Below are 57,671 nucleotides of genomic sequence, written 5' to 3'. Positions count from 1 at the left end.
TCTCAGCTAAAAATCCATATCGAACACCGTTTTCCATTTCGATCAGTTCTTTTTCAGCGAGCTCTGATAAAAGCATTGCATCCCTCCTCTTGTAAGAGCCTACATTACTATATGCATCAACTTTGGCAGAAGTGAAATGGTTCATCATTTAAGTTTGAAGGACCTATTCGTGGGCAGTGAGTCACAGCACGGGCTCGGAAAAAAGATTGCTTAAATTTATATTTTTCGAATTTGCAGTAGACATATTATTCCACATCTGTATATACTGTATATACACAGTTTGAACATGTGAGGTGAAATGATTGATTATCAAATTGAGCAATAACAGTGAAAAGCCTATTTATGAACAGATTACCGACCAGTTAAAACAGGCTATTTTAACAGGCACACTGGTAACAGGCGACTCCTTACCTTCTATCAGAGCATTGGCAAAAGAATTGAAGATCAGTGTGATGACAACGAAGCGGGCATATGCAGATTTGGAACGGGATGGCTTTATCGTCACGATTGCCGGTAAAGGAAGCTATGTATCCGAACGCAATCAGGATTTCCTGCGGGAAGAGCTGATCCGTCAAATTGAAGTGCATTTTACAAAAGCGGTTTCCATCGCGAAAACTGCCAATGTGCCAAAAGAGGAACTGCACGACCTACTCGATTTACTATTGGAGGAATGATGATGAACGCAATTGAAGTTAAAAATGTTTCGAAGCAATTTAAAAAATTTCGTTTAAATAATATTTCGTTCGCAGTTGAGAGCGGGACGATCGCAGGCTTTATCGGGCAAAACGGTGCCGGAAAATCTACAACGATCAAACTGATTTTAAACTTGCTGAAAAAAATTGATGGCGACATTCTTTTATTCGGAAAAGACCATATCGAACATGAAGTGGAGTTGAAGGCACAAATCGGGGTTGTATTCGATGAACTGCATGTACCGGAAAATTTCACACCAAAAGAACTCGATGTTCTGTACGGAAATGTTTATCCTACGTGGGACCGCCCTTATTTTTATCAATTGCTGGAGCAGTTTGATGTGCCGAAGTACGACAAAATCAAAACGATGTCCAAAGGAGCGAAAATGAAGCTCGCTCTTTCACTTGCACTGGGACATCGGCCGAAACTTTTGCTGCTCGATGAACCAACGAGTGGTCTTGATCCAATCGTGCGCGATGAAGTGCTCGGTATACTGCAAAACTTTATGGAACAAGAAGATCATGCCATCCTCTTTTCTTCCCATATTACATCGGATTTAGAGAAAATCGCCGATACGATCACATTTATCCATGATGGCGAAATTCTGTTCAGTGAAAATAAAGATGACCTGCTGTACGGATACGGGATTTGGAAAGGATCGTATGAAGACGCCAAAATTATACCGAACCATTCCATCATCGGCAAACGGGATTATGTATTTGGGGTTGAGTACTTGGTCATGCGTGAATTTGTGAATCCGGTTATTGAACTGCAAAAACCGACGATTGATGATCTGATGCTGTTTTTCGTAAAGGGGCGGAAAAAATGAACCAGATGCTTTTTCGTTTTTACGGTCAGCAATTGTCTGCATGGATTTTGTTTACACCGGTTGTGGCATCCATTTTCGGCCTCCCTTTATTATTCGAAGGTGCCGAATTCGCGGCGTACTTTATACTGTCCATCAGTATAACAGCGCTCTGTGCCGTTTATCTGGATCAACGGGAGAGCCAGCTTGTCATGACAAGTCTGTTTCCGATTCCCAGAAAGACATTTTTCATTGTAGACCTCTCTTTTTTAGGGCGCTACGCATTGTACTATATTATTTATACAATTGTCGCAACGACCGCGATTCAAACATTGCTGGAAAAGCAGCTTGTTTTGCCTTCCGTCAGACAGCTATTCGTTAGCTTTGGCATCAGCTTTTTTATTATCGCTTTTTTCCTCCTGTTTCGCCGTAGTAAATTTGGTCGGTTTATTAACTTATTTATAGTTCTTATTCCATTAGGTGTAGCTCAATTACTTATATTTTTAGAAAGTTTAACAACATCTCAAAGCTTCATTTTATTTGTAAGTGTATTCATACTTTTAATCATCGCCGCAAGCATCTCTTACTTACGAGAAAACAGGAGGGATATCGTTTGATCGCACTACTGAAAGTTCATTTTTATCTATCGAGAAAACTACTGATCACTGTTTTTTTATTTATTGCAATGATGATCGCAATTCAGTGGCTAATAAGCAACGAAATTAATATAGGTTTTCTGGCTTTTTATTTATTGATGTTCTCACCATCATTAGGCTCGAGCTACATACTCGAAAACCACTTTATGAAACGATTACGGATAATGCCGATTGACCCAAAAGATTTTGTGAAAAGTTTATTTATTTTCAGTCTGCTGCTCTTGCTTATCATTGCCGTTCCTATCGGGATTTATCAAACTTATTTATATTTGAATGATCAAATCGGGGGCTTTCAGTTTTCCTTAATTTCGATTGCCTTTGCTGCCGGAGTTGCTTCCATCGGCTCTATGTTAAAAAACTATTTAAGCAATCCGACAAAGGGCTCGACAAGAATTTCATTTGGCATATTAATTGGTTACTTTCTTCTCTTTATGTTTGCTCAATTACTGAGCATGCTTCTATTTAGTGTTATAGGTATTAAACAAATCGGAGCTCCGATTGTTATAATTATTAGTTTCATTATTTATTATCAATATTTCAAATCGTCTGCAACAAAATATTTGGCCGCAGAATTTTAAAAGGACAGCGTATGCTAACTGCTAGCACGCGCTGTCCTTTTTGTTATTCGTTTTCCGGTCCGATAATCGCAATGGCCGGTTCGGATAGTAAAATTTGTGTAATTAACTCATCGATCGTTTCCATCGAAATCGCATCGATTTTTGCCAGTACTTCATCGACTGAACGGTGATTTTGGTGGATGAGTTCATTGACCCCGTTACGGTTCATAAAGTCTTCCGTTCCTTCAAGCCCTAAAACAAAACCGCCTTTTAACTGCTCTTTCGCATTTTCAAGCTCGGTTTCCGTTACCCCGCCTGCTACAAGGTCAAATAACGTCTGGTCGATCTGCTGCTTTAATGCATCCAAGTTTTGTTTCGATGCCGACGCATAAATCGTAAATGTTCCCACATCTTCATAGCTCGACTGGTAGCTGAATACCGAATATGCCAAGCCGCGCTCTTCCCGCACTTCCTGGAACAGGCGTGAACTCATATTGCCGCCGATAATATTATTCAACGCAATAAAGCTGTACATTTTCGGATCTTTTACCGCAATCGCCGGGAATGAAATGGCAATATGCGCCTGTTCAGTATCACGTAACTTTTCGACTTCCCCTGCTGTAAATGTCGGGTAAGACGGTTTGGAAATTACCGATTCTTCACTTGCTTCATAGTTTCCGAATAATGCTTCCACTTTTTCCAGTAAACTATTTTCAATATTCCCTGCAATCGAGATGACAACATTTTGAGGTCCGTAATGTTTCGCCATATACGTGCGGATCATCTTCTCATCGAATGTTGCCAGCGTTTCTGGAGTGCCTAAAATCGGACGGCCCAGCGCATCATCCGGGTACATGACACCCCATAATTTTTCATGGACATCATCTGCCGGATCATCTTCACTCATATAGATTTCTTCAAGCACAACTTGGCGTTCACGTTCAATTTCTTCTTTTGCAAATAAAGAGTTAAAGAACATATCAGCCAGAATATCGATGGCAAGCTCACCATGATGGTCGAGCACTTTTGCGTAATAGCATGTATGTTCCTTCGATGTGAAGGCATTGATCTCTCCGCCGATGCGGTCGAATTCTTCCGCGATCTGACGGGCTGTACGGTTTTTCGTTCCTTTGAAAAGCATATGTTCGATGAAATGGGTAATCCCATTTTCTTCTTTTGTTTCGTAGCGTGAGCCTGCATTGACCCAAATGCCGACCGATAATGACCGGACATGCGGCATTTGCTCTGTGACAATACGCACGCCATTTTTTGCTGTAATTACTTGTACCATATATTTCTCCTTTATTTCGGCTAGTAAATTATAAGTATGACGTATAAATCAGTAGTATTCCAATTTGCGGCTTATTTATATAGTCCGGTATGCTTCATTCTGAGGCACGCTTTTCTGGGGGCGTGGCTCCAACTAACTCATGTTGCGCCTATACGGCGGCACAACATGAGTGGATTTTCCGCGCACGCTTAATCCCCTAGAAGTCGGCCTCTCCATTACGCATACCTCCCCTTACTATTCTTCATCAAGTTATGGATATTGCTATTCCATCAACATAATATTATTTAAAAAAGAGGCTGTACAATAGTGTACAACCTCCCTTTTTATCTTGTTGGATACGATTGAAAACAATTATTTTGCTTGTTCCGCACGCTCTTTTTCTTCTTTGATTACTACTTTACGTGATAAGTTTACGCGACCTTGTTTGTCGATCTCGATACATTTCACTAGTAACTCATCGCCTAGTTTTAATACGTCTTCTACTTCTTTCGTACGTTCTTCCTGAATTTCAGAAATGTGCAGTAAGCCGTCTTTACCTGGGAAGATTTCACAGAATGCACCGAATTTTTCAATGCGTTTTACTGTTGCCATGTAGTACTCGCCTACTTTAGCTTCGCGTACGATTGATTCGATCATTTCTTTCGCACGGTTAATCATTGCTTCATCAGCTGAAGCGATGTAGATTGTACCATCTTGTTCTGTATCAATTTTAACGCCTGTTTCATCAATAATTTTATTGATTACTTTACCACCCGGTCCGATTACGTCGCGGATTTTGTCAGGATTAATTTTGATTGAAACAATTTTTGGTGCGTATTGTGATAATGAAGTGCGTGACTCTGAAATCGTTGACATCATATGCTCTAAAATGTGCATACGGCCGATTTTCGCCTGAGTTAATGCTTCTTCTAAAATATCACGAGACAGACCATCGATTTTAATGTCCATTTGAAGTGCTGTTACACCTTTAGCTGTACCTGCCACTTTAAAGTCCATGTCGCCAAGGTGGTCTTCCATACCTTGGATATCTGATAATACTGTATAGTGCTCGCCTTTTTTAACAAGACCCATTGCAATACCTGCAACTGGTGCTTTAATCGGAACACCTGCAGCCATAAGTGCCATTGTTGATGCACAGATTGATGCTTGAGAAGTAGAACCGTTTGATTCCAATACTTCCGATACGCAACGGATTGCATATGGGAATTCCTCTTCTGTTGGCATTACCGCTAAAATAGCACGCTCACCTAATGCACCGTGACCGATTTCACGACGGCCTGGGCTACCGTAACGACCTGTTTCCCCAACTGAGAATTGTGGGAAGTTATAGTGGTGCATCCAGCGTTTTGACTCTTCAATACCTAAGCCGTCAATAATTTGAACGTCTCCTAGAGCACCTAAAGTACAAATTGATAATGCTTGAGTTTGTCCACGTGTGAATAATGCTGAACCGTGTGCACGTGGTAATAGATCTACTTCAGAAGAAAGTGGGCGGATTTCATCTTGCTTACGACCATCCGGACGAACTTTATCTTCTGTAATTAAACGACGCACTTCGTCTTTTACCATTTTATCTAAAATAGCATTCACTTGTTTCATTGTATCTTCGTCAGCTTCCTGCGCTTCATAAGATTCAATAACACGTGTTTTTACCGCTGTAATATTTTCTTGGCGTAATTGCTTGTCCACTGTTTGAATCGCTGTATTCATATCAGCTTCACATTCAGCTTTAATCGCTGCTGTTAAGTCTGCGTCTAATTCATATAATGTTACTTCTAGTTTTTCTTTCCCAACTTCAGCAACAATTTGCTCTTGGAAAGCAATTAACTTTTTAATTTCTTCATGACCGAACATGATCGCTTCAAGCATAATTTCTTCAGGTACTTCTAAAGCGCCTGCTTCTACCATGTTAATCGCATCTTTGTTACCTGCTACTGTTAAGTGAACTGTTGATTTTGCAGATTGTTCTACAGTCGGGTTCACCACGAATTCACCGTCGATATATCCTACATGTACACCTGCAATCGGTCCGTCGAATGGGATATCAGAAATTGCTAATGATAATGAAGAACCAAACATTGCTGCTACATCTGCAGGGCAGTCTGAATCATTTGACATTACCATTAAAATTGATTGTACTTCATTACGGAAACCATCCGGGAACATTGGACGGATTGGACGGTCGATTAAGCGAGAAGTTAATACTGCCGCTTCTGATGGACGTCCTTCACGTTTAATGAAGCCACCCGGGATTTTACCTGCTGCATAAAGACGTTCTTCAAAGTTAACTGTTAACGGGAAGAAATCTAATGCTTTTGGCTGTTTTGACATTGTAGCCGTAGCTAAAACTGCTGTTTCGCCGTAGCGGATCATTGCAGCACCATTTGCTTGTTTTGCTAGCTGTCCTACTTCTACTACAAGTGGACGGCCTGCCCATTCATACGAAAAGACCTTTTTTTCGTTCATTAAATGAACCCCTTTCTTATTGAAACACTCTACGTATCATATTATGTACCATAGTTAGTGTATCAAAAAAGCGTTTTCTATGCTAAATTTTTTGATTAAAATTACCGATAAATTTCTTAAAATATTTTTGACTTTCCAGCAATGGTTTAACTTCTTTCAACAGGCGTATTGACACCTGCTCAAAGAAGTTAAACATCGCACCATTGAAATGGAAAGCTGAATCTTTCAAACATAATAAAAAGCGGGAAAAATCCCGCTTTTATTATCAGACTAACGACGTATTAGCGACGTAATCCAAGTTTAGTAATTAATTCACGGTAACGAGCTACGTCGTTTTCACGTAAATATTTTAATAAATGACGACGTTTACCTACCATTTTAAGAAGACCACGTTGAGAGTGGAAATCTTTCTTGTGAGTAGCTAAGTGAGCGTTTAAAGCGTTGATTTCTGCAGTTAATACAGCTACTTGTACTTCTGGAGAACCAGTGTCTGTTTCGTGTACGCGGTACTCAGCGATAATTTCGTTTTTACGTTCTTGTGTAATTGCCATTTTAAATGACCTCCTGTTAAATAAAATATCCCCAATAGCACAGCAGTCGCTGGAGTTGCGAAAAGCCGAGCTAAGGTTCATACGATAATTTCGTACTAATGAATAGTACCATAATTATTGATGATTGCGCAACTATTTAGCGTAGTTGTTCAAAATAGGCGATTGCTTGCTGCTTATCCAATTCAATTTGCTCAATAAGCGCTTCGATGCCGTTAAATTTACGTTCACTGCGAATCCGTTTATACCAGCCGACAACGACCTCTTCACCGTAAATGTTTTTATTGAAATTCAGAATATGCACTTCAATCGACAGCTGCTTTTCATCCGGGTTGTTGAATGTCGGTTTATAGCCTACATTACACACCCCGTCATACCACTTATTTTGCACTAAAATTTTCACTGCATACACACCAGTTGCCGGTATATAGCAGCCTTCCATCGCCTGGACATTTGCTGTCGGGAAGCCCATTGTCCGTCCGCGTTTATCTCCGTGCACAACAATTCCCGGCACTTCAAATGCACGGCCTAATAGATTTCGAGCCTGCTCCATTTCCCCGTCCTGCAATGCTTTGCGAATGCGTGTGGAACTGATTTTTTCGACTACATCCTGCTGTTTTTCGATTACGGTCACACCGTAACGGCCGTTAGACAGCTGCTCCATCAGCTCCATATTGCCTTTGCCGTATTGACCGAATGAGAAGTCAAAGCCAGCTGTAACATGCTGAACATTTAAATCGACGATAAAATACTTAATGAATTCTTCAGGTGTAAGCTTTGCAAAATCTGATGTAAAGTTTACAACAAATACTGTATCGATATTCAATTTTTTTAATGTATCTAATTTTTGTGATAGAGGCGTAATATAAAACACTTTTTCATTACGTCTTCCTAATACAATCGATGGATGTGGATCAAAAGTCATAACGGCGCTTTTGATATGAAGTTGCTCTGCTTTTTGCTTTGCCGCTTCAATGACCGCCTGATGTCCTTTATGTACCCCATCAAAAAATCCGATTGCTAATGAGTACGACTCTTTTTCTATTTCCTGTGCTAATTGATGGGGGTATTTCAAATGAATAACGTTCATCTCGAGCCTCCTAATTAATTTCGGGAAACATCTTATCCGGCTTCATTTGCCCGATCTTTGTTGGATGGGCAATGTATACCGCAAATGCTCGTCCCTCTACACCATAAACAATTTTATCATGTTCTGATAATAAAGTATGCATTGGGAGAACTTGCCCATTGAAAATTTGCTTTTCAATGTCTTCCGTAATTTCGATGTATGGGTAGTCGGATAATGCATATTCAACCGGCAACAGAAACTTCTCCTGCTCCCCTGCTTCCATCATTTCCGCGATTTCGGCCAATGTAAAGCAATTGTCTTTTGTGAATGTACCTGATGCTGTACGGACAAGTTCGTGCATATGTGCAGGATAGCCTAATGCTTCACCGATCTGCACAGCTAGTGTACGAATATACGTCCCTTTCGAACATTTGATGCGGACCCGGAATTTCACTTCTTCCCCTTCAAATGTTTCGACAACATCCAGTAATTCCAGCTCATAAATTGTGATTTTACGTGTTGGGCGTTCGACTGTTTGGCCTGCTCTTGCATATTCGTAAAGCTTTTTCCCGTTTACTTTTACTGCGGAAAACATCGGAGGCGTTTGCTCGATTTCACCAGTCAGCGTTTGGAGTGCTTGTAAAATTTCTTCACGAGTAAATGATTTGAAATCTGTATTTTGCTCGACTGTTTCGCCTTCCGCATCCTCTGTAGTTGTCGTACGTCCGATTGAAACGACTGCTTCATACGTTTTGCCGGCATCTGTTAAGTATTCTGCAATACGTGTTGCCTGGCCGATACAGATTGGCAGGACGCCTTCTACACCCGGATCAAGTGTCCCGGTATGCCCTACTTTTTTCGTCTTCAATATTTTTCGTAATTTAAAGACACAGTCATGACTTGTCATGCCGCGCTCTTTCCATAATGGCAAAATACCGTTCATTGTTTTGCTCCTTTGTTTGAAATAGGGATTTCGATATTTAATAGATTCTTTGATATAAGCTTTAGCTATAGTTGGTACTTTTCATACAATCCGTTCTGCTTCGCTACGGGAGGCCAACAGGACGTTGGTCACGAATGCGTTGTTACACGACGTAACGGTTTTAGCATTCGTTCTAATATTCCGCGGGCACGGCTCGAGCCTGTAGTCTCTCCCTCGTGCTTTTCCCGCAGGAAGCCTGCTTGTAGCGAAAGGCGTTAGCCGTCAGCTACACTCGCCCCCCTTCGCTTCGCGTCACTCTAGCTTAGCATAAAGTATTTTTCTTAACGAAACTTAAGTATTCTACAATTCGGTTTATAAGCAAAAAAGTCTGCCTGCATAGTTATGCAGTGCAGACTTCTTAGTTTTATTTATCTTCGTGTAGGCCACGTAGTAATGCATCGATTTTGTTTCCGTATTCGATTGCTGTATCGAATTCGAATGCAAGTTCAGGCGTACGGCGTAAGCGGATACGTGAACCGACTTCCGAACGGATGAAACCGGATGCTTTTTCTAACGCTTGCAATGTTTCCGCGCGTTCGCGTTCATTGCCTAACGATGTAATATAAACAGTTGCTTGCTGTAAGTCTCCTGTTACTGCTACATCAGTAACCGTAACGAAGCCTACACGCGGATCTTTGATTTTGCGCGCAATGATTTCAGTAATTTCTTTCTTCATTTGCTCAGCAACTCGATTAGAACGTAGAGACATAAATGTCACCTCATTTAAATTGCGTAATTAATAGTACAGTTTGCCACAAAATGTGGACGTTATAAATATTCACGGTAAAAATCCAGCTGTTCCCATTGCGGATTTGACTGCAGATAATGGACAGCGCGCATTAGCTCGCGTTCAGCTGCTTCTTTGGAAGAAGCAACTGCGACAAGCGCAAGCTTTGTACGCTGCCATACATCCTGATGGTCAATTTCTGCAACCGAAACATTAAATTTTTGTTTCGTACGCGTCACCATCCGTTGAAGGACGGCACGCTTTTCTTTTAATGAGTGGGCAGTCTGAATCATGAATTCAACTTCTGCGTATACAATCATTATTTACGAACGATTTCTTCCATTACGAAGGCTTCGATAATGTCGCCTTCTTTAATGTCGTTGTAGTTTTTGATCGTAATACCACACTCATACCCTTTGGCAACTTCTTTTGCATCATCTTTGAAGCGTTTTAGTGAATCAAGTTCACCTTCGAACACTACAACGTTTTCACGGATTACACGTACGCCGGCATCGCGAACGATTTTACCTTCGATAACGTATGAACCTGCGATCGTACCCACTTTAGATACTTTAATTGTTTGACGAACTTCCGCTTGACCAACGATTTTCTCTTCGAACTCTGGATCAAGCATCCCTTTCATCGCGTGTTCGATTTCTTCGATTACTTTGTAGATGATACGGTGTAGACGAATATCTACGCCTTCTTCATCTGCAGCACGTTTTGCATTTGTATCTGGACGAACGTTGAATCCGATAACGATTGCATTTGATGCAGCAGCAAGAGAGATATCCGATTCTGTAATTGCACCCGCACCAGTGTGGATGATTTTAACGTTAACGCCTTCAACATCAATTTTCATTAATGAAGAAGCCATTGCTTCCACAGTACCTTGTACGTCTGCTTTTACGATTAAGTTTAATTCTTTCATTTCGCCTTGGCTCATTTGTTCGAATAAGTTATCAAGTGTTACACGTTGTTTTTCAGAACGTGAAGCTTGGATAGCTGTCATTGAACGAGACTCACCAACTTGACGAGCTGTTTTTTCGTCTTCGAATACTACGAAACGGTCACCCGCTTGTGGTACTTCGTTTAAGCCTGTAATCTCAACCGGCATAGAAGGACCAGCTGTTTTAATACGACGGCCAAGATCGTTAACCATTGCACGTACACGACCATATGCATGACCGACTACGATCGGATCACCAACACGTAATGTACCATCTTGAACTAAAAGTGTTGCAACTGCACCACGGCCTTTATCAAGCTGTGCTTCAATTACTGTACCGATCGCTGAACGAGTCGGGTTCGCTTTTAATTCACCTACTTCAGAAACTAATAAAATCATTTCTAGAAGCTGGTCAATACCTTCACCTTTTAGCGCTGAAATTGGTACGAAGATTGTATCTCCACCCCATGCTTCAGGAACTAATCCGTGCTCCGTTAATTCTTGTTGTACACGGTCCGGGTTGGCAGTTGGTTTATCCATTTTGTTGATTGCTACGATAATTGGTACTTCTGCAGCTTTTGCGTGGTTGATTGCTTCAACTGTTTGAGGCATTACACCGTCATCTGCTGCTACTACGATAATTGCGATATCTGTAATTGATGCACCACGCGCACGCATTGTTGTGAATGCCGCGTGACCAGGAGTATCAAGGAATGAAATTTTCTTTCCGTTTACTTCTACTTGGTATGCACCGATATGCTGAGTAATACCGCCTGCTTCACCCGCTGTAACTTTCGTTTTACGGATTGAGTCAAGCAATGAAGTTTTACCGTGGTCAACGTGTCCCATGATTGTTACAACCGGTGGGCGCTCTTCTAATGCGTTTTCGTCAACTTCCACGATACTGTCATCGAAGTACGTATCTAAATCTGTTTTGTCGATACGGATTTCTTCTTCTACTTCTACCCCGTAGTCTGCACAGATTAACTCAATTGCATCCTTATCAAGCTCTTGGTTAATTGTTGCCATTACGCCAAGCATAAATAATTTTTTAATAATTTCCGATGGCTCACGGTGTAATTTTTTTGCAAGTTCTGCAACGGATAAACTTTCATAGAAAGTAATTTTTTCCGGTAATTCTTTTTGCACCATTGGTTGTGGTGCAGGGCGGTGCGTACGACGTTTACCACCATTGATACCTGGTTTTCTACGTTGTTGATAGCCGCCTTTGTTTTGAGTGTTGCCACCCTTGTTCGGCGTATTTCCGCCTCTGTTTGGCGTGTTACCGCCTTTATTATTACTAGTGTTTTGAGTTGTGCCGCTTTTGCGGTTATTATTGTTATTTTGTGTCATATTTCGATTTTGGTTACCTTTTTCATTTCTTATTTTTTCGCCTTGTTGCGATTTTGGTTGCCCTTGGGCGTTTGAAGCTTTGTTCGGTTGTTGGTTATTAGAAGCAGATTGTGGACGATCCTGCTTTTGACCTTGCTGCACTTTCTTCTGCCCTTGTTCACCGCGTTTTGGTGTAACATTTACAGCTTTGGCAGGTGTCTTTGCAGGAGAATCTTTCGTTGGTTCCACTGCTTGCTTAAAGACAGAATTTAGTTTTGAGACCGCCTGCTCGTCAATTACCGCCATGTGATTTTTCACTGGCAGATTGTGTTTTGCAAGCACCTCAATAACTTCCTTACTTGTTTTATTTACCTTTTTCGCATATTCATGAACTCTTACTTTGCTCATCTGCTCACCCCCGATTAATTTTCGTTGAGTAGACTAGACATTTTTTTAGCAAATCCGCTATCTGTAATAGCAATCGCTACACGGGCTTCCTTCCCGGTAGCATGTCCTAGATCATAACGATCTCCGAAAACATAATACTCAACTTTATAAAACGTACATTTATCCTGAATCTTTTTGCTCGTATTTGCCGAAGCGTCCGAGGCTAAAAAGACAAGCTTTGCATTGCCGTTACGAATTTCTTTTACGACAAGCTCTTCACCGGATATTGTTTTTCGTGCACGTGCCGCTAAACCTAATAGCTGTAGCAATGCCGGGTTTGTCATAAAATCGACTCCCGGCGGATTAGCGTTAGCAACTCTTCATACACCTCATCCGGCACTTTTGCATCAAGCTGGCGATCTAAAATATTCTTTTTACGCGCCATTTCAACAGCATCTTCCGTTTTAGAAACATATGCTCCACGACCGGATTTTTTTCCTGTAACATCAACAGTTACTTCGCCCTCTTTTGAGCGGACGACGCGAATCATTGATTTTTTCGGAAGCATCTCGCCTGTTGCAACACATTTGCGTAAAGGAATTTTTTTATTAACGGCCATATTGCTTACCCTCCTTGCAAAATCATTCCAGATGATGGCTTACTCTTCGTCATCACCATATAAATCAAATTGTACTTCTTCTGCATCTTCACGTGGAACGAATGTGCTCGTTTCAGAAGGATAGATTCCTAATTCGCGTGCATCTGTTTCACTCTTAATGTCGATTTTCCAGCCCGTTAATTTTGCTGCTAAACGAGCATTTTGACCACGCTTACCAATCGCTAGTGATAATTGATAATCCGGTACGACAACTGTTGTTGATTTTTCTTCTTCATTTACTTGAACGTCCAGAACTTTTGAAGGGCTTAGTGCATTTGCAACGAATACAACCGGATCTTCTGACCATTCTACGATATCAATTTTCTCACCGTTTAATTCGTTTACAATTGTTTGCACACGTGCACCTTTAGCTCCAACACATGAACCCACAGGATCTACTTCTTCATTATGTGCATATACAGAGATTTTTGAACGGTCTCCCGCTTCACGCGCAATTGATTTGATTTCAACTGTGCCATCATAAATTTCCGGAACTTCCATCTCAAATAGACGGCGCAATAATCCAGGATGTGTACGAGATACGATTACTTGTGGACCACGTGTTGTGCGCTCAACTTTTGTAATGTAAACACGGATACGTGATGTTGGCTTATAAACTTCACCTTGAATTTGTTCGTTCACAGGTAATGCCGCTTCCACTTTACCGATTGACACATAAATATTACGTGCATCTTGACGCTCGATTACACCTGTTACGATGTCATCTTCACGGTCTACATACTCTTCATAGATTAAACCGCGCTCTGCTTCACGAACACGTTGCGTTACAACTTGCTTAGCAGTCTGTGCCGCGATACGTCCGAAGTTACGTGGTGTTACTTCTTCTTCTACGACGTCACCAATTTCATAAGCTGCATTAATGAATTTCGCATCTTCCAATGCGATTTCCAGACGATCGTCTTCTACTTCTTCTACTACGTCTTTACGAGAATAAACAACCATTGAACCTGTTTCTAGGTTAAGGTCCACGCGAACATTTTGCGCTTGGTTGAAGTTACGTTTGTACGCCGTTACTAAAGCCGCCTCAATCGCCTCAATTAATACATCTCTTGAAATACCTTTCTGCTCTTCAAGGGCAGTTAGGGCATCTAGTAATTCACTACTCATTTTTGTTTTCACTCCTAAATTTGCTTATCTGAAAAATCGATAGCAAGACGCGCTTGCGCAATTTTTTCTTTTTCAATTTGTACTGTAACTTTACGTGTTTTAATACGGAATTCGATTTCTAAAAATTCATCTGTATATGCGCGTAAATAACCATAGAATTCTTTTAAATCCTTAACTGGTTCATAAGTTTTTACATAAATATATTTGCCGATTGCCTTTTCAAAGTCCTGTTGTTTCTTTAACGGACGTTCCGCTCCTGGTGAAGAAACTTCTAAGTAATAGTTTTGCTCGATTGGATCATTTTCATCCAATTTCTCGCTTAAACGTTCACTCACTTGGGCACATTGTAAAATATCAATGCCGCCTTCCGGTGTGTCAACATAAATACGAAGGAACCAGTCGCGTCCTTCTTTCACGAACTCGATATCAACTAATTCCAAATCAAGCTCTTCCACGATCGGTGTCACTAGCTCTTCAATGATCGACGTAACTTTGCTCATCGTATCCTCCCTAACGTCTTTGTTTGTTTTAAATCTTCTTAGTATTGGTTAAACAAAAGACGAGTTTTCATTGAAAAATATGGAAACATTTACATCTACATGCAATTGCGTCCAGATTTCTTTTGAGGCCCACAGACGTGGGTCAGCCAGCCATTGCCGTAACATACGACGTTTTAGACAGACTTTATTTTTTCATTTTAAATTTGTGATATTCGCCAAAGTTCAACTCCATTGAACAAATGATCTGAACACTTGCTCTTCGAAATTAAATAGTTGTGTAAACAACAGAAAAGAGCGGGAAACCCCACTCTTTTGCTGGTGAACTATCAACAAATTATTACATTCAGCATAGCACAAAGGCTATCCTAATGCAAATTTTGCCTGTTAACACATAGAATTAACAACAATTAAGAGAATATGCACCCGTAATTACAAATTCCTCTCTTTTAGCCAATCCAAACATTAGAATAATGACAGCTGGTTGGCATCCGGCATTCCTTCCAGACAGCCAAGCTCATCCATATACTCGATTAATGTCTTCGATACACGTCCGCGCTGCTGCAGATCTTCCTTCGATAAAAACTCGCCGTTTTTACGAGCTTCAACAATTTGTTTCGCTACGTTCGTACCAAGGCCTGGAATGGCATCAAATGGCGGAATCAATGAGTTTCCTTCGATGATGAATTCACTTGCCTGTGAACGGTATAAATCAACCTTTTTGAAGCTCATCCCGCGTTCACACATTTCAAGTGCCAGTTCCATAACCGTCAGTAAACTTTTCTCTTTCGGCGCTGCATCGAGCCCCTTCATGTTGATCTCATCGATTTTTTTGCGGATCATGACAGAACCTTGTGTCATTGCAATCAGATCAAAGTCCGACGCACGCACAGTGAAGTATGCTGCATAGTAAAGAATCGGATGATGCACCTTGAACCATGCGATACGCACAGCCATTAATACATAGGCTGCGGCATGGGCTTTCGGGAACATGTACTTAATTTTTTTACAAGAATCGATATACCATTCCGGCACTTTCTTCGCACGCATTTCCGCTTCCATCTCATCTGTTAAACCTTTACCTTTACGGACAGACTCCATAATTTTAAAGGCAAACGACGGTTCCAAATCCTGATAAATTAAATAAACCATAATATCGTCACGACAGCCGATTACTTCCTTTAATACACAAGTACCGTCTTTAATCAGTTCCTGTGCATTTCCAAGCCATACGTCTGTACCATGTGAAAGTCCTGAAATCTGAACAAGTTCACTGAATGTTGAGGGTTTCGTTTCTTCAAGCATTTGACGTACGAATTTTGTCCCGAACTCCGGAATTCCGAGCGTTCCGGTTTTCGTGCCAATTTGCTTTTCCGTTACACCGAGCGATTCCGGCGTACTGAAAATCTTCATAACAATCGGGTCGTCTGTCGGGATTGTTTTCGGATCGATTCCGGATAAATCCTGCAGCATACGAATTACAGTCGGATCATCGTGTCCAAGTATATCGAGCTTTAAAATATTATCGTGAATCGAGTGGAAGTCGAAATGAGTTGTTTTCCATTCCGAATCCTGGGCATCCGCCGGGAACTGTACTGGCGAGAAGTCGTATATATCCATATAATCCGGTACTACGATAATGCCTCCCGGGTGTTGTCCGGTTGTACGTTTTACCCCTGTACACCCTTGCACAAGGCGATCCACTTCCGCATTTCGGTAAGTGATGCCATTGTCGCTTCCGTATCCTTTTACATAGCCATATGCCGTCTTTTCAGCAACCGTACCGATCGTTCCTGCACGGAATACATAATCCTCACCGAACAGCACTTTCGTATAGTTATGCGCCTGTGGCTGATATTCACCGGAGAAGTTCAAATCGATATCAGGTACCTTATCTCCTTTGAACCCTAGGAACGTTTCGAACGGGATATCCTGGCCGTCTTTTTTATACGGCGCACCACATTCCGGACATTGTTTGTTCGGTAAGTCATAGCCTGAGGCAACCGAACCATCCGCGATAAACTCGGAATGCTTGCACTTAGGACAAACATAATGCGGCGGCAGCGGATTTACTTCTGTAATTTCCATGAATGTCGCAACGAGGGATGACCCTACAGAACCACGGGAACCTACTAAGTATCCGTCAGCGAGCGATTTTTTTACAAGCTTGGCAGAGATCAGGTAAATTACCCCGAACCCGTGCCCTAAAATGGACTTCAGTTCTTTATCAATACGGGCCTGGACAATTTCCGGTAAATTTTCACCGTAAATGCTATGGGCCATTTCATAAGTCAGATTCGTTACTTCATCATCCGAGCCTTCAATCTTCGGCGTATATAAATCGTCCTTGATCGGTTTTACATCGCCAATCATATCTGCGACAAGCTGAGTATTTGTCACAACGATTTCCTTCGCCAAATCCGGGCCTAAAAAGTCAAATTCCTTCAGCATTTCATCTGTTGTCCGGAAATGGACTTTCGGTAAAGGATTCCGGTTTAACGGGTTTGCCCCGCCCATTGAGCCAACAAGAATTTGACGGAACTTCGCATCGGTTTCATGCAGGTAATGAACATTTCCTGTAGCTACAACCGGCAAGTTCAGCTTTTTGCCAAGCTTGACGATACGGCGGATAATGTCTTCCAATGCCCATTCATCATGGACCGTACCGCCATCCACCAGTGGCGAATAGACCGGTTTCGGCATTACTTCCAAATAATCATAGAATTTTGCGATACGCTCGGCTTCTTCCTGCGTTTTATTCATCATTGTTTCAAACAGCTCGCCATTCGAGCAACCTGAACCAACGATTAAACCTTGTCGTAGTTTCTGCAAATCGGAGCGTCGAATACGTGGTACACGGTAAAATGTTTCCGTATGCGAAATCGAAATTAACTTAAACAGATTTTTTAGTCCGGCATCATCTACCGCCAAAATTGTACAGTGACTTGGGCGTGACTGTTTATACCCTTCTTCACCACCGACATGGTCATTCATTTCAATCAGGTTTTTAATACCTAAATCGGCAGCCTGTTTCAGTAAATGCAGGAAAAGCTCACCCGTTGCTTCCGTATCATAGATGGCACGGTGATGCTGGGTCAGTTCGATATTGTATTTTTTCGTTAATGTTTTTAAGTTATGCGTTTTTTGCCCTGGGTTCACAAGACGGGATAATTCGACCGTATCGATACCCGGGTGGCGAACTTCTATGCCGGCATTTTTGTAGGCAACATATAGGAAGCCTAAGTCGAACGATGCATTATGCGCAACAACTACGCCATCGCCGATAAAGTCATGGAATTCGCGGATGACATCATTCAGCTCTGGTGCATTGACGAGCATATCGTCGGTAATATGTGTCAGCTCGATAATCTTTGCTGTTAATTTACGATGCGGGTTTGAGAAACGTTCAAATGTATCAATAACTTGACCATTTTTTATTTTAACGGCCGCCAGCTCGATAATTGTGTCATACACATTTGAAAAGCCGGTTGTTTCTACGTCAAATACGACATACGTAGCATCTTCAAGATCCACATCAATCGGATCATAAACAATTGGTTTTCCGTCATCAACCAAGTTTGCTTCCACGCCGTAAATAACTTTAATGCCATTTTTCTTACCGGCAGCATATGCTTCAGGGAATGCCTGAACGACAGCGTGGTCGGTTACCGCAATCGCAGGGTGACCCCATTTGGCTGCTTGAGCGACAAGCTTATCGACAGATGTCATTGCATCCATTTGACTCATCGGTGTATGCAAGTGGAGCTCAACACGTTTTTCGCCTTCCGGAGCATGGTCTTTTTTAGGTTCACGCTTGATTTCATTGATGTCTTTTACCATCATAACTAAATCACGGGCAAATGTATCAAGCTGAATGGATCCGCGTACGCGCACCCACATTCCTTTGCTCATCTGCTTCATTTTCACGACATCCTCGTCCCCGTTTGAGAACATTTTGACCATTAGCGAATCGGTATAGTCGGAAATTTTAAATTCAAGCAATGATCGTCCGCTTCGCAGTTCTTTTATGTCACATGCAAAAATAAACCCTTCCAGTACAATCGAACGTTCTTCTTCCAGTACTGTACGGATTTCAACTGGATCCGGATTTTTAATAAGTGCACCGATCTGAAATGGTGTATCTCCATTGGAAACAGCACCAGGATTGGCCGCCTTCTCTTTTTCACGCGACGCAAAATCGGCCATCGCCTGTTTGGACAGTCGCTCTTCCTCTTCTTGGCGTTGCTGATAAAATGCTTCTTGCTGGGCGATAAATTCATCATTTTCCTCTACAAGCTGAAATTCAAGCGGAATATGAGGGAAACCGAATGTTTTGTACGACTCGGCAATTTTATCTGTATACTTCGCTTTTAATGATAAATACTCGACTTCGAGCATCGATGTCACAATCAGCTTATGCCCTGTCCATTTCGGTGTCTGTTTCGATAAATTGGCACGCAGTAATGGCGACATTTCATCCAATTGCTCAACTACTACTTGCCAGTAATCCAAAATATGCTGCTCATTGACAACCGGATTATGTGATTCAATCGTCAGTAATACATTGGCTATAGGCGAGAATTTCTCGACCATCCGCATTCGCAGTAACTGATACACTTGGTACGGCAATATATTTTCTATTTTTATTTTAAAGTCCCAAATACGTTTCTTTTTATGAACCGTTACACGTTCGAGTGTTCCATTTTCAAAAAAGGACATATAGACATCGTCAGTCAATTCAAGCTGCTGCAATAATAGTAGGAATTTTTGTCTTCCTTCCTGTTTTGACAATTGTTTCACCCTTTCATCTTGCTGTTTCCATTGTAAGGCGAAGGGATCGATGGGCATAGAAAAATGCTCCGCTTTAATTAAAATAAGCGGTCCCTTCACTTCCAATGAAAAAGAAAAGAAAGTACAGTAAAAATTGTACTTTCCCGTTCTCTCTATCTTAATCTTACTAGTTTTGGCGGAAATATTCGTTTAAGCGATCGACTACTTCTTCTTTCGCCCATTCTGCAGATTCGCCTGTTGAACGGAATTTCACTTCCACAAGACCTTCCGAAGCTTTTTTACCTACTGTAATACGAACAGGTAAACCAATTAAATCTGCGTCCGCAAATTTTACGCCGGCACGTTCTGCACGGTCATCATACAACACTTCGTAGCGGTATGATTTCAGTACACCATAAAGCTCGTCCGCTAATTGAACTTGTGCTTCGTCTTTCGTATTGACCGGTACCAGTTGCAGGTCATATGGCGCTAATTGTGCAGGCCATACAAATCCGTTTTCATCTTGGAAATGTTCTGCAACTGCAGCAAGTATACGAGAAACCCCGATACCGTAACATCCCATAATATATGGTTGTGCTTTACCTTGTTCATCAAGGAATGTTGCATTTAGTTTTTCTGAATAAGTTGTCCCTAATTTGAAAATATGTCCTACTTCAATACCTTCAGCAAACTTAATGATTCCTTGACCGTCCGGAGATGGGTCACCTTGTCGGATGAAACGGATGTCTTCATAAGAGCTGATGGCGAAGTCGCGCTCCGGATTGACATTCAGTAAATGGAATCCATCTTCGTTTGCACCTGCAACACCGTTACGGATTGATTTGATTGCGTTATCCGCAATAACTTTTACATTCACCGGTAATTTCACAGGACCTATTGAACCTGGTGCACAGCCTAGTAATTCTTTAATAGCTGCATCTTCTGCCAATTCAACAGATGTAGCACCTAATGCATTTTTCAGTTTAATATCGTTAATTTCATGGTCACCACGTGCTAAAACAACAACCAATTCACCATCAATATCAAAAACTAGTGATTTGATCACATTTGAAGGTTCCACATTTAAAAATGCCGATACTTCTTCGATTGTTTTTTGGTCTGGTGTTTCAATCTTTTCGATGTCTTTCATCGGTGTAGTCGGTGCTGTATATTCTACAACAACCTCTGCCATTTCGATGTTTGCCGCATAATCCGATGTATCCGAATAAGCGATTGTATCTTCCCCGATTTCAGAAAGCACCATGAATTCATGTGTACCTTTACCGCCAATTGTCCCTGCATCTGCAATTACAGCACGGAAGTTCAGGCCAAGACGTGTGAAGATATTTGAATATGCTTGGTACATATCATCGTATGTTGCATCAAGTGATTCACGTGATGAGTGGAAAGAATACGCATCTTTCATAATGAATTCACGACCGCGCAGTAAGCCGAAGCGTGGGCGTTTTTCATCACGGAATTTACTTTGGATTTGGAAAAGTGTTAACGGTAATTTTTTGTATGATTTAATTTCATCACGCACTAAAGTTGTAATTACTTCTTCATGTGTAGCACCTAGAGCGAAGTCACGGTCATGACGGTCTTTTAAACGCATAAGCTCGGGACCGTATGCTTCCCAACGACCTGATTCCTGCCATAGCTCTGCTGGTTGCAATGCAGGCATTAATAGCTCGATTGAATTGATCGCTTCCATTTCTTCACGAATAATTTGTTCGATTTTAGATAATACTTTGCGCGCTAATGGTAAGTATGAATATACTCCTGCTGCATTTTGACGGATAAATCCGGCACGCAATAGCATGCGATGCGATTTCACGTCTGCATCGGATGGGTTTTCCCTTAATGTAGGGATAAACGTTTTGGTCTGTTTCATAAATAGTGCCACCTTTTTTATTTAAATTGCTACTTCTATAATACTAATCAAATTTAGCTTTGAACGCTAGTATTATTCATACAAAACGCTCAAAGCTGCCATTTTAAAACGTATTTTGTTTAAAAGAGATTCTACCTCTGACATAGGGTTGATTTCCATTGAGGGTCAATCAACCTGCTCGCCACCTAGTTAAATCATCTTAATTGTTTTTAGAAGAAGAATCGCTGGATATCATTCCATGTCACGACGACCATTAAGATCATCAGGAGGAGGATTCCGACGAAGTGAACCATACCTTCTTTTTGACGGTCGATCGGTTTTCCTCTTACTGCTTCAACAGCGAAGAATAGTAAACGGCCACCATCAAGTGCTGGTAATGGTAACAAGTTCATAATTCCTAAGTTGACGCTCAGCATTGCCGCAAAGTATAGAATATTATATAAACCGAAAGTTACGACCGTTTCAGTTGTTTTATAAATTCCTACCGGTCCTGATAAAGCGTCAATCGAGAATTGGCCGGTAACCAGTTTTCCGACAAGTTTACCGATTGTAATAATCATGTTATACGTTTCTTCCACACCATACACTACGGCTTGTAATGGATTTTTTTCAATGGAACGCATAACACCGATTTGGCCATACGGTTGGCCGCCTTCTTGTTCCACAGCTTTCGGTGTAAGTTCAATGATTTCATTGCCCGCTGGACGTTCAACTTCGAATGTCACAGTTTTGTTCGGGTTGTTGAAAATTTGCGCTGATAATTGTTCCCAAGTTGAAATCGGCTGACCGTTTACTTTGACAACCTTATCCCCATCAACCAACCCGGCACTGCTCGCAACAGAGTCGTCCACAACTTCGGCAATAATCGGTTCATCGGATGGAATCCCTTGAATCAGCCCGATAATCAGGAAGATGAAAAACGCTAAAATAAAGTTGAATAATGGACCTGCAAAAATGGCCATCGCACGAGCACCAACAGATTTTGAATTGAATTGGCGATCAAGCGGTGCAATCATCTGGTCGGTACCATTTTCAACGATGCTTGCTGTACGTGATACATTGTAGCGGATGAACTGATCATCCTCATCATAACCTTCAATCCAAAGTTCGCGTTCTAAATCCGCACGCTCCACTTCTAAAAAGATGACGTTCTGGTAATGTGTTTTTTGGTTGAGTATGATTTTTTCTACAATATTTTCTTCGTTCGTTATTAAAGCTACGCGGTAACCAGGCTGCAATTCTACCGTATCGGTATCTTCGCCGGCCATTCTTACATAACCGCCAATCGGCAATAATCGTAGCGTATAGACTGTTTCACCTTTCGTCATCCCAAAAATCTTCGGTCCCATACCAATCGCAAATTCACGCACCATAATGCCCGCTTTCTTTGCAAATAGGAAGTGACCTAGCTCATGGAAAAATACGAGTGAGCCAAAAATTAAAATAAAGGCTATAACTGTTTGCATAATCTCCCACCTTCATTGGAACTGAGCCGAGTATTATTTCGCTCAATCTTTTCTAGCAATCAAGCTCTTGAAAAAGGCACCGCTTGTACAAAGAGGGGATGTCCACCTTTTCGTTTTTCACGTCCGTTTTCACACTTTACTATTTTACCATGCTTGCGACTGTTTTTCTCGTTTCACTGTCTACATGTAAAATAGTTGCTAAATCTGGCAAAGCGATATTGTTATGACTATTCATAATACGCTCAATACATTCTTCAATTTGTAAAAAAGTAATTTTTTCCTGTAAAAACAATGCAACAGCTGCCTCATTCGCCGCGTTCATTGCCGTTAAAATTGTACCGCCCATTCGCCCTGCATCATATGCAAGTTTTAATGCGCGGAAACGGTCAAAATCCACTTCCTTAAAATGAAGCTGTCCAATTTGAGCCAAATTTAAACGTTGGCCATTTGAAAGCGGTAAACGGTCAGGGTAGCTAAGCGCATATTGGATCGGTACACGCATATCCGGTGTTCCTAGCTGTGCGATGACACTTGTATCCTCATATTCCACCATCGAGTGAATAATGCTTTCACGGTGCAGCAATACGTCGATATTGTCATAAGGCATATCAAACAGTACATGTGCCTCAATCACTTCAAGCCCTTTATTCATCATTGTCGCTGAGTCAATTGTAATTTTGGCTCCCATTGACCAGTTCGGATGATTCAGTGCATCTTTTACCGTTACTCCTACCAGCTCATCCCTTGTTTTATCACGGAATGAACCACCCGATGCCGTTAAAATAATACGCTCGATACGTTTTTTATTTTCGCCGTTCATCGATTGGAAAATAGCGGAATGCTCACTGTCCACCGGTAAGATCGGGGCATTGTATTTTTTTGCTTCCGCCATTACAAGATGGCCGGCTGTTACAAGAGTTTCTTTATTCGCAATGGCAATCGTTTTCCCCATACGGATCGCAGCAAGTGTCGATTCCAGTCCAACGCTGCCTAATACCGCATTGACAAGTACTGTCGAATCCGGATGTGTCGCCACTTCGACCAATCCTTTTTCGCCATATGTAAAGGAAACATGCGGGAACTCTTTTTGTAAAATGCCTGCCGCTTCCTCCGTTTGCATTGAAACTAATTCTGGTTGAAGTTTTTCTATAATTTCGCGGGACTTTTCAATATTTTGTCCGGCTGAAAATGCAACAAGCTTAAATTCGTTCGGATTTGCAAGTAAAATATCAAAAGTCTGCCATCCGATGGAACCTGTTGCACCTAATAAACTAATTTTTTTCACAATGATACGTCCCTTCTATGTCCTAGGAAAAGAAATGTAAAAAATGCAGTAATGGTACGACAAACAGTAAACTGTCAAAGCGGTCCAAAATACCGCCGTGTCCTGGAAGAATATTACCCGAATCTTTCACACCATAATGGCGTTTAATAGCCGATTGGACTAAATCGCCCATTTGACCAATAATCGATGCAATAATTGTTACAACGATTAATTGCAGCCAGCTTGATGCAAATGGATACGTAAGCTGCATCGCAATCGCGAAAATAACTGCAATAACAATCCCGCCAATAAAACCTTCCACTGTTTTTTTCGGCGAAATTTCCGGCCATAATTTATTTTTCCCTAATTTACGTCCAACAAAATAGGCACCGGAATCTGTTGTCCATACGACTAATAGCACAAACACGACATATTCCAAACCGATAAAACGTGTTTCGATAAAATAATGGAAACCAAGGCCGACATATAATGCCCCTAGCACGATGAAACCAATTTCATCAAACGTCATTTTATTTTTTACAAGTACAATATAAATCAGCAGTAATATCGCGATTCCATATACGATCATTAATAATGAATCATATTGGAAAAATTCAACGATTTTCAGTGACCATTCATTTGGTACAACCAATACGAATAATGCAAGTGTACCAATAATACCTGGAACAGATGCAATTGAAATTCCTTTCATTTTCAGCAATTCATAGAAACCAATGGCTGCGATAATACTCATTAAAATCGCAAATGGCGTTCCTCCATAAATTACGAATGGAATAAATAATGCTGCAGCAATTACTCCGGTAATGATGCGTTGTTTCAACTTGTTCCTTCTCCTTTCAGCCCCCCATAACGGCGGTTACGGTTTTGATACACAGAGATTGCCTCTTTTAAACAAGCTTCGTCAAAATCCGGCCAATGCGTATCAGTGAACCAAAATTCCGTATAGGCAAGCTGCCATAGCATAAAGTTACTTATGCGCACTTCACCACTCGTGCGAATTAATAAATCGGGTTCAGGTAAATGAGCCGTCATTACATACTGGGAAATATGTTGTTCATTTAATTCGTCAATTGTAAGGTTTCCTGCTTCTACCTCTTTCAGAAGCTTTTGCATCGCCATTACAATTTCAGCACGCCCACCATAATTCATCGCAAAGTTTAAGACTAACCCTGTATTCCCTGCAGTCGCTTCCATTGCCTTTTTTAAAGCAGATTGGGTATATTCCGGCAATGAATCCATCACACCGATCATTTCTACTTTAATATTTCGCTCCATCAGCTCTGGTAAAAAGGAATTTAAAAATTGCTCTGGTAAACGCATTAAAAATTCCACTTCTGATTTAGGACGCTTCCAGTTTTCCGTTGAAAACGCATAGAGCGTCAATACTTCTACTCCTAAATCACAAGCGCAACGTGTTATTTTTCGAACTGTTTTCATTCCTTCATGATGCCCTGCAACTCGAGGCATTGAACGTTTTTTTGCCCAACGTCCATTTCCGTCCATAATAATTGCAATATGGGTCGGGATATCCTCTCCCTTAACTAAGTCCACATTTTCACTACTGAATGACTGTTCTTTATTTGTATTTTTCCCAAAAAGTTTTTTAAACATAGTTAATACCCCCAACTGCACAGTTCGGACCGTTTCCCTTTTTATCATATCAAAAAAGGGATTACCTGTCCTTTTTATATAATGAACTTCTTTAGTATCTTAAAGAATAAATTGTTCTTCCTTTAACTTTCATATGTATTTTTTCTACAATTTATACTTTCAATTAGGGGAAATGGGTTAATGCGCTTTTTTTGCTACAGCTATACTTCCCTAACAAACTTAAGATTTATCTATTATTGTAAAAAAAACGTCCTCATTAGCAGGACGTTTTAATCCATGTAAAGTTCATACATCGCCAGAAAAAGATTTCGCGCTAATGTGATCCACCAGCGCGAAGAAAAATTATTAAATCTAGAATTATCTTATTAACATTCGGGTTAACATCCATTGCGGGTCAGACGCTTTCCGCGGGCAAGAATTAGAGTCAAATTTTTTTGTCTCTAATTCTTTGCGCCGAGGATGGCGGCAATTTATTGCGGCCACCGCAGAAGCAACGCCTTAATGAATGAGAAGGCATAAACTACTCGCCTCCCCTTCATTCCAATCGACCCATTTCATAAAATATCCCTAAAATTAAACTGTTAAAATTTCTTTTTCTTTTTCTTTCACTAACTCTTCGATTTTAACGATTGAGTTGTCTGTTAGTTTTTGGATGTCATCGTTGAAGCCGCGTAGTTCGTCTTCTGTGATTTCACCGTTCTTTTCTAATTTTTTCAGGTCGTCGTTTGCATCACGGCGCACGTTACGTACAGCAACTTTTGCGTCTTCCGCTTCTTTTTTCACCTGTTTTACTAATTCTTTACGACGCTCTTCAGTTAATGCCGGTACAGCTAAACGAATGACATTACCGTCATTTGTCGGTGTAATCCCGATATCTGAACGCATAATCGCTTTTTCGATTTCACCTAAGATTGATTTATCATAAGGCTGAATAACTAAAAGGCGTGCTTCCGGTACAGAAATACCTGCCATTTGGTTGATCGGTGTTGGAGAACCATAGTAGTCCACCATAATACGATCCAATAGTGAAGCATTTGCTACACCTGCACGAATTGAAGCTAATTCACGTGAGAAAGCATTAATTGATTTTGTCATTTTTTCTTTTGCCTGATTTAATACTTGTTGTGTCATTACGCATCTCTCCTAACAACTGTTCCAATATTTTCGCCTAATGCGGCACGTTTAATATTACCTGGTTCTGATAAGTTGAAAACGACCAGCTTGATATCATTATCCATACATAATGTCGAAGCTGTAGAATCCATTACTTGTAAACCTTGCTGAATAACGTCTAAATACGTAAGTGTGTCATACTTAACTGCTTCAGAATCTAATTTTGGATCTGCAGAATAAACGCCATCCACATTATTTTTCGCCATTAAAATTGCATCTGCATTAATTTCTGCGGCACGTAAAGCTGCTGTAGTATCTGTCGAGAAGTATGGGTTACCTGTTCCCGCAGCAAAGATTACAACACGCGCTTTTTCCAGATGGCGAACTGCTTTACGTCGAATATATGGCTCTGCAACTTGTGTCATAACGATTGATGATTGAACACGTGTAGGAACACCCAGATTTTCCAATGAGTCCTGTAATGCAAGTGCATTCATCACTGTTCCCAACATCCCCATATAATCTGCATTGGCACGTTCCATACCCATTTCAGCGCCGATTTTACCGCGCCAAATGTTGCCTCCGCCGACAACTAATGCGACCTCTACACCTAAGTCGATAACTTCTTTAATTTCTGCAGCGATCGATTTAATAACATCCGGTGAGAAACCGAAGCCTAATTCTCCAGCTAATGCTTCCCCGCTAAGTTTAATAACTACTCGTTTGTACTCTGACACACCCATAGTAGACCTCCGTTACTCATTTATTTAAAAGGAAATACGCCATAATTTTTATGTATCGTACTTCGCTTCATTCAAAAATAGATTTCTTTAAAAATAGGGAACACGCAAATGGTGCTCCCTACTGGTTGCTTAAATTAGTGTTAATTTAAGTTGTAATTTAATTAGTTACCTTTAACTTGGCTCATTACTTCTTCAGCGAAGTTATCTTCACGCTTTTCGATACCTTCACCAACTGCATAACGAGTGAAGCTTGTTACAGTAGCATTTAATGAGTTTACGAAGTCGCGTACTTTTTGATCTGAGTTTTTAACGAAAGCTTGGTCTAATAAACATACGTCTTCGAAGTATTTACCAAGACGGCCTTCTACCATTTTCGCTACGATGTTTTCTGGTTTACCTTCGTTTAACGCTTGCTCAGTTAATACTTTGCGCTCACGTTCTACTTCGTCAGCAGAAACTTCGTCACGAGAAATGTAAGTTGGGTTGATTGCAGCGATATGCATAGCGATATCTTTTGCAGCAGCAGCGTCAGTAGAACCTTCAAGAACTACTAATACACCAATACGTCCGCCCATGTGTAAGTAAGAACCGAATGCATCTGCATCAGTTTTTGTTTTGATTTCGAAACGACGTAATGAGATTTTTTCACCGATTGTAGCAGTAGCTGTAGAAATTTGGTCAGCGATTTTCACGCCGTCTTTTTCTAATTCTAAAGCAGCTTCTACTGATTCTGGTTTCGCAGCTAATAATTGCTCTGCTAAAGAAGAAACTAAAATTTGGAACTTGTCGTTTTTCGCAACGAAGTCTGTTTCAGCGTTTACTTCTAAAAGAATCGCTTCATTACCGTTTTCTAAAATGTAAGTTGTACCTTCAGCAGCGATACGGTCAGCTTTTTTGCCAGCAGCAGCTAAACCTTTTTCACGTAGGAAATCGATTGCAGCGTCGATGTCACCTTCTGTTGATACTAATGCTTTTTTACAGTCCATCATACCTGCGCCTGTTTTTTCGCGTAATTCTTTTACTAATTGTGCAGTAATGTTTGCCATATTGAGTTTCCTCCTAAATATAATGAAAAAATTTATTTACACTATTTCATACTTTAAGCGATAAACCGCTATTTTTCAACGATTCATACATCTTCAAATTCATTTCTCAAAAAAAGGTGATAAGGGGTTCATCCACTTATCACCTTTTCTAACAGTGAATTACTCAGCTGTAGCTTCTTCTACTGCAGGAGCTTCTTCTTCACCTTGTTTAGCTTCTAATAAAGCGTCAGCCATTTTAGCAGTTAATAATTTAACCGCGCGGATAGCATCGTCGTTTGCAGGGATTACGTAATCAATTTCATCCGGATCACAGTTAGTGTCTACGATACCAACTAGAGGGATGTTTAATTTGATTGCTTCTGCAACTGCGATACGCTCTTTACGAGGGTCTACAACGAACATTACGTCCGGAATAGCTTTCATATCACGGATACCGCCTAAGAATTTAACTAAGCGCTCGTGCTCTTTTTTAAGTTGGATTACTTCTTTTTTAGGAAGTACAGCGAAAGTGCCGTCTTCTTCCATTTTTTCGATATCTTTCATACGTTGTACACGTTTTTGAATAGTACCGAAGTTAGTTAAAGTACCACCTAACCAACGTTGGTTGATGTAGTAGTTACCTGAACGTTCAGCTTCTTCTTTGATCGCTTCTTGTGCTTGTTTTTTCGTACCTACGAATAAAACTTTACCACCGTCTTGACCAACTTGACGCATGAAATCGTATGCTTCTTCTAATTTTTTAACCGTTTTTTGTAAATCGATAATGTAAATACCGTTACGCTCTACGAAGATATATTTCTTCATTTTTGGGTTCCAACGGCGAGTTTGGTGACCGAAATGTACACCAGCTTCTAGTAATTGTTTCATTGAAATTACTGACATGAGTGTTTCCTCCTAATATGTTTGGTTTTTTTCCTCCGTATTTTTCATCTGCAACAAGCTACCCGTAGACTTACGAGCACCACTTACTACATCAAAATACGTGTGTATTGTTAACACCGTTTGTAAATATATCATAATAGACTTTCAAGTGCAACTACTTTACGCATGAAACTTTACAAGGAGTTCAATTTCTGTTTTCCCGCGTTCCATCATTTTTGCAATTTCTTCAATTGTTTTTCCATTGCGGTAATGATGGATGACTTCCTGCTCGAACGTCATTTTCTCTTCTTGAATATCATTTTCTTCAGAAAGCGGTTCCGCTATTACTGTTGGTTCATCGTTTTTCTCCTCAACATGCTGCTGTGTTTTCTGTTTTTGATAGGCACTAGCTGCTTGCTTGACCGGAACGAATTTGCGCGGTTCTATTTCCTGTTCTTTTACCGGCTGCTCTTTTAAATATAGTGAAGACTCCTCTTTACGGGATGTTGCCGTTTTCTGAGGGCCATCTGTTTTTTTCAACTCGCTGATTAGCCGGTCGTTTTCTTCTTTCATCTCCATTAAATATACACTAATCGCATTGTCCATTTCATTAATCAGTTCATTTTGGCGCTTTTCCAAATTCTGATATTTAGAAAGCTTACTATATAAAAGAACAATTGCAAAAATCGTAATCATTTGGATAAGAAACAAGGTTATTATAACTGCGATCATGTTGACTGCTCCTAGCCACTATAATCAAAAAGATTCCCTTTAAACGGGTGCTGCACTTTCTGATCTAGCTGTTCCTTATTTTTCTTGTTGTCCTGCATTTGCTCTTCTCCGCTTTGGGAAGCCGTTTCCTGCTCGTCATCATTGACTGTGTTCAGATGCTCTGTTTCATTGACGGATAATTGTTTGCGTTCCAGTTCCCTGTTCAGTGCTTCGTTTGCATGCATTTGCTGCAGGATCGTATTTTGTTGACGCTGATCCGCCATTTTCCCTGCCTCAAATGTTTTCGGAATCGCTATCTGCAACTCCAGACCTTTCAAGCTCATAACGCCGCCTCCTTACGTATTGATCATTTCCGAAGACAATAATTTACGTAATTTAAACAATGCTTTTGAGTGGATTTGCGAAATTCTTGATGTCGACAGTTCCAGTATTTCACCGATTTCGGTTAATGTTAATTCTTCTGAGTAGAACAGACTGATGACAAGCTGTTCTTTTTCATTCAGCTTTTTAATATTTTCAGCCAAATCGCCCAATAGCTCTACATGAACGGTTTGCTGCTCAGGTGTTTTCGTATTGTCATCACGGATAACAAAGGACTTGCCTTCCGATTCTTCCTGGTCCAGCTGCTCATTGATGGACAGCACATTTGAGAAAAAATGCTCCTGGAACGTTTGGTACACTTCTTCGACCGGCAAATTCATATGTGCTGCAACTTCTTCCGGTGTCGCATGGCGCATCAGCTTCTGCTCTAGTGATTCGATTTGCGATTCCAGCTTTTTTGCTTTTTCCCGCGCCGATCTTGGGAGCCAGTCCTCTTTACGTAAACCGTCGAGAATAGCACCGCGCACACGGAATGAGGCATACGTATCAAATTTTAAATCTCGGTTTATATCAAATTTATTCAACGCATCAAACAGCCCCATCATCCCAAGACTCATCAGGTCATCTCTGGAAATGTTCTTTGGAAGCCCTACAGCAATACGCTGTACATGATATGATACGAGTGGTTTAAACTTTTTTATTAATAAATCGCCAGCTTCGGGATCACGGTTCTTTGTCCAACGAACCCATAATGATTGTTCGTCTCTATGCCTTTGTTCTGTCAAACATACCCACCCCTTTATTTGAAAAGTAACATTATTTGTGTTCATTATATCAAAAAGCCTTTTAATATACATTTAATCCAGTATTTCGACACAGTATTTCCTTATATTTCACTAAATAAAAAAGAGTCGGATTTACGACTCTTTTACCGTGAAAGGGATTCATCGCTTTGAAGCATCGAACGAACGACTTGTGCAATTTCTTCCGTATTCTCCTCTTCAACTTCCATTGCCGTATGTCCATTTTGCGGATCGGTCTCTGTTTTTTCCGTCTCTTTCGCAACTACAGCCAGTTCCTCTTCTGTCGGTAACATAACAGGTACTTCGGGTGTATAAAATACATAGCCGATGAAATAGCGGATCAGAAACATTAAACTAAATGCAATGACAGCTGCGACAAAAGCTGCACCGATCGTCGGCAGCGGCATCGCATACGGATTTTGAATTGCAGCGATAAAATATACAGCGAATGAAAGTAGTGCTGCCCAAAAATTATAATATATTGAACCAAACATTAAATTTCACTCACTCCTTTATTGACAGTACGAACTTGAAGCATGCTCGTTTCAGGGTTAAATTCGATTGTACGACCGCTGTTTCCACCCGTGTCTTCAGCGACAAGCCGTATGCCCAGCTCTTTCAACTTCGCTTTTACAGCTTCCACATTTCTAGGTCCGATCCTCATGGAATCTTTATCTGACGTAAACTGGAACATTTGTGCGCCGCCCGCAATTTTTGCCTTCAACTTAAAGGGCTGCACACCTTCTTGTTTTAAAAGATCGACTAAAGCGGCAATTCCCGTATCGGCAAATTTTGCGGCATTCATTGTGGCCGTTCGATTTAAGCTGGAATCCGGCAGCATGACATGGACCATACCGGCAACTTTTTTGGAGTCGTCGTAAATGACTGCACCGACACAAGAACCTAATCCAGACGTACGAATCGTTTTAGGAATTTTCACGATATCCATTTGTGCAATGCCTACTTTAATCACTTCGTTTGAATTAATAACTATCATGTCGTAGGCACTCCTAATGCTTTAAAAATCGCTTCAAATGAATCGGGTTCAGGCAACAGGAAGAACTGTCCTTTTACCGCTTCATCATCAGACATCACTTCTTCATATATAGATGTGTTAATGACGATGACCGTATCACTTACTTGTGATAGTTCAATCAGTCCGATGCTAATAATCGCGCCAAACATATCAACACTTAGTCCCGGTACTGTCGGATAGATTTTAAGACCCGTAAAATCGGATAAGGCCGATAAATAAGAGCCGGATAAAATATTGCCCATTTCCTGCATTGCCGACAAGCCCAGTTCAGAATATGGTGGTGTGTGAAAATCAAAAGTATCGTCATGGATGAGGCTCCGGATAAATCGGTTTGCCTGTTCAATCGGCAAAATGAAAAACATGCTTCCTTGAGCATCCCCTTCTATTCGAAGATAAATGCCGACAACAGCGTTTTCCGATCCGCCAGCGAGTTCCATCATTTCATTAAACGAGGCCATTTTCACATCGGGTACACGCATATCAATCTTTTTTCCCAATAAATTCGATAATGCTGTAGCCGCATGTGCAGCACCAATATTTCCGATTTCCTTTAATACATCTAAATGCATCAACGTAATTTTTTCACTAAAGTTCATTTTCAATCCCTACTTTAATAGATTCCAGGCAAGCACGGCTTACCTGGAAAATTATTCATTGAAATTAATCGATCGGATTTAATACTTTATCTAAGTGAAGTAAAATTAATAAGCGGTTTTCCAATTTTGCGACACCTGCAATAAAATCTTCCTCTAGAGAGCCAACCACTTCCGGTTGCTGTTCAATGGAAGATGCATCAATGTCCAAAACATCATTTGCTGAATCGACAATAAAACCGACTTCCATCGTTTCCAGTGTAATAATAATAATTCGGGTTGTTTCTTCGTTACCTGATACCGGCAAGTCAAAACGTTCACGTAAATCGATGACAGGCGTTACAACACCACGAAGATTAATGACACCTTTTACATAACGTTCTGTTTTCGGTACACGTGTAATATGCATTAACTTTTCGATTCCCTTTACGTGCGAAACAGGAATGGCATATTCTTTATCTGCTAATTGAAAAACAATTACTTTCAAGTTTTTTTGCTCTGTTGCATTCGTCATTCTTCACACCTCTTATCCTTTTACTTCATCAGTGCGTTACAGTCTACAATTAACGCCACTTTTCCGTTTCCTAAAATCGTTGCACCTGAAATCGCAAAGATATTCGTTAAGTAGTTACCTAATGATTTCAACACAATTTCCTGTTGGCCGATAAATGAATCGACTACTAAACCAGCTAGTTTATCGCCTTTGCGGACGATTACAACTGAATGGAAGCCATCATTTTTTTGTTCAGCACGCGGTACTTCAAAAATTTCTTCCAGGAATACAAGCGGCACAACTTTACCACGGAAATCGATTACTTTTTGATTATGAGCGTTCAAAATATCTGAGTGACGGATAATCGATGTTTCAATAATAGATGATAACGGAATTGCATAAATTTCATTTTCGATTTCTACAAGCATGACTGATATGATCGACAGTGTCAGCGGTAATTGAATTGAGAAGACCGACCCGACATTTTGAGTCGATTCAATCGAAATGTTGCCGCCTAGTGATTCAATCGTTGTTTTCACAACATCCAGACCGACACCACGGCCCGAAACATCTGAGATGACATCGGCAGTTGAGAAACCGGAAGCCATAATCAACTCGTTGATTTGTTTGTCGGTCATTGTCAATGATTGCTCATGTGTAACAATTCCTTTAGACAATGCTTTTGCCAGCACTTTGTCGCGGTTAATCCCTGCGCCGTCATCTTCAATTTCGATGAATACATAGTTCCCGCTATGATAAGCACGAAGTTCCACTGTTCCTTCTTCCGGTTTGCCTTTTGCACGGCGCACTTCCGGACTTTCAATTCCATGATCAACTGAGTTGCGGATCAAGTGAACTAACGGATCTCCAATTTCATCAATAACTGTGCGGTCAAGCTCTGTTTCTGCACCGACAATATTAAGTTCAATTTTTTTATTTAAATCACGCGACAATTGGCGTACCATTTTCGGGAAACGGTTGAATACTGTATCTACAGGAACCATGCGCATCGTTAGAACGATATTTTGCAGATCTCCCATTGTACGGCTCATTCGTTCAACCGTTTCATTCAATTCACCATGATTTACATCACCGGCGATTGATAAAAGGCGACCGCGATCGATTGCAAGTTCTTCAAACAAGTTCATTAAAATATCAAGACGTTCGATATTTACGCGAATTGTTTTACTTGATGCATGCCCTGATTTACTATTATTATTTTTAGCAGATGCTGTTTTTTTAGGCTGTTCTTCAGAAACAGCAGTCAGATTTTCCTGTACCACAGGCTGTTGCTGTACTTCTTCAGCAGTTACTTCGATTGCCGTAGTTTTCGTAACAAACATATCACGGTCGATTTTCTTGACAATGGCACGATCAACTTCCGATACTTTCATCAGCATCTTTTGCAAATCTTCCGCTGGCTCTTTCGAAATAAAGGCTACATGGAATTCACTATCAAACTGTTCTTCTTCCAGTTTATCTACAGTCGGAGTAGATTTAATGACATCCCCGTTTTTCTCCAGGATTTCAAATACCATGAATACACGAGCTGCTTTTAATAAGCAATCATCACGCAAGGCTACTGTAATTTCATATGCATTAAATTCCTGTTCGGAAGATTGCAGAATGACCGTTTTTTCAAAATCATCATAGGACAATTTCAATTCTGCTGTTTCAACTGGCTGTTCAAGCTCATTGGCTACCATTGCAGCAGCAATTTCCTGTCCTGCTAATGATTCTTCAGAAGGAGCAGTTGCCGGTTCACCTGCTTCAATGCGCTTAAGCTTTTCCACTGTTGCTTGCACATTGCGTTTACCATCACCGCCATCTGCAATGTTGAATACCATTTCTTCTAAATGGTCGACAGATTCGAAAACGACATCCAAAATTTCTGCATTCACTTTGATTTTATCATTGCGGATCGCATCTAAAATATTTTCCATTTTATGTGTTAAGTCGGCTAAATCTTCAAAGCCCATTGTTGCTGCCATACCTTTTAAAGTATGTGCCGAACGGAAAATCTCTCCGACAATCGTTAAGTCTTCCGGGTTTTTTTCCAATTCCAATAAGTGTTCACTGCACGCTTGTAAATGCTCTTTACTTTCTTCAATGAACATTTCCAAATATTGATTTAATTCCATTTAGAGGGCACCCCTTTTTAAGGCATATATTTCATAATTGTTTTGGCAATATCATCAACATCCGCCACTTCATCTACAAGCTGCGTTTCCACGGCAGCTTTCGGCATTCCATATACGATACATGTTTCTGCTGACTCGGCAATAGCCATGACATTACCTGTTTTTTTGAGCGACACTAGACCTTTTGACCCATCATAGCCCATTCCGGTCATTATGACGGCAATTTTATCAAACTCTGAATACTGGCTGACTTCTTCAAACATGACATCTACAGATGGGCGATGGCCTGCTCTTGGCGGTTCATGATCATCGAGTACGACAGCGAATGACGACCCGACTTTTCTTAATTTAAGATGGTAGCCACCCGGCGCAATATAGGCAGTCCCTTTTTGCAAAAGGTCACCCTGTTCTGCTTCTTTTACATGAATTTCACTTAATTGATCCAATCTTGCTGCCAATGATTTTGTAAAACCGGCAGGCATATGCTGCACAATTAAAATCGGTGCAGCCACATTTGCTGGAATTTTTGTAATTACTTCCTGTAAAGCTCTTGGGCCACCAGTTGAAGTTCCGATTAAAATGATTTTCTTCGAAGTTTTGCTCCACTCCGTTTTTTTAATCGGCACATCAATCTGAACATTGGGCTTTGTCATACTTTTTAGTTTTGGTTCTTCATTGTTTAAAAGATGATGAGGAACCTGACTTGCAATAGTCGATTTATTGAAAGGTTTTCTCAGTTTCGAAACCGTTACTTTAGAAGCTCCTTCCACTTTTCGTACAAGTTCATCCTTAATTTTATGTAAATCCAATGAAATGGAGCCGCTTGGTTTTGCAACAAAATCTACTGCACCGTATTCCATTGCCATTAATGTATTTTCTGCTCCGCGCTTTGTCGTGCTGGAAAGCATGATTACAGGTAATGGACACTTCTGCATAATTTCTTTTAACGCTTCCATCCCATTCATTTCCGGCATTTCCACATCCATTGTCACGACATCGGGCTTCAGCTGCTCAATCTTTTTAATGGCGTCTTTCCCATTACGTGCTGCCCCGATGACTTCAATATTCGGATGATCCGAAAAAAAATCGCTTATTAGCTTCCGCATAAAGGCGGAATCATCAACAACTAGCAGTTTAGTTTTCTGTAAGTTGCTCATTTACTCACGCCCTCTCGAAAAGATGTTTTTTAATTTTGCTATAAATTTCATAGACTCTTTCGTAGCATGCACTTCTTTCAATTCGGCCTGCGTTGTTAAAAATTGATCAACAATTTTTAACATTGTTTTAGAAACCGGGGCATCAGGATACACGAGTGTAAATAACGCTTGCTGACGTACTGCTTGACGCACGACAGGATCTTCCGGCAGTGATCCTAAAACCGTTACTTCTTTCTCCAAAAAACGCTGCATCACTGTTTTAAGGCGTTGTGTCGTATCTTGCCCTTCTTCGACTGTATACGCCCGATTGCCTAACAGATAAAATTTCTTTATCGGATCTCTCATATGAATAAATTTCATCATAGAATAAGCATCCATAATGGACGTCGGTTCCGCCGTAGAAATAACAATAATTTCTTCGATAGATGTTAATAGATCTAGAGACCAATCAACAACACCCGCTCCCATATCAAATAAAACAAAATCATAGTCTTTCTGTAATGTTTCAAATGCCGAAACAAGACGGGCAAAAACATCAGGAGACCATTCCATTAAAGACGACATTCCGGAACCGCCGGAAATATAGCTTACCCCTTCATTCGTTTCACAAAGAACTTCTTCAAGCGGTACTTGTCCATCCAGATAATCCTTCAAATTGTATTTGGCAGAGCTTCCTATGAGAATGTGGACATTTCCCATACCGATATCCATATCTAATATAACTACTTTTTTCCCTTTTTTTGATAATAGAGTCGCGAAGTTTGTCGTAAAATTACTTTTACCTACACCGCCTTTTCCACTAACAACAGCAATTGACCGCCCTGACCTATGTTCGCTTCCAAGCATTTTCTGTCGTAACTTTTCAGCTTGATCTTTCATCCGAGTTCTCCTTGAAGAAAAGTTCTAGTAAATTATCACTATTTGGCTGTTCGATATCTTCTGGTACTTCTTGACCATTCGTATAATAAGCTAGTCCTTTATTATATTTAATCATTAAATTAAACATAGTGCCAATAGAATTTGTTTCATCAAGCTTCGTAAAGATAAATTTTTCAATATGCATGTTCGAAAATTGTTCAATAATTGATTCTAAGTCTTTTTGCTTAGACGTTAAAGATAAAACGAGGTAAGATTCTACTTGTTCACTAAATTGTATTAATGACTTTAAATCTTCTACATATTTCGCTTCTTTATAGTTTCTTCCGGCCGTATCTATAAAAATTAAATCCAAATGGTCAAACTTTTTAATCGCTTCTGCATAATCTGTTGCATTATAAACAACTTCCACAGGTGCCTGCAGTAACGCGGCATACGTCTTCAATTGTTCAATCGCGGCGATACGGTATGTGTCCGTCGTAATAAAACCGATTTTCTTTTTCTTTTCAAGGACTGCACGTGCTGCCATTTTCGCTATCGTTGTCGTTTTCCCAACTCCTGTTGGTCCTAGCACATTAATGTATTTTTTCTCATATGAAATTCCGCTGATCGGCAAGTCATACAATTCTTTTCTTAAATAGTCCTTGGCAACTTCCTGCATATCGGTCCATGTGATTTGTTGGCCTTGGCCGTTATAATACATAAAAAGCTCATCACTGATTTTTGTGATAAGCTCCTCTCCAAGTTCCTGCTCACGTAGAAAGTCGATAAATGATAAGAGTTCATCAGGATATTGAGATTGTGTCGACATACGCTGCATCGATTGCATCATTGATTTTAAATCAGCAATCTCTTTTGCCAGGCTTTCAGGCATGACGCCAGCATCGTCTTGCGGAACTTTTTTGTGCGTTTCCATAGACGAAGCTGTTTCGGTAATCCCTTCCCCTTTCAATTGCGGTGCAAATGTCGGCATGTCTTCAAAAGACGGTAATGAAGGTTTCTTTTCCACCTGGTCATAACCTGCCACGACTTCATAGCTTTTATTTTTTACTAATCCAAAAAACTTTTTCGTCACGACGACCTTTGAATTCAGAATAACCGCATCTTCCCCTAAATCGGCGCGAATTAGTTTCATCGCCTCAGCAATGGAAGGTGCATTGTATTTTTTCATCTTCATTCTACATTCACCACCCCTACACTTTGAATTTCAACAGCTGCATCCAATTCGTTATACGAAAGAATCGGTACTTGCGGGAAATAACGTTCTGTTAATTGTCTAACATACAGGCGCACAGCAGGCGAACATAAAATAATTGGCGACTGCTCCGTATAGGAAACACGCTCCACTTCTTTTGCAATAGCTTCCAAAACAAATTGCGACTGCTGTGGATCCATTGCCAAATAGTTACCGTGGTCTGTTTGCTGAATGCTGTCAGCCACAAGTTTTTCCACTTTTGCCGATACTGTAATTACTTTTAGTGCCTGTTGGCCGTTAATGAATTGTGATGTTATTTGTCTAGCCAATGCCTGTCTCACATATTCTGTTAAAATATCAGGATCGCTAGTAAGCTTTGCATAATCTGCTAAAGTTTCAAAAATAATCGGCAAATTCCGTATTGAGACATTTTCACGCAATAGCTTTGCCAATACTTTTTGGACTTCCCCTATCGACAATGGTGTCGGAATTAAATCGTCCACTAAAATCGCATGGGTTTCGCGTAAATGATCGATCAATTGCTTTGTCTCTTGACGACCAAGCAGATCGTGGGCATTTGCACGGATAATTTCGGTTAAATGTGTAGAAACAACACTTGGCGGATCGACTACTGTATAACCGAACATTTCGGCATCCTCTTTTACTGCTTCTGTAATCCATTTTGCAGGCAATCCAAATGACGGCTCGATTGTATCAATACCATCGATTGAATTATCATCCCCTGGACTCATTGCCAAATAATGATCAAGCAGTAATTCGCCTCTTGCCATTTCATTTCCCTTAATTTTAATTCGGTACTCATTTGGCTGAAGCTGGATATTGTCGCGGATTCGGACAATCGGTATAACAATTCCGAGCTCCAATGCAAGCTGACGGCGGATCATAACTACGCGGTCCAATAAATCCCCACCTTGGGCCGCATCCACTAACGGAATCAATCCGTACCCAAACTCGAATTCGATTGGATCTACATTCAATAGATTAATAACATTTTCCGGACTTTTCATCGTATCAGAAGCAACTTCCTCTTCGAATTCCATAATCTCTTCCGGTGTTTCCTCTTTTTTGCGATCCATCAAGAACGCGCCAGTCGCTAATGCTATCGCAATCGGAATGGTAATCCAGTCCGGAATCGGTGTGAATAATCCAAGCAGAAGAATTGTACCTGCAGCGACATAAAGGAGTTTTGATTGAGCAAATAATTGTGCTGTAATATCTGAACCAAGATTTCCTTTAGAAGCGGCACGTGTTACAACAATCCCTGTTGCAGTGGAAATTAGTAATGCCGGGATTTGCGATACTAGTCCATCACCGACTGTCAGCATTGAATACTTCGATGCCGCTTCACCGAAACTCAGCTCCATCTGAACCATACCGATTATCATACCGAACAGTAAGTTAATGCCGACCATAATGATAGAGGCAATCGCATCCCCTTTAACGAATTTCGTCGCACCATCCATCGCTCCATAAAAGTCTGCTTCTCCGGATACTTTTTCACGACGTTCGCGCGCTTCCTTTTCCGAAATCATTCCGGCGTTTAAATCTGCATCGATACTCATTTGCTTACCAGGCATCGCATCCAAAGTAAAACGTGCAGCAACTTCCGCAACACGCTCCGAACCTTTTGTAATAACGATGAACTGGATAATAACTAATAATAGGAAAATAACTAAACCTACTAAAATATTACCGCCTGTTACGAAATTACCAAATGTCTCTACTACTTTACCTGCGTCACCTTCCGCTAAAATCGCACGTGTCGTAGATACAGACAATGCCAGACGGAATAACGTTAATAATAGAATGACAGTTGGGAATATCGAGAAATCGAGCGCTTCCTTCATATTCATTGAAGTTAATAACACGAGCAGCGCAAATGTAATATTTATAATAATTAAAAAACTGAGTAGCCAATGTGGAAGAGGGATAATGAGCATCGCTACAACCATGATCACTGCAGCTAAAACCCCTATGTCGCGTATTTGCATTGTTGTCCCTCCTGAAATCTATGTCAAATTTTGCGTTTAATCCGGTATACATATGCAAGAACTTCGGCAACTGCTTTGAAAAACTCTTCCGGTACAGCCTGTCCGATTTCAACCTGGTCATACATCGCACGGGCAAGCGGACGATTTTCTACCATAATGACATCATGTTCTTTTGCAATAAGTTTAATCTTCTGTGCAACAAAATCGGTGCCTTTTGCAACAACTTTTGGCGCATCCATCATATCTTCATCGTATTTTAGCGCAATGGCGAAATGGGTCGGGTTTGTGATGACCACATCTGCAGCAGGTACATCCTGCATCATTCTGCGCATTGCCATTTCACGTTGACGCTGTTTAATTTTCGACTTGATCAGCGGGTCGCCCTCTGCATTTTTATGTTCATCTTTAAGATCCTGTTTTGACATCTTTAATTGCTTTTCATATTCATACCGTTCATAAATATAGTCAAACAATGCAATGAATACGAGCATAATCGATGCAGCAATTCCCATGATGGCCGACAAGTATGCTACGGTGGCCAAAATTTGCGCTGGACTATGTAAAGCAAGCGACAATACATCTTCTAAATAGACAATAATGACAACAGTTGTCACAGTCCCGATCAACGTAACTTTCAATAATGATTTAATTAAGTTGACGATTGCTCTAACAGAAATTATCTTTTTGATCCCTTTGATCGGATCCATTTTTTTTAAATCTATTTTTAATGTTTCTGTTGTAAAAAGTAAGCCAAACTGAAAAAAGTTAGCTCCAATACCTGCAATAATGGCAATGACCATAATCGGCAGAACGATAATAGCCATTTCTTTAATGGATTCAACATACATATCCATTACGGTTTCAGCGTTCAGCGTTTCAATTAACATATTGCGGTTAAGTGCTTGCAGTAAAAAACCTCTCATTCCTTCGTACATGAATGGCGCAAAGAAAAGTAAAAAGAAAAATGACAATAACAGTAATACGGCGGCAGTGACGTCCTGACTTTTTAATACTTGTCCTTTTTTTCGTGAATCCTGACGTTTTTTCGGTGTTGCTTTTTCCGTTTTTTCACCAGCAAAAAACTGTAGGTCAACGTTGATCAATAATTTTATGTCCATGTTAGCCACCACCTAAAATAACCATTAAGTCACGTAAAGAAATAATCATAAATTCAATTAGCTCCTTCATAACTCCTACTAATACAGCCATTGTCACCATCAATACAAGAAACCCTACTACAATTTTGATCGGGAATCCGATTACAAATATATTCATTTGCGGCACCGTTTTCCCTGTAATTCCTAACGCTAACGTTACTAAAAATAATGTTGCAACTATTGGAGCTGACATTTGAAATGCAATGGCAAAAACAGAAACAAATATTTTTATAATAAACAATGCGGTCCCTTCTTCACCGAAATTCGGGAAAAACTGGTCCATCGGCATAAACTGATAACTATAAAAAATCCCATCTAAAATTAGATGATGACCGTTAATTGAAAGCAATACTAAAAGCATTAAAAAGTTTAAAAACTGACCCATTAACGGCGACTGTGCGCCTGTTTGCGGATCAATAATATTCGCCATCGCAAAACCCATCTGGAAATCGATAAATCCCCCGGCTATTTGAACAGCGGAAACGATAATCATTGCTGCCAATCCCAGCATAAGACCGATAATGGCTTCTTTTAAAACGAGCAGCAAGTAGAAAGCATTAATTTCAAACGGTTCAATATTAAACGTATAATACATCATCCATGCTAAAGCGACTGCCAAAATTATGCGCACTTGCTGTGGTATTGTACGATATGAAAATAAAGGGACGGAGACAAAAAATGCAGAAACACGTACTAAAATTAATAGCAGTATTGATAAATTCGGTAGTAATTCCGTCATCTTCTCACCCAATATACCGAACTAGGTTATTTAAAATGTCATGAAAGTAGTCCGTCATTTTGCTGATCATGAACGGACCAAAAAAAATAATCGCCACTAATACCGCTACGATTTTAGGTACGAACGCCAATGTCTGTTCTTGAATGGAAGTTGTTGCCTGAAAAATACTGACTATTAAACCGCTGATAAGTGCGATTAATAGTAAAGGTCCCGAAACTATCAATATCGTGAATACTGCATTTTCTGCAATTGCAATGACCATTTCCTGTGTCACTTTATATCATCCCCTAAAAACTTTGAAGTAAAGATTTCATCACTAAATACCAACCATCGACGAGTACAAACAATAAGATTTTAAATGGCAGTGAAATCATTACTGGAGGCAGCATCATCATCCCCATTGACATCAGTGTACTTGCGACTACCATATCAATAACTAAAAACGGAATGAAAATCATAAAGCCCATTTGAAAAGCTGTTTTAATTTCACTTAACGCAAATGCGGGTACGAGCAGCGTCATCGGAATTTCCTCAATCGAATCCGGATACTCTGCCTGATTATATTCGATAAAAAGTTCTAAATCCTTTTGCCTTGTATGCTGAGACATAAATTGTTTGAACGGAATCGTCGCACGTTCATATGCCTCTTCCAAATTAATTTCTTCATCGAAGAGTGGCTGTAATGCCTGCTCGTTTACTTGCTGTAAGGTAGGAGCCATAATAAAGAATGTCAGAAACAGTGCCAACCCGATAATTACCTGGTTAGGGGGCATCTGGTTCGTGGCAAGGGCTGTCCTAGTAAATGACAGAACGATAACGATACGCGCAAATGACGTCATTAAGATTAATAGACTCGGCGCTAAAGATAGAACAGTTAACAGGAATAATAGTGTAACTGATGTGGAAACATTTCCCGGATCACTTTCAGAAAACACGGAAAGAAGTTCGTTCATCGATCATCACGCTCCTGTTCCTTCCAACGCTCAAGTTCATCGCGACGTTGCTGCTTGATTTTGCCGATTTTTTCATTGAACATGTCATTGAATTTAGGGCTTTCCGAAATATCCTGATGGCGTTTTTTTTGTGAAAATCTATTAATTAACTGAGCAATATATGGTGAAGTATTCACCATGCTCTGTTTATTTTCAATTTGATTTAATAAATGGTCGATTTCTTCTTCGGATTCGATTTCCTTCAGAAGCTGAATGTTATCGCCGACACCAACTACATAAACTCGTTTACCAATTAGTAATAATTGTACAGACTTTTGCTGTCCTAAAGACAATCCACCGATATTTTTTATAACGGCGTTTTGTTGATAGTTAAAGTTACGCTTGTTTAAATACTTTAAAATGAACAATAATAGCCCAATAACAAAGACAAGTGCTATTAATACTTTCAGATATTCCCAAAATCCAACACTAACGGATGCCGAGTCAGTTTGTTCTGCGTCGACATCCGGAGTACTCTGATCTGAATTTTTCTCTTCTGAACATACTTCAGGGTTTTCATTACAGTTTTCGTATACGTTACTTACCATCGCAAAAGTTCCATTTGAGATTGGTGCAAATAATGCCGTCATCAATACAATTCCAACAGCGATCCAAAATCGAAATGATTTTTTTGCTTTCATCAGATCAACCTAAAGCTTTTTGAATCGCTTCGATTACGCGATCTGCTTGGAAAGGCTTTACGATAAAGTCTTTTGCACCTGCTTGAATCGCATCGATGACCATAGCTTGTTGGCCCATTGCTGAACACATAATCACTACCGCATTTGGATCCGTGCCTTTAATTTCTTTTAATGCTGCAATACCATCCATTTCAGGCATTGTAATATCCATTGTTACTAAATCCGGACGTAATTCATTGTACTTTTCAACCGCCTGAATTCCATCAGCAGCTTCTCCTACTACTTCAAAACCATTCTTTGTTAAAATGTCCTTGATCATCATGCGCATGAATGCTGCATCGTCAACAATTAAAATCCTTTTAGACATAATCTGATTCCTCCAATTAAAACTATCTTATATTGTTCAAGCGATCTGCCTGACTTAAAATATCTGTGATGCGAACACCGAAGTTCTCATCAATTACTACAACTTCGCCTTTAGCGATTAAACGACTGTTTACTAAAATATCCACAGGTTCACCTGCAAGCTTATCCAACTCAATAATCGAACCGCTTGATAGTTCAAGTATTTCTTTGACTGAACGGTTTGTACGTCCAAGCTCAACAGTTACTTGTAATGGAATGTCAAGCAACATATTTAAGTTGCGAGACTCAGCTTGTGTAATATTTGCCGATTCAAAGCTTGCGAATTGAGCTTGCTGTACATTTGCCGGTGGTGGTGTATAAGCAGGCTGTTGGTAAACTGGCTGCGGCTGCTCATATACAGGTTGCTGTTGCTGGTACGCTTGCTGCTGCACCGGTTGCTCATATACAGATTGTTGTTGCGCTGGCTGCTGAGCTGGTTGTTCAAATATTGAAGGCTGTCCTCCAGTCGGTTGTTGCATTGGCTGTTGTTGTGGCGGCTGAACTGGCGCCGGCTCAACTGTAGTTGTTGCAGCAGTAAGAGGTTCGTCAGTTTCTCCCATTAATGACTTTACTATTTTTTTACTAAACTTTAAAGGGAGTAATTGCATTAAATTTGAATCTATCAATTCTCCAATACGTAATCTAAACGAAATTTTCACTAATAATTCATCAACTGGTATATTATCTGTACCCTCATTTTGTGAAATATTTAGTAAGTCAATTGTCGGTGGAGAAATATCAACCTTTTGGTTAAACACAGTTGACATGGAAGTCGCTGCTGAACCCATCATCTGATTCATCGCTTCCTGAACAGCACTTAACTGGATTTCACTTAGTTCAGGTCTAGGATTTATACCATCGCCACCAAGCATTAAATCAGCAATAATCGCTGCATCCGATTGTTTGATAACAAGAAGGTTCATTCCTGAAAGACCCGTTGTATACTCTACTTGAACTGCAACATACGGATGCGGAAATTCCTGTTCCAAGCGATTCCGGTTTATCATAGAGATACTAGGTGTTGTAATATCAACTTTTTGACCTAATAAAGCGGATAATGCAGTTGCCGAACTGCCGAAAGAGATATTACCTACCTCACCTAATGCATCTATTTCTATTGGATTTAAGTGATCCTCAACTTTAATTTCTTCTTCAGGACTATCAGTATTAGCAGATAAATCCTCCAGCGTTTCGCCCCTTAATAGAGCCTCAATTTCTTCTTGGGAGAGCATATCATCACTCATCTTCGTCTCCTCCTTTCACAGGGTCGATAATTTGTATAGCCATTTTATTATTGAGTTTTCCTGGCTGTACTGTAAATTTTGGCAAACTGCCTACTTTCAGAGTTAATGGATTTTCAATTTTTTGATTTAAAGGAATGACATCACCGATAGCCATCGTCAGGAAATCTTCAATTGTAATATCAGTTGAACCTAACTCTGCAATGATCGGCAGTTGTGCCTGTTTTACACGAGATTCAAGCATTTTTGTTTGTTCCGGTGAAATTGCTTTCGTATTTGTCTGCATCCAATAGCGAACAGATAAATTCGGGACGATCGGTTCCAGTACGACATGTGGAATACAAATATTAATCATTCCTGTCGTTTCCCCGATAACTGTATTGAACGAAATAACAACAACCGTTTCATTTGGTGAAATCATTTGTAAAAACTGAGGATTTACCTCCAGTTCCACAAGCATCGGATCAATTTCAGCAACGTTATCCCATGCCTCACGCAAATTATCAAAAGAACGTTCAAATAAATTTGTCATAATTTTGGTTTCAATTTCCGTTAGATTGTCAATATTACTATGACTTTCACCCGCTCCACCCATCAGTCGATCCAACATAGAATAGGCAATGTTCGGATTGATTTCCATTAAAATATTGCCATCCAAAGGAGGAACTTCAAATACATTAATCAATGTCATATTTGGGATTGAACGAACAAATTCTTCAAACGGAATCTGATCCACAGATGCAACCGTTATTTGGACGTAGCTTCTTAACTGTGCGGAAAAGAATGTTGTTAACAGTCGCGCAAAGTTTTCATGTATACGGGTCAAACTTCGGATTTGGTCTTTTGAGAAGCGCAGAGCCCGCTTAAAGTCATATACTTTTACTTTTCGTGTTTCATCTTCTTTTTTTATGTCTTCTGCAGACATCTCTCCGGTTGATATCGCTGATAAAAGCGCATCAATTTCGGATTGCGACATTATATCTCCTGCCATTTGCCCACCTCCATTTCAAAAATTAAAATTGTTTAGTACTGATTACTGAAGTACGTATGAAGTAATATACACTTGCGTAACTTCCCCTTCTTGCATTACCTCATTTAATTGAGATTTAATTGCATCCTGGAATGTAATTTTCCCTTGCTTGCCTTCTAAAGCTGTCTCTTCCATTTCTGAAAGTTCTTGAATTACGATATTCTTCACTTGGAAATCACGTTTAAACAATTCTTCTCCTGCTTTTTTATCTGAAGCCTGAATTTTTAAAGTCATCCGGACAAAACTTCCATCTGCCAAGTTTGTCGTAATCTCAGGAATATCTACTGATGACTCGATAATTTCATCAATCGTTGGTCCATCCGGCTTCTCTTTGTCCATCTGTGTCAATAACACAACTACAATAACACCGAATAAAGTAATCGTCACTAATATAATTAGCATAATTGTCAATAATTTATTATTCTTCATCTTCTTCACCTCTAAGATGCGGGTTCGATAAAACTTGGACATGCTGATAGAATGTCTTCACTTTTTCCCGTACCTGTTTTTCAGTCTCTAACACAATGAATTTACGTCCAGTCGTCAGCGTAATTTGGGTGTCCGGAAATGCTTCAACTGTTTCTATGTATAAAGCATTTAAAGTAAATGCTTTACCATTAAGGCGAGTCACCTCAATCATTGAAATAGGGCCGGACCTGCAGTTGAGAGCCGGCCCGCCCCCCTTCTATAATGAATTTTCAATGAATTTCTACTATATTAAGACTATCGTTTTAAATTTACAAGCTCTTGTAATATTTCATCAGAAGTTGTAATTATTCGAGAGTTCGCCTGGAAACCACGTTGTGCAACAATCATTTCCGTGAATTCTTCCGAAAGATCTACGTTAGACATTTCCATGAAGCCGGAGTTAATTGAACCCAAGCCATCCACCGTACCAAAATGTGCATAAGCTTCACCAGAGTTTTGTGTAACTTGGAAATAGTTTGACCCAGTTTTTTCTAAGCCACTTGCATTTGGGAATTTAGATAAAATCAAAGTACCTGCATATTGTAATTTACCAGCCGCGTCTACAAATGAAATAGTTCCATCTTGAGATATACTCATAGATTGAGCAGTAGTTGGGATACGGATAGGATTTGTGCCATCTGGTAAAGCACCCGCTTCTAACAAGTTTGCACCTGCTTCAATATCTCCCACCGTATCAGCTTTTTCATCATCAAAGTTAGAAAGCCATCCTTCCGGGTCATCAATTGAATCGTATTCAGCAATATTTTCATTCGCAAATCCTACTAAATATTTCCCGTCTCCATTTACTAAATACCCATTTTTGTCCATATAGAAGTTACCAGCACGTGTATAGGCAGTATTTGTCAAGCCTGTAACCTCATCAACTGCACCATCTAGTCCTTCATTCACCTCTACAGAGTCTGCCACCATAAAGAATCCATCACCTGAAATTGCTAAATCCAGTGTACGACCTGTCGTTTGCATAGAGCCTGCATTATGAATTGTATCAATCGCTGCTAACTGAGACCCTAAACCTACTTGAATTGCATTCGTACCACCGCGTGTTGCTGATGGACCTGAAGCACCTGATTGTGTTTGCGAAATTAAATCTTTAAAAATTGTTCTTTCTTTTTTGTAGCCGTACGTATTAACATTCGCAATATTATTCCCAATAACGTCTAATTTTGTCTGAAAGTTTTTTAAGCCTGAAATACCTGAATACATTGAACGTAACATGAAATGTCGTTCTCCCTTCGTTTCTCAAATCTGTTTTTTAGTTCAGTCGTATCGATCATTCAACGACTGTAGGCATCCTTACTTCTGAAGGTCCGGCCTATAAAAGGATTGTTCCATCAATATTGGTAAATAGTTGCTGTTTTGCTTCATTACGATCCAATGCCGTAATAACCGTCGCATTTTTTGCACTTACAATTAAGGCTGCCTGTTCTAACAGGACTAACGGCTGCTTCACACCTTTATTTTTCGCCTCAAACACTTTTTCGGAAATTTGCTGCCATTCACGATCGGATATGGAAATATTCCGTTCATTCAACCGTTCTGACGCATGTTTGCTTATTTTTAATTCATCGCCGGTCGCCTGTTTTAAATGGTCCATGAAGGACTGCTTTGATACTTGCTCAGTATTTTGCTTTATTAGCGGCTTTATCGGTGGGTGGTAAGGGATCTGTTGAAGATTGACTCTGTTCATCAGCCCCACCTCTTATTCTGTTACATCTTCATTTTGTGTTGTTTGAGAACTCACTGTAAATTGGTCTTTCGTTAAACGGGAACCATCATTTAAAATGTATTCGATATTCACATTATTTGTTTTAATCGCTTCAATAATTGCCTCAATGACTTGGTCACCATTTGTATACTGAACTGTCTGTCCGATCAGCTGGCTTGCTTCCGCTAATGGATTACCTGCTGGAACTGCCGGCTCTGAAGTACTCGTACTACCAATAATTGACGAAATATTGCCTGGTTTAATTTCCTTGCCGTCAGACAGTACAAAAACACCTTCACCATCTACAAACTTTAATTCCTGAATTGCGCCAGTTCCCTCGTTATAGATTGGCAAGTTATTTGCATCCACTTTATCTGTAATTTCATGCCACTTCACTTCTTTGCCGACAAAAGTTGAATAGTTCATTAATTGTGACTGTTGCTGTGATTCAAGTAAATTTTCCAACGCCTTTGTCATATTTTGCATTTGCTCAAGCGAAGAAAACTGGGCCATCTGTGCAATAAATTCCTTATCATCCATCGGGCTTGTCGGATCCTGGTTTTGCAATTGTGTAATTAATATTTTTAAAAATGCATCTTTTCCAAGCGCCCCGTTATCTTGTTTATCGGTTATTTTGAAATTCGCATTATTTGCCTGTAAATAAAAATCATTTGAAATTGAGTTTGCCACTTATTCTACCTCCTCACTTAATAGATCTTTAAATGAAACATTTTCTTCTTCTGATGTATCTTCGTTATTGTCCCGCTCTTCTTCATCATTTTTGCGGAAGAAGTTATTAAAGAAGTTTTGATCACGCGCATTTCGATCCGCATCCTGTAAAGACTGGGCAACATCGATTCGTTCCATTTGAATATTTTGAGAGACAAAACCGGCTTTTAATTGGTTAATATTATTTTCCAGTAATTCTTTCCCTATCGCTGTTGTTGCCAATAATCGTGCTGTCATGACCCCGTCTTTTTGAACTAATTCAATTCGAATTTGACCAAGGTTTTCCGGGAACAGTTTCAGGAATAATTTCATATTTCCTGGCTGACCTGAAAGCTGGCTGCGATTAACTAAGTTTTGAATTTCTTTTATTAATGCATCCGACTGTGCCGGCTTTTCTGCAGGTAATGTAACGGTCACTGTTTTAGTCTGTGTTACTTGCTGCTGTATATGGCCCGTTGTTTGCGTATCCGTTTCAACTTTTACAGTCGTCTGTTGGGTTTGAGCAGTCTGTCCTTGCTGTACTACTTGTTGGAAAGTCGATGTTTTCGTAGTGCTCTGCTCTGTTCCCGCTAACTTTTGAGTTTCATTCGCCAATGCCAGCAATGCATCTTTTAAGCTGTTTAACTGGACTTCCTGTCGATAGACCGTATCGACTTTACTTCCGGCTAGTTGAGCTAACTTTAATAGCTGGACAAGTTGCTTTAATTCTTTTGGTTGTACATTGTTTTGCTCAGGCTTTTCAATAACTGCTAGTACTTCACTTAAAATTTGTGGCGCTTGCTCGATCAGGGACCAAATATCCGTTATATCTTGTTTTGCATCACCTAATAACTTTTGAACAATTTCGTCCAACTCCGTTTTAGTTATTCCTAATATTTCTGTAAGGTTATCCACAGTCATTAAATCATCTATTGCGATTGGCGTACTTTCTTCACCTATTAAGGCAAATAGCCCCGACTCATCCACCTCAACACCTAATTGTTCAAGTAAACTTTCCAGTGAGCTTTCCTCTAAAATCCCGGCAACACTTTCGGCTAGCGGCGTTTCTGACATTTCCGTTTGCTTAGTGGCTGGAGCAGATGATTTTGTGATCATCGAATTAAACACACTTCCAAATCCTTTAGCGTCTGGATTGGCTGTTTTCACCGTGTTCGGTTGTAAATCCTGCTTCGGCATTTTTACCGTTTGTAACATTGCTATATTCATTTACTACACCTCCCTCCATTCAAGGACTATTGCTGTGATAAAAGCTCTGTAAAGCGTGCTGCATCTGCAGGCTCCATTTTTGCGAAAATAGCTGACAATGTATCGGGTTTCATTTCCGACATAATACGCACACTTTCTGTGTCACTCATTTCAACTAATATAGGTGCCGCTTTTCTTGCAGACATTTTTTCGAAAGTAGACAAAATTTCTTTGAACTCTTTTTTCGACTCTTCCTGATCTCGCTGAAGTTTCTCAATTTCAAACATTAATCGTTCCTGCTCAATTAGAAGTTCTTCCTTTTCAGTCGCTGATGCATCGATTTGTGATTGGAGCTGTGAAATTTGCGCTTCTTTTTCTTGAATTTCCGCTTGCAGCTCCACAACTTTTTGTTCACTTAATGTGCTGTTTTCTACTACTCCCTCTTTTTCATCAGAGCTGATAAATGGAATCTTATCAATCGCCTCATCTGCCATTTTAAACACGTTATATTCCGTCATTGTTGTAATAACCAATAAAATTGCGATGAGAAACATGAACGGGATTAAAAATAGGTAGAAAAACTTTTTGAAAAAACTTGGAGATTGGCTTTCCAATTCCATTTCTTCCACTTGTTCCATCGTATTTTTTATTTTTTTTGCCACGGAATCACCTGATTTCCTTCTTGTAATACGCAATTGTGGAAAGCTCATCCAGCTGAATTGCTTCTATATGAAGTTGATCTTCCAAGAATCTTTCTTGATCTCTTTCACGCATTTTTTCATATTTACGTACTTCCAAACTTTTTTCCAATAATTTTTCCTCATACCAATTCATCTTGGCCCGTGCCTGCATTACTTTTTGCTGTGCATCTTCTATTGTTTTTTCCATACTATCGATAAATTTTGAATAATGGTTGATTTCATCGATCGAAGAACCAACTTTTAAACGTTCCTGCTGATATTCGATCAAATCTTCCTTTTTCTTTAACAGGTCATAAAGCTTTGTAGCAATTTCTTCAAATACTTGCACCGATTCTTTAAAAGCCAGTTCCGATTGTGTTTTTTCTTGATCTTTAACAATAAGAATTTTTTCGAAGCGATAATTGTATTTCATAGTTAACGGGCACCACCATTCGATAATGCGATAATTTCTTTGACAGTTTGATCGATCGAAACTTTATCTTTATACCCTTGCTTTAAGAATTGTGTAATAAGCGGCTCATACATAATCGCCTCATCAATTTCCTTCGATGTCCCGCGCTTATATGCTCCAATATTAATCAAATCCTCTGATTTAGAGTAGCTGTAGTATAATTCCCGCAAGCGGCTTGCTGCCTGAACATGTTCAGGCTGTGCAATATGATTCATTAGACGACTAACGCTTTTTAATACATTAATTGCCGGATATTGTCCTTTGTTGGCAAGATTCCGGTCCAGTACAATATGACCGTCTAAAATCCCCCGTACTGCATCCGCAATTGGTTCGTTCATATCATCACCGTCTACAAGCACTGTATAAAATGCGGTAATCGTTCCATTAATATTCGTCCCTGACCGTTCCAGCAATGTTGGTAATATTGCAAAAACGGAGGGTGTGTAACCTCTTGTTGCAGGCGGTTCACCAATTGCCAGTCCAACTTCACGCTGTGCCATCGCAACACGTGTTACGGAATCCATCATTAACATCACGTTCTTGCCACGGTCCCTGAAATATTCAGCGATAGCGGTTGCGGTAAATGCCGCTTTAATCCGCATTAATGCAGGCTGGTCACTAGTAGCTGCTACGACAACCGACCGTTGTAAACCTTCCGGACCCAAATCGCGTTCGATAAACTCCCGCACTTCACGTCCACGTTCTCCTACAAGGGCAATCACATTAATATCCGCTTCCGTGTTCCGGGCAATCATCCCAAGCAATGTACTTTTTCCGACACCCGATCCTGCAAATATACCTACACGCTGACCGCTGCCGACCGTTAGCATTCCGTCAATCGCCTTTACCCCTACTTCCAGCTGGTCGTTAATCGGCGGACGGCTTAAAGGATTGGGCGGCTCTTTTTCAGTTGGGACTGTTGTTAATCCTTTTGGCAATGGCTGCCCATCAAACGGGTTGCCCATCGCATCAAGCACTTTCCCGATCAGTTCCGGACCTACTTTCACTTCCAGCGGCGAACCTGTCCCCTCGACAAGACAGCCAATGGAGATTTCCTTCAATGAAGAGTACGGCATTAAAATAACAATTTCATCTTTAAATCCAACTACTTCCGCCAGCATCACCTGCGGTCCATTTTTCGATGTTTGGATATGGATTTTACAAACGTCCCCGATGGAACTTTCAGGACCTTGGGACTCAATCATCAAGCCGACAACTCTCGTCACTCTACCATACTTTTTAAATGTATTAAGATTAGGAATTTGTTCAACTAATTGAGCCATTTTCATCCTTATCATTCCTTACTTTCGATTAGTTCGTATAACTGTCTGCGGAGCTCCTGCAATTGTTCGTCAATTGATATGACGATACGTCCATGATTTGTTTCGATATAGCTTTCTGTATCCAGCAGATCTTCATTGACAAATATCATAAACGGAACATTTACCGGGAACATTTCCGCTAGTTCCTCTTGCTGTTCTGTCACAATCGGATGGTATTTCGGTGATACATATAATTTAACTTCTTTCATTTCACGGGCTTCTTTTAGACCACGTCGCACAATGGATACGAATATTTCATCGTCACGGTCAAGTGATGTATGAATAATGCGTTCTGCAGCTGTTAAAGCAAGATCCAAAAGGATGGACTCCTGTGACTCAATATACGATGCTGCATTTTTTTGCGCATTTGTCATCGTTTCATTGGCCGCATGTATTGACTGTTGCATCGTTGCATTTGCCTTTTGTATGCCATCCTCATATCCTTGCGCAAAAACGACGTCATACGCTTCCTGTTGAAGAACGAGTTTTTCCTCTTCCCATGATTGTTTTAATGCTTCAATTGCCTCAAGCTGCTCTGTTCGGTACTGTTCAAAATGAGCTTTTTGCTGCTCGATTTCATAATTGGCCTGTTCCAGCATTTGCTGACGTTCTGCTTCAATGTCAATCGAGCTTTGCTGGGACAATTCCTCTATGCGTTCATCTTCCGTTTTCCCAAAATGAATCGGCTCGAAGAAATTTTGGAGTTTAATTTCTACAACTGATGACTCTTCGGGTTGCTGTGCATTTGTTGAACGGATGATTTTAGACAATTACATCATCTCCTCCGCCACGTGCGATAATAATTTCACCTGCATCTTCCAAACGTCGGATAATTCCTACAATTCGAGACTGTGCTTCTTCTACATCACGTAAACGAACAGGGCCCATAATATCCATTTCTTCACGGAATGTTTCTGCCATACGTTGAGACATATTGCGGAAAATAATTTCTTTTACTTCTTCTGAAGATACTTTCATCGATAACAACAAGTCTTCGTTTTCACAGTCACGAATAACACGCTGAATTGAACGATTATCGAGTGTAACGATATCTTCAAATACAAACATGCGCTTTTTAATTTCTTCGGCAAGTTCAGGATCTTGAATTTCAAGTGCATCAAGAATTGTTTTCTCTGTTTGACGGTCCACACCATTCAATACTTCCACGACTGCATCTACGCCACCAGTTTCTGTATAGTCCTGTGTTACAGTAGATGATAGTTTTCGCTCTAATACCGATTCAATTTCACTAATAACTTCCGGTGACGTCGATTCCATAATGGCAATACGCTTCGCAATATCCGCTTGTACTTCCTGTGGTAATGAAGATAGAATAACCCCTGCTTGCCCTGGTTCTAAATAAGAGAGAATAAGTGCAATTGTTTGAGGATGTTCATTTTGGATAAAATTGAAAATTTGTGACGGATCTGCTTTTCTGGCAAAATCGAATGGTCTTACTTGTAATGAAGAAGTTAAACGATTTAATATCGCCTGTGCCTGTTCAGAACCCAATGCCTTTTCCAGTACGGTTTTCGCATATCCTATACCACCTTGTGTAATATAGTCCTGCGCGAGTGCTATTTGGTGAAATTCTTCAATAATTTCTTCTTTAACAGTTGACTCCACTCTTTTAACACTAGAAATTTCCAGTGTCAGACGTTCAATTTCCTCTTCACTTAAATGCTTATATACAGAAGCCGAAACTTCCGGTCCTAGAGAAATTAACAGTAAAGCAGCTTTCTGCTTTCCTGATAGGTCTTTATCTTTCTTGGACACAGCGGAACCTCCTATTAATCTTCAGCAATCCAGCTACGCAATAATTTCGCAAAATCTTCAGGCTTATCTTTCGCCATTTTCTCTAATTGCTTGCGGCGTACAGTCGCTTCAGTTTCTTTTTCTTCGGAAATATCTTCTATTTCTATTAACTGCTGCTGTTCTTCTAAAATCTCCAGTTCTTCTTCATCTTGCTTACGTCGACGTGCACGGAGCACATTAACGACAAGTAATATAATTGCAACAACTAATATACCGCCAATTACCCATACCCACCAAGGAATAACCGATTGCGGCTGATCTTCCGCCGAATCATTTCCTTGGAATTGCTGTACAGATACGACGATACGGTTTGCAATATCTTCGTCTGTCAGATTTCCTGCAGCTTCTTGATCAATTGATGTACGAACAATTGTCGATAAAATTTGTTCAATATCTGTACGAACACCTTGATCAAATCCCTCTTCTGCATTTGGAGGGTCTACCATTACTTGAATACCTAAATTGCGGATTTTGTAAGGACTTTCCTGAATCTCACGGCGAATCCGATTTACATCATTGTTAATCGTCTCTTCCACTCGTTCGTAATCGCCGTCACCGTTTGTTCCTTCCACATAATCTACAAAGTTATCTGTTACACTACCAGCTTCAGTTGTACCTTCAGCCGCTCCTGCAGCACCGCCTGAATATGTTTCCGTAATACGTTGAGCACTTATTTCAATACCTTCCATATTTTCCTCATCAACAGGTCGGATTAAATTTTCTTCGCGATTTTCTTTTTTAAAGTCAATATCAGCCGAAACATTTACTACGACTTTATCCTGACCGATTAACGTACCGAGCATTTGCTGCACTTGACGCTGCAAATCACGCTCAATCGTTTTCTTTACTTCCATTTGGCCAGTAACTGAATCGATTCCGTTTCCACCGCTTTCCGCAGATGCGAGATCGTAATACTCAGAATACTGGTTCATGATTGTAATATTTTCTTTAGGTAAATTTGGAATACTCATCGATACTAAATTAAATAATCCTTTAATTTGATCGTCTGAAAATTTGTGCCCAGGTGCTGTATTTAATACAATTGCCGCCTGTGCTTCACCTTTTGCATCTTTAAGGAACACACCTTCTTCAGGTAAAGAAATCATTACACTTGCATCTTTGACACCTTCGAATTTTCGAACTAAATTCGCCAGATCCGTTTCAATCGTCGCTTGCTTAATTACGTTAAATTCATTATCCGTCATCCCAAAGCCTGCATTAGATGTAAAAAAAGACGTGTCAATTTCCCCAGAATCTGGATAACCCTGGGCTGCTAATGACACTTGTAAGTCCTGTACTTGATTTTCCGGCACTAATATTACTGTCCCGCCGTTTGTTACTTCGTACTTTACGCCTTGTGAGGCAAGTACCTCTGTAATTCTCCCTACTTCAGACTGTGACATCTCCGGAAATAACGGAGCCATTGTCGTACGCGTTGAGAAATACGTAATTACCGCTGCAATTGCAATGACAGCTACTAACGCACCGATTAATGCACCTTTTTGGTTTTTGGTGCGACTTTTCCAGAAACCGGTTGAATCGCTTTTAATTTTAGTAAGTCGTTCATTCATTATGAATCCTCCGCTTAAAGTGAATGCCCAACAATTTGTCAGTCGTATTCCAAAATATTACACATTCATACGCATAATTTCTTGATAAGCTTCCACAGCTTTATTCCGAACTTCAATTGTTGTGTTTAAAGTAACACTTGCTTTTTGAGCAGCAATCATTACTTCAAAAAGATCAACATCTCCACCGTTAATTAATTTTTGAGTCATTGTATCTGATGTTTTTTGATGTTCATTGACACTTGCAATCGCTTCTTTTAATGTATCTGCAAATTGTTGCTGGGCATTTGCAGGAGTCAGTTGATTCTGAACATTTACTTCATTCACAGATTGTGCAGGTGACATGAATGTTATTGGATTAATCGCCATTTAAATATCACCCTTTCCCGATTTCTAATGCTTTTGTTAACATGCTCTTATTAGCATTAAAAGCAGTTATATTCGCTTCATAAGAACGGCTGGCCGAAATAAGGTCAACCATTTCCTTTAATACGTCAACATTTGACATTTGAACATAGCCTTCCGCATTTGCATCGGGATGTGATGGATCATAAACTAGTTTAAATGGAGTTTCTGTATCTTCTTTAATAGAACTTACTTTAACACCG

The 57,671-nt window shown here is 40.1% G+C and carries 61 protein-coding genes (2 of these 61 running past the window's edge); 4 read left to right on the top strand and 57 right to left on the bottom strand.

The genetic code is table 11. From position 1 onward, the window contains the following. A protein-coding gene (locus MKY71_RS05250; RefSeq protein ID WP_339175606.1) for a YlmC/YmxH family sporulation protein crosses the window boundary here: on the bottom strand, nucleotides 1–76 show its 5' portion. Its footprint begins 197 nt before the window's first position; 76 of the gene's 273 nt are visible here — the first part of the coding sequence; the start codon lies at nucleotides 74–76; its stop codon lies beyond the left edge, outside the window. Nucleotides 77–302: 226 nt separating this feature from the next. Here MKY71_RS05250 and MKY71_RS05245 point away from each other — a divergent pair, with 226 nt between their 5' ends. The 4 genes from MKY71_RS05245 to MKY71_RS05230 are packed head-to-tail and all read left to right on the top strand — an operon-like array spanning nucleotide 303 to nucleotide 2,732. Then, entirely contained in the window at nucleotides 303–674 is a 372-nt protein-coding gene (locus tag MKY71_RS05245) for a GntR family transcriptional regulator (RefSeq protein ID WP_339198229.1), read from the top strand. Between the two features lie 2 nt (nucleotides 675–676). Beyond that, nucleotides 677–1,522, top strand: a complete 846-nt coding sequence (locus tag MKY71_RS05240) for an ABC transporter ATP-binding protein (RefSeq protein WP_340731798.1) — start codon at nucleotides 677–679, stop codon at nucleotides 1,520–1,522. Next, nucleotides 1,519–2,115, top strand: a complete 597-nt coding sequence (locus MKY71_RS05235) for an ATPase (protein WP_340731797.1) — start codon at nucleotides 1,519–1,521, stop codon at nucleotides 2,113–2,115. Before MKY71_RS05240 ends, MKY71_RS05235 begins: the two co-directional genes overlap by 4 nt. Beyond that, entirely contained in the window at nucleotides 2,112–2,732 is a 621-nt protein-coding gene (locus tag MKY71_RS05230; protein WP_340731796.1) for a hypothetical protein, read from the top strand. Before MKY71_RS05235 ends, MKY71_RS05230 begins: the two co-directional genes overlap by 4 nt. A 43-nt stretch (nucleotides 2,733–2,775) precedes the next feature. On the opposite strand, the gene MKY71_RS05225 is transcribed toward MKY71_RS05230, so the two are convergent. The 56 genes from MKY71_RS05225 to flgC all read right to left on the bottom strand — a co-directional run. Next, the gene (locus tag MKY71_RS05225) at nucleotides 2,776–4,002 is read right to left on the bottom strand and encodes a M16 family metallopeptidase (RefSeq protein ID WP_339198224.1); all 1,227 of its coding nucleotides are present in this window, start codon (nucleotides 4,000–4,002) and stop codon (nucleotides 2,776–2,778) included. 351 nt (nucleotides 4,003–4,353) lie between these two features. After that, the gene (gene pnp, locus MKY71_RS05220; protein WP_339175600.1) at nucleotides 4,354–6,468 is read right to left on the bottom strand and encodes a polyribonucleotide nucleotidyltransferase; all 2,115 of its coding nucleotides are present in this window, start codon (nucleotides 6,466–6,468) and stop codon (nucleotides 4,354–4,356) included. Between the two features lie 281 nt (nucleotides 6,469–6,749). Further along, nucleotides 6,750–7,019, bottom strand: a complete 270-nt coding sequence (gene rpsO, locus MKY71_RS05215; protein ID WP_008403229.1) for a 30S ribosomal protein S15 — start codon at nucleotides 7,017–7,019, stop codon at nucleotides 6,750–6,752. A gap of 136 nt (nucleotides 7,020–7,155) precedes the next feature. Continuing rightward, on the bottom strand, nucleotides 7,156–8,106 hold the full coding sequence (gene ribF, locus MKY71_RS05210) for a riboflavin biosynthesis protein RibF (protein WP_339175599.1): 951 nt from the start codon (nucleotides 8,104–8,106) through the stop codon (nucleotides 7,156–7,158). A 10-nt stretch (nucleotides 8,107–8,116) separates the two neighbouring features. Next, on the bottom strand, nucleotides 8,117–9,028 hold the full coding sequence (gene truB, locus MKY71_RS05205) for a tRNA pseudouridine(55) synthase TruB (RefSeq protein ID WP_340731795.1): 912 nt from the start codon (nucleotides 9,026–9,028) through the stop codon (nucleotides 8,117–8,119). A gap of 403 nt (nucleotides 9,029–9,431) precedes the next feature. Continuing rightward, nucleotides 9,432–9,776, bottom strand: a complete 345-nt coding sequence (gene rbfA, locus MKY71_RS05200; protein WP_339175597.1) for a 30S ribosome-binding factor RbfA — start codon at nucleotides 9,774–9,776, stop codon at nucleotides 9,432–9,434. A 59-nt stretch (nucleotides 9,777–9,835) separates the two neighbouring features. Beyond that, nucleotides 9,836–10,114 carry a DUF503 domain-containing protein gene (locus tag MKY71_RS05195; protein ID WP_079525294.1) on the bottom strand — a complete coding sequence of 93 codons (279 nt, stop codon included), beginning with the start codon at nucleotides 10,112–10,114 and terminating at the stop codon, nucleotides 9,836–9,838. After that, on the bottom strand, nucleotides 10,114–12,483 hold the full coding sequence (infB, locus tag MKY71_RS05190; protein ID WP_339175596.1) for a translation initiation factor IF-2: 2,370 nt from the start codon (nucleotides 12,481–12,483) through the stop codon (nucleotides 10,114–10,116). The genes MKY71_RS05195 and infB overlap by 1 nt, the downstream gene beginning before the upstream one ends. A gap of 14 nt (nucleotides 12,484–12,497) precedes the next feature. After that, nucleotides 12,498–12,806 carry a YlxQ family RNA-binding protein gene (locus tag MKY71_RS05185; protein ID WP_251689276.1) on the bottom strand — a complete coding sequence of 103 codons (309 nt, stop codon included), beginning with the start codon at nucleotides 12,804–12,806 and terminating at the stop codon, nucleotides 12,498–12,500. After that, nucleotides 12,803–13,081 carry an RNase P modulator RnpM gene (rnpM, locus tag MKY71_RS05180; RefSeq protein ID WP_339175595.1) on the bottom strand — a complete coding sequence of 93 codons (279 nt, stop codon included), beginning with the start codon at nucleotides 13,079–13,081 and terminating at the stop codon, nucleotides 12,803–12,805. Before rnpM ends, MKY71_RS05185 begins: the two co-directional genes overlap by 4 nt. 39 nt (nucleotides 13,082–13,120) lie before the next feature. Continuing rightward, the gene (gene nusA / locus MKY71_RS05175; protein ID WP_079525286.1) at nucleotides 13,121–14,248 is read right to left on the bottom strand and encodes a transcription termination factor NusA; all 1,128 of its coding nucleotides are present in this window, start codon (nucleotides 14,246–14,248) and stop codon (nucleotides 13,121–13,123) included. Nucleotides 14,249–14,262: 14 nt separating this feature from the next. Beyond that, a complete protein-coding gene (rimP, locus tag MKY71_RS05170; RefSeq protein WP_079525284.1) occupies nucleotides 14,263–14,748 on the bottom strand; it encodes a ribosome maturation factor RimP in 486 nt (161 codons plus the stop codon). A gap of 462 nt (nucleotides 14,749–15,210) precedes the next feature. After that, entirely contained in the window at nucleotides 15,211–19,593 is a 4,383-nt protein-coding gene (locus tag MKY71_RS05165) for a PolC-type DNA polymerase III (protein WP_340731794.1), read from the bottom strand. A gap of 109 nt (nucleotides 19,594–19,702) precedes the next feature. Further along, on the bottom strand, nucleotides 19,703–21,409 hold the full coding sequence (locus MKY71_RS05160; protein ID WP_340731793.1) for a proline--tRNA ligase: 1,707 nt from the start codon (nucleotides 21,407–21,409) through the stop codon (nucleotides 19,703–19,705). 209 nt (nucleotides 21,410–21,618) lie between these two features. Then, nucleotides 21,619–22,875, bottom strand: a complete 1,257-nt coding sequence (gene rseP, locus MKY71_RS05155; RefSeq protein ID WP_340731792.1) for an RIP metalloprotease RseP — start codon at nucleotides 22,873–22,875, stop codon at nucleotides 21,619–21,621. A gap of 139 nt (nucleotides 22,876–23,014) precedes the next feature. After that, on the bottom strand, nucleotides 23,015–24,160 hold the full coding sequence (dxr, locus tag MKY71_RS05150; protein ID WP_340731791.1) for a 1-deoxy-D-xylulose-5-phosphate reductoisomerase: 1,146 nt from the start codon (nucleotides 24,158–24,160) through the stop codon (nucleotides 23,015–23,017). A 22-nt stretch (nucleotides 24,161–24,182) separates the two neighbouring features. Then, nucleotides 24,183–24,980: a phosphatidate cytidylyltransferase gene (locus tag MKY71_RS05145; RefSeq protein WP_340731790.1), complete on the bottom strand. Its 798-nt coding sequence runs from the start codon at nucleotides 24,978–24,980 to the stop codon at nucleotides 24,183–24,185. After that, nucleotides 24,977–25,771: an isoprenyl transferase gene (locus tag MKY71_RS05140; RefSeq protein ID WP_339175587.1), complete on the bottom strand. Its 795-nt coding sequence runs from the start codon at nucleotides 25,769–25,771 to the stop codon at nucleotides 24,977–24,979. Before MKY71_RS05140 ends, MKY71_RS05145 begins: the two co-directional genes overlap by 4 nt. Before the next feature lie 573 nt (nucleotides 25,772–26,344). Beyond that, nucleotides 26,345–26,902, bottom strand: a complete 558-nt coding sequence (frr, locus tag MKY71_RS05135; RefSeq protein WP_339175585.1) for a ribosome recycling factor — start codon at nucleotides 26,900–26,902, stop codon at nucleotides 26,345–26,347. Further along, nucleotides 26,902–27,627, bottom strand: coding sequence for a UMP kinase (pyrH, locus tag MKY71_RS05130; protein WP_339175584.1), 726 nt, complete (start codon nucleotides 27,625–27,627; stop codon nucleotides 26,902–26,904). The genes frr and pyrH overlap by 1 nt, the downstream gene beginning before the upstream one ends. A 161-nt stretch (nucleotides 27,628–27,788) precedes the next feature. Then, nucleotides 27,789–28,673, bottom strand: a complete 885-nt coding sequence (gene tsf / locus MKY71_RS05125; protein WP_340731789.1) for a translation elongation factor Ts — start codon at nucleotides 28,671–28,673, stop codon at nucleotides 27,789–27,791. A gap of 159 nt (nucleotides 28,674–28,832) precedes the next feature. Further along, a complete protein-coding gene (gene rpsB / locus MKY71_RS05120) occupies nucleotides 28,833–29,555 on the bottom strand; it encodes a 30S ribosomal protein S2 (RefSeq protein ID WP_079525262.1) in 723 nt (240 codons plus the stop codon). A 159-nt stretch (nucleotides 29,556–29,714) separates the two neighbouring features. Continuing rightward, nucleotides 29,715–30,266, bottom strand: a complete 552-nt coding sequence (locus MKY71_RS05115; protein WP_340731788.1) for a DUF6115 domain-containing protein — start codon at nucleotides 30,264–30,266, stop codon at nucleotides 29,715–29,717. Between the two features lie 11 nt (nucleotides 30,267–30,277). Beyond that, nucleotides 30,278–30,589: an RNA polymerase subunit sigma gene (locus MKY71_RS05110; RefSeq protein WP_340731787.1), complete on the bottom strand. Its 312-nt coding sequence runs from the start codon at nucleotides 30,587–30,589 to the stop codon at nucleotides 30,278–30,280. Between the two features lie 12 nt (nucleotides 30,590–30,601). After that, a complete protein-coding gene (locus MKY71_RS05105; RefSeq protein WP_079525256.1) occupies nucleotides 30,602–31,372 on the bottom strand; it encodes a FliA/WhiG family RNA polymerase sigma factor in 771 nt (256 codons plus the stop codon). Nucleotides 31,373–31,515: 143 nt separating this feature from the next. Then, nucleotides 31,516–31,884, bottom strand: coding sequence for a multidrug transporter (locus MKY71_RS05100; protein WP_340731786.1), 369 nt, complete (start codon nucleotides 31,882–31,884; stop codon nucleotides 31,516–31,518). Further along, nucleotides 31,884–32,387, bottom strand: coding sequence for a chemotaxis protein CheD (locus tag MKY71_RS05095; RefSeq protein ID WP_339175577.1), 504 nt, complete (start codon nucleotides 32,385–32,387; stop codon nucleotides 31,884–31,886). Before MKY71_RS05095 ends, MKY71_RS05100 begins: the two co-directional genes overlap by 1 nt. Then, nucleotides 32,384–33,022, bottom strand: coding sequence for a chemotaxis protein CheC (locus tag MKY71_RS05090; RefSeq protein WP_340731785.1), 639 nt, complete (start codon nucleotides 33,020–33,022; stop codon nucleotides 32,384–32,386). Before MKY71_RS05090 ends, MKY71_RS05095 begins: the two co-directional genes overlap by 4 nt. Before the next feature lie 64 nt (nucleotides 33,023–33,086). Then, complete coding sequence (locus MKY71_RS05085) at nucleotides 33,087–33,533, bottom strand: chemotaxis protein CheW (RefSeq protein WP_079525246.1); 447 nt, start codon at nucleotides 33,531–33,533, stop codon at nucleotides 33,087–33,089. 20 nt (nucleotides 33,534–33,553) lie between these two features. After that, nucleotides 33,554–35,653 carry a chemotaxis protein CheA gene (locus MKY71_RS05080; protein ID WP_340731784.1) on the bottom strand — a complete coding sequence of 700 codons (2,100 nt, stop codon included), beginning with the start codon at nucleotides 35,651–35,653 and terminating at the stop codon, nucleotides 33,554–33,556. A gap of 17 nt (nucleotides 35,654–35,670) precedes the next feature. Further along, nucleotides 35,671–36,810 (bottom strand): protein-glutamate methylesterase/protein-glutamine glutaminase, encoded by a 1,140-nt coding sequence (locus tag MKY71_RS05075; RefSeq protein WP_340731783.1) that lies wholly within the window; start codon nucleotides 36,808–36,810, stop codon nucleotides 35,671–35,673. Further along, the gene (locus MKY71_RS05070; protein ID WP_340731782.1) at nucleotides 36,811–37,689 is read right to left on the bottom strand and encodes a MinD/ParA family protein; all 879 of its coding nucleotides are present in this window, start codon (nucleotides 37,687–37,689) and stop codon (nucleotides 36,811–36,813) included. Beyond that, on the bottom strand, nucleotides 37,673–38,863 hold the full coding sequence (gene flhF / locus MKY71_RS05065) for a flagellar biosynthesis protein FlhF (protein WP_340731781.1): 1,191 nt from the start codon (nucleotides 38,861–38,863) through the stop codon (nucleotides 37,673–37,675). The genes MKY71_RS05070 and flhF overlap by 17 nt, the downstream gene beginning before the upstream one ends. Beyond that, complete coding sequence (gene flhA / locus MKY71_RS05060) at nucleotides 38,860–40,893, bottom strand: flagellar biosynthesis protein FlhA (protein ID WP_340731780.1); 2,034 nt, start codon at nucleotides 40,891–40,893, stop codon at nucleotides 38,860–38,862. The genes flhF and flhA overlap by 4 nt, the downstream gene beginning before the upstream one ends. A 23-nt stretch (nucleotides 40,894–40,916) precedes the next feature. Beyond that, the gene (flhB, locus tag MKY71_RS05055) at nucleotides 40,917–42,011 is read right to left on the bottom strand and encodes a flagellar biosynthesis protein FlhB (RefSeq protein ID WP_340731779.1); all 1,095 of its coding nucleotides are present in this window, start codon (nucleotides 42,009–42,011) and stop codon (nucleotides 40,917–40,919) included. Between the two features lies 1 nt (nucleotide 42,012). Continuing rightward, on the bottom strand, nucleotides 42,013–42,789 hold the full coding sequence (gene fliR, locus MKY71_RS05050) for a flagellar biosynthetic protein FliR (RefSeq protein ID WP_340731778.1): 777 nt from the start codon (nucleotides 42,787–42,789) through the stop codon (nucleotides 42,013–42,015). 4 nt (nucleotides 42,790–42,793) lie between these two features. After that, nucleotides 42,794–43,063: a flagellar biosynthesis protein FliQ gene (fliQ, locus tag MKY71_RS05045; protein ID WP_008403270.1), complete on the bottom strand. Its 270-nt coding sequence runs from the start codon at nucleotides 43,061–43,063 to the stop codon at nucleotides 42,794–42,796. A gap of 13 nt (nucleotides 43,064–43,076) precedes the next feature. Next, a complete protein-coding gene (fliP, locus tag MKY71_RS05040) occupies nucleotides 43,077–43,742 on the bottom strand; it encodes a flagellar type III secretion system pore protein FliP (RefSeq protein WP_339175562.1) in 666 nt (221 codons plus the stop codon). Continuing rightward, nucleotides 43,739–44,422, bottom strand: a complete 684-nt coding sequence (locus tag MKY71_RS05035; protein WP_340731777.1) for a flagellar biosynthetic protein FliO — start codon at nucleotides 44,420–44,422, stop codon at nucleotides 43,739–43,741. Before MKY71_RS05035 ends, fliP begins: the two co-directional genes overlap by 4 nt. Before the next feature lie 4 nt (nucleotides 44,423–44,426). Further along, entirely contained in the window at nucleotides 44,427–44,789 is a 363-nt protein-coding gene (locus tag MKY71_RS05030) for a response regulator (protein WP_339198168.1), read from the bottom strand. Nucleotides 44,790–44,811: 22 nt separating this feature from the next. Beyond that, entirely contained in the window at nucleotides 44,812–46,071 is a 1,260-nt protein-coding gene (gene fliY / locus MKY71_RS05025; RefSeq protein WP_340731776.1) for a flagellar motor switch phosphatase FliY, read from the bottom strand. Continuing rightward, the gene (fliM, locus tag MKY71_RS05020) at nucleotides 46,064–47,059 is read right to left on the bottom strand and encodes a flagellar motor switch protein FliM (protein ID WP_340731775.1); all 996 of its coding nucleotides are present in this window, start codon (nucleotides 47,057–47,059) and stop codon (nucleotides 46,064–46,066) included. Before fliM ends, fliY begins: the two co-directional genes overlap by 8 nt. Before the next feature lie 42 nt (nucleotides 47,060–47,101). Then, nucleotides 47,102–47,527 carry a flagellar basal body-associated protein FliL gene (gene fliL / locus MKY71_RS05015; RefSeq protein WP_340731774.1) on the bottom strand — a complete coding sequence of 142 codons (426 nt, stop codon included), beginning with the start codon at nucleotides 47,525–47,527 and terminating at the stop codon, nucleotides 47,102–47,104. Next, nucleotides 47,517–47,738: a flagellar FlbD family protein gene (locus MKY71_RS05010; RefSeq protein ID WP_339198160.1), complete on the bottom strand. Its 222-nt coding sequence runs from the start codon at nucleotides 47,736–47,738 to the stop codon at nucleotides 47,517–47,519. Before MKY71_RS05010 ends, fliL begins: the two co-directional genes overlap by 11 nt. Before the next feature lie 83 nt (nucleotides 47,739–47,821). After that, a complete protein-coding gene (locus tag MKY71_RS05005) occupies nucleotides 47,822–48,802 on the bottom strand; it encodes a flagellar hook-basal body complex protein (protein WP_339198158.1) in 981 nt (326 codons plus the stop codon). Between the two features lie 97 nt (nucleotides 48,803–48,899). Further along, nucleotides 48,900–49,274 carry a TIGR02530 family flagellar biosynthesis protein gene (locus tag MKY71_RS05000; RefSeq protein WP_340731773.1) on the bottom strand — a complete coding sequence of 125 codons (375 nt, stop codon included), beginning with the start codon at nucleotides 49,272–49,274 and terminating at the stop codon, nucleotides 48,900–48,902. A 12-nt stretch (nucleotides 49,275–49,286) separates the two neighbouring features. Continuing rightward, the gene (gene flgD / locus MKY71_RS04995) at nucleotides 49,287–49,982 is read right to left on the bottom strand and encodes a flagellar hook assembly protein FlgD (RefSeq protein WP_340731772.1); all 696 of its coding nucleotides are present in this window, start codon (nucleotides 49,980–49,982) and stop codon (nucleotides 49,287–49,289) included. Beyond that, nucleotides 49,983–51,227: a flagellar hook-length control protein FliK gene (locus MKY71_RS04990; RefSeq protein WP_340731771.1), complete on the bottom strand. Its 1,245-nt coding sequence runs from the start codon at nucleotides 51,225–51,227 to the stop codon at nucleotides 49,983–49,985. Nucleotides 51,228–51,253: 26 nt separating this feature from the next. Next, nucleotides 51,254–51,868, bottom strand: a complete 615-nt coding sequence (locus MKY71_RS04985) for a MotE family protein (protein WP_340731770.1) — start codon at nucleotides 51,866–51,868, stop codon at nucleotides 51,254–51,256. Nucleotides 51,869–51,872: 4 nt separating this feature from the next. Next, nucleotides 51,873–52,319: a flagellar export protein FliJ gene (gene fliJ / locus MKY71_RS04980; protein WP_340731769.1), complete on the bottom strand. Its 447-nt coding sequence runs from the start codon at nucleotides 52,317–52,319 to the stop codon at nucleotides 51,873–51,875. 2 nt (nucleotides 52,320–52,321) lie between these two features. Further along, the gene (fliI, locus tag MKY71_RS04975; protein ID WP_340731768.1) at nucleotides 52,322–53,647 is read right to left on the bottom strand and encodes a flagellar protein export ATPase FliI; all 1,326 of its coding nucleotides are present in this window, start codon (nucleotides 53,645–53,647) and stop codon (nucleotides 52,322–52,324) included. A gap of 5 nt (nucleotides 53,648–53,652) precedes the next feature. Next, complete coding sequence (fliH, locus tag MKY71_RS04970) at nucleotides 53,653–54,450, bottom strand: flagellar assembly protein FliH (RefSeq protein ID WP_340731767.1); 798 nt, start codon at nucleotides 54,448–54,450, stop codon at nucleotides 53,653–53,655. Beyond that, nucleotides 54,443–55,456, bottom strand: a complete 1,014-nt coding sequence (gene fliG, locus MKY71_RS04965) for a flagellar motor switch protein FliG (RefSeq protein ID WP_339198140.1) — start codon at nucleotides 55,454–55,456, stop codon at nucleotides 54,443–54,445. The genes fliH and fliG overlap by 8 nt, the downstream gene beginning before the upstream one ends. A gap of 14 nt (nucleotides 55,457–55,470) precedes the next feature. Beyond that, complete coding sequence (gene fliF, locus MKY71_RS04960; RefSeq protein WP_340731766.1) at nucleotides 55,471–57,066, bottom strand: flagellar basal-body MS-ring/collar protein FliF; 1,596 nt, start codon at nucleotides 57,064–57,066, stop codon at nucleotides 55,471–55,473. 57 nt (nucleotides 57,067–57,123) lie between these two features. After that, nucleotides 57,124–57,432: a flagellar hook-basal body complex protein FliE gene (gene fliE / locus MKY71_RS04955; protein ID WP_339175545.1), complete on the bottom strand. Its 309-nt coding sequence runs from the start codon at nucleotides 57,430–57,432 to the stop codon at nucleotides 57,124–57,126. A 7-nt stretch (nucleotides 57,433–57,439) separates the two neighbouring features. Next, nucleotides 57,440–57,671: the end of a flagellar basal body rod protein FlgC gene (flgC, locus tag MKY71_RS04950; protein WP_340731765.1), read on the bottom strand. The gene runs 233 nt beyond the window's last position; the window shows 232 of its 465 coding nt (coding positions 234–465); its start codon lies beyond the right edge, outside the window; the stop codon is at nucleotides 57,440–57,442.

Origin of the sequence: Solibacillus sp. FSL W7-1324, from assembly GCF_038008025.1 — a bacterium.
Classification (GTDB): domain Bacteria; phylum Bacillota; class Bacilli; order Bacillales_A; family Planococcaceae; genus Solibacillus.
This window is presented reverse-complemented; position numbering and strand designations above follow the sequence as displayed.

Coding starts and splice junctions, on each gene's coding strand:
- MKY71_RS05085 (WP_079525246.1), bottom strand. CDS start 33,533: ATGACGAATGCAACAGAGCAAAAAAACTTGAAAGTAATTGTTTTTCAA.
- flhA (WP_340731780.1), bottom strand. CDS start 40,893: ATGCAAATACGCGACATAGGGGTTTTAGCTGCAGTGATCATGGTTGTA.
- MKY71_RS05075 (WP_340731783.1), bottom strand. CDS start 36,810: ATGAGCAACTTACAGAAAACTAAACTGCTAGTTGTTGATGATTCCGCC.
- flhB (WP_340731779.1), bottom strand. CDS start 42,011: ATGGACATAAAATTATTGATCAACGTTGACCTACAGTTTTTTGCTGGT.
- MKY71_RS05090 (WP_340731785.1), bottom strand. CDS start 33,022: ATGAACTTTAGTGAAAAAATTACGTTGATGCATTTAGATGTATTAAAG.
- MKY71_RS05225 (WP_339198224.1), bottom strand. CDS start 4,002: ATGGTACAAGTAATTACAGCAAAAAATGGCGTGCGTATTGTCACAGAG.
- fliR (WP_340731778.1), bottom strand. CDS start 42,789: ATGACGGAATTACTACCGAATTTATCAATACTGCTATTAATTTTAGTA.
- fliI (WP_340731768.1), bottom strand. CDS start 53,647: ATGAAAATGGCTCAATTAGTTGAACAAATTCCTAATCTTAATACATTT.
- truB (WP_340731795.1), bottom strand. CDS start 9,028: ATGAACGGTATTTTGCCATTATGGAAAGAGCGCGGCATGACAAGTCAT.
- MKY71_RS05185 (WP_251689276.1), bottom strand. CDS start 12,806: ATGACAAACCCGGCATTGCTACAGCTATTAGGTTTAGCGGCACGTGCA.
- MKY71_RS05195 (WP_079525294.1), bottom strand. CDS start 10,114: ATGATTGTATACGCAGAAGTTGAATTCATGATTCAGACTGCCCACTCA.
- infB (WP_339175596.1), bottom strand. CDS start 12,483: ATGAGCAAAGTAAGAGTTCATGAATATGCGAAAAAGGTAAATAAAACA.
- ribF (WP_339175599.1), bottom strand. CDS start 8,106: ATGAACGTTATTCATTTGAAATACCCCCATCAATTAGCACAGGAAATA.
- MKY71_RS05235 (WP_340731797.1), top strand. CDS start 1,519: ATGAACCAGATGCTTTTTCGTTTTTACGGTCAGCAATTGTCTGCATGG.
- MKY71_RS05140 (WP_339175587.1), bottom strand. CDS start 25,771: ATGTTTAAAAAACTTTTTGGGAAAAATACAAATAAAGAACAGTCATTC.
- rseP (WP_340731792.1), bottom strand. CDS start 22,875: ATGCAAACAGTTATAGCCTTTATTTTAATTTTTGGCTCACTCGTATTT.
- fliF (WP_340731766.1), bottom strand. CDS start 57,066: ATGAATGAACGACTTACTAAAATTAAAAGCGATTCAACCGGTTTCTGG.
- fliM (WP_340731775.1), bottom strand. CDS start 47,059: ATGGCAGGAGATATAATGTCGCAATCCGAAATTGATGCGCTTTTATCA.
- MKY71_RS05165 (WP_340731794.1), bottom strand. CDS start 19,593: ATGCCCATCGATCCCTTCGCCTTACAATGGAAACAGCAAGATGAAAGG.
- MKY71_RS05000 (WP_340731773.1), bottom strand. CDS start 49,274: ATGAACAGAGTCAATCTTCAACAGATCCCTTACCACCCACCGATAAAG.
- fliY (WP_340731776.1), bottom strand. CDS start 46,071: ATGAGTGATGATATGCTCTCCCAAGAAGAAATTGAGGCTCTATTAAGG.
- MKY71_RS05080 (WP_340731784.1), bottom strand. CDS start 35,653: ATGGAATTAAATCAATATTTGGAAATGTTCATTGAAGAAAGTAAAGAG.
- MKY71_RS05160 (WP_340731793.1), bottom strand. CDS start 21,409: ATGAAACAGACCAAAACGTTTATCCCTACATTAAGGGAAAACCCATCC.
- rnpM (WP_339175595.1), bottom strand. CDS start 13,081: ATGGCCGTTAATAAAAAAATTCCTTTACGCAAATGTGTTGCAACAGGC.
- tsf (WP_340731789.1), bottom strand. CDS start 28,673: ATGGCAAACATTACTGCACAATTAGTAAAAGAATTACGCGAAAAAACA.
- rpsB (WP_079525262.1), bottom strand. CDS start 29,555: ATGTCAGTAATTTCAATGAAACAATTACTAGAAGCTGGTGTACATTTC.
- MKY71_RS04990 (WP_340731771.1), bottom strand. CDS start 51,227: ATGAATATAGCAATGTTACAAACGGTAAAAATGCCGAAGCAGGATTTA.
- fliP (WP_339175562.1), bottom strand. CDS start 43,742: ATGAACGAACTTCTTTCCGTGTTTTCTGAAAGTGATCCGGGAAATGTT.
- rbfA (WP_339175597.1), bottom strand. CDS start 9,776: ATGTCTCTACGTTCTAATCGAGTTGCTGAGCAAATGAAGAAAGAAATT.
- flhF (WP_340731781.1), bottom strand. CDS start 38,863: ATGAAGATGAAAAAATACAATGCACCTTCCATTGCTGAGGCGATGAAA.
- frr (WP_339175585.1), bottom strand. CDS start 26,902: ATGACACAACAAGTATTAAATCAGGCAAAAGAAAAAATGACAAAATCA.
- rpsO (WP_008403229.1), bottom strand. CDS start 7,019: ATGGCAATTACACAAGAACGTAAAAACGAAATTATCGCTGAGTACCGC.
- fliL (WP_340731774.1), bottom strand. CDS start 47,527: ATGAAGAATAATAAATTATTGACAATTATGCTAATTATATTAGTGACG.
- nusA (WP_079525286.1), bottom strand. CDS start 14,248: ATGAGTAGTGAATTACTAGATGCCCTAACTGCCCTTGAAGAGCAGAAA.
- pyrH (WP_339175584.1), bottom strand. CDS start 27,627: ATGGGTGTGTCAGAGTACAAACGAGTAGTTATTAAACTTAGCGGGGAA.
- MKY71_RS05095 (WP_339175577.1), bottom strand. CDS start 32,387: ATGATAGTTATTAATTCAAACGAAGTGATTAAAGTAGGCATTGCACAA.
- MKY71_RS05100 (WP_340731786.1), bottom strand. CDS start 31,884: ATGTTTGGTTCAATATATTATAATTTTTGGGCAGCACTACTTTCATTC.
- MKY71_RS05240 (WP_340731798.1), top strand. CDS start 677: ATGAACGCAATTGAAGTTAAAAATGTTTCGAAGCAATTTAAAAAATTT.
- MKY71_RS05005 (WP_339198158.1), bottom strand. CDS start 48,802: ATGTTACGTTCAATGTATTCAGGTATTTCAGGCTTAAAAAACTTTCAG.
- MKY71_RS05110 (WP_340731787.1), bottom strand. CDS start 30,589: ATGAGCTTGAAAGGTCTGGAGTTGCAGATAGCGATTCCGAAAACATTT.
- MKY71_RS05070 (WP_340731782.1), bottom strand. CDS start 37,689: ATGAAAGATCAAGCTGAAAAGTTACGACAGAAAATGCTTGGAAGCGAA.
- MKY71_RS05115 (WP_340731788.1), bottom strand. CDS start 30,266: ATGATCGCAGTTATAATAACCTTGTTTCTTATCCAAATGATTACGATT.
- MKY71_RS05030 (WP_339198168.1), bottom strand. CDS start 44,789: ATGTCTAAAAGGATTTTAATTGTTGACGATGCAGCATTCATGCGCATG.
- MKY71_RS05010 (WP_339198160.1), bottom strand. CDS start 47,738: ATGATTGAGGTGACTCGCCTTAATGGTAAAGCATTTACTTTAAATGCT.
- fliE (WP_339175545.1), bottom strand. CDS start 57,432: ATGGCGATTAATCCAATAACATTCATGTCACCTGCACAATCTGTGAAT.
- MKY71_RS05035 (WP_340731777.1), bottom strand. CDS start 44,422: ATGAAAGCAAAAAAATCATTTCGATTTTGGATCGCTGTTGGAATTGTA.
- rimP (WP_079525284.1), bottom strand. CDS start 14,748: ATGAGCAAAGTTACGTCGATCATTGAAGAGCTAGTGACACCGATCGTG.
- pnp (WP_339175600.1), bottom strand. CDS start 6,468: ATGAACGAAAAAAAGGTCTTTTCGTATGAATGGGCAGGCCGTCCACTT.
- fliJ (WP_340731769.1), bottom strand. CDS start 52,319: ATGAAATACAATTATCGCTTCGAAAAAATTCTTATTGTTAAAGATCAA.